The following is a 57,671-nucleotide window of genomic DNA, read 5'->3' as shown; positions in this document are numbered from 1 at the left end:
TACAGGCTGCGCATCCCCTCGTCCAGGAACACCAGACGCGCCAGGTTCCGCTGCCGGGGCGGCAGCGCGCCGAAGTCGGTGATCAGCGCCGCCGCGAGCCGGTTCCACGCCAGGACGTCGGTGTTCCGGCCGACCACGTACGCCGGTACGTCGCCCGCCGACTCCAGCAACCGGCGCAGCCCCGGCCGCACCTGCTGCGACGGCGGCGGCCCGTCGGTACGGTCCGCCTCCGACCACGGCCGGGCCAGCCGGTACAAATGCTCGCGCTCCACCGTGTTCAGGCGCAGGGCACGGGCGACCGCGTCCAGCACCGCCTCGGAGAAGTGCAGGGTGCGCCCCTGCTCCAGGCGCACGTAGTGGTCCACGCTCACCCCGGCCAACCGGGCCAGCTCCTCCCGGCGCAGCCCCGGCACACGCCGCCGGCCGCCGTAGTCCGGCAGGCCCAGCTCCTCGGGGCGCAACCGCGCCCGGCGGGACCGGAGGAACTCGCCCAGTTCTGCGCGTCTGTCCAAAACCATGCGGCAAGTATCCCCATCCCCTTGCTCCCGCGGCCCTCCCGTGCCTGGTCATGCCGTGCCCAGGCACCGGCTGCCACTGGGTGGGCCGCCGCCGGGCGACCAAAGTGGTGGTCACCGGAACGGATCCGGCCCCGCACACCGACTCGCGAAGGAAGCACCCCGTCATGGCGACCACTCACCTGCCCACCCGCCCCCTCGGCACCACCGGCATGGACATCACCCGCACCGGCCTCGGCTCCTGGGCGGTGTCCGGCTCCGGCTGGTTCTTCGGCTGGGGCGACACCGACGACACCGAATCGATCACCGCCATCCGGCACGCCCTCGACGCGGGCGTCAACTGGATCGACACCGCCGCCGTCTACGGCCTCGGCCACTCCGAGGAACTGATCGGCAAGGCCGTCGCCCACCTGCCCGAGGCCGACCGCCCCTACCTCTTCACCAAGGTCGGCCTGGTCTGGGACCCGGACAACCCGCAGGCCGCGCCCCGCCGGATCATGAAGCCGGCCAGCGTCCGCCGCGAGGTCGAGGACTCGCTGCGCCGGCTGGGCGTCGAGCGCATCGACCTGTACCAGGTGCACTGGCCCGACACCGGCGAGTCCCTGGAGTACGTGGGCGACGGCAGCGGCGCCGTCTCCCCGAACGCCACCCCGCTGGAGGAGTACTGGCAGGTCATGGCCGACCTCAAGGCCGAGGGCAAGGTCCGGGCCATCGGCCTGTCCAACCACACGCCCGAGCAACTGGCCGCCGCCGAACGCATCGCCCACGTCGACGTCGTCCAGCCGCCCTTCTCGGCCATCAACCGCTGCGCCGCGGACGAGATCGCCTGGGCCCGCGCCCACGACACGGGCGTGATCACCTACTCCCCGCTGCAGTCCGGCCTGCTCACCGGCACCTTCTCCGCCGAGCGCGTCGCCGGCCTGCCCGCCGACGACTGGCGCGTCGCCCACCGGGACTTCACCACCGGCCTGACCGCCAACCTCCACCTGGCGAACGCACTGCGCCCCGTCGCCGCCCGGCACGGCGCCACCGTCGCCGAGGTGGCCATCGCCTGGGTGCTGGCCTGGCCCGGCATCACCGGAGCCATCGTCGGCGCCCGCAAGCCCGGCCAGGTCGACGGCTGGATCGGGGCCGGCTCGGTGCAGCTGACGCCAAAGGACCTGGAGGAGATCGCCACCGCCATCACCACGTCCGGCGCCGGCGCCGGCCCCGCCCGCCCCTGAACCCGCCCCCACCGCACCAGGAGATCACCCCACCATGTCCCTCACCGTCGTCGCCGAATGCCTGGCCGCCCCCGGCCGGGAGGACCGCCTGCGCACCGCCCTGGAAGCGATGATCGAGCCGTCCCTGGAAGAACCCGGCTGCCTCGCCTACCGCCCCTACACCGACCCCAACGACAGCGCCCGCATGGTGATCGTCGAGGAGTGGACGGACTCCCGGGCCCTCGCCGACCACTTCACCACCCCCCACTTCCACCACGTCCGGCACGTACTGGACCGGGTCCTCGCCGAACCGATGACCATCCGCACACTGATCGCCGCTCCCACCGACTGACACCCGCCGACCGACCCGCCGGCCGGGCACGCTGCGCCGTGCCCGGCCGGCCGGTCGGCGCTCAGCGCAGCTCGCGGATGCCGTACACCAGGCAGACCGCCCCGATTCCTCCGGTGACCAGCGCCCCCAGGACGGCGCCGATCTGTCCCCGGTCCATCGTCACGGTGAGCGCGGCGGCCACGAGGAACAGCACTCCCAGGCCGACGAGCAGCTGTCCCGCCCCGCTGCCGCCGTCCACGGAGCCCACCGGGGCGCCAACCGTCACCGTCACCGACTCGACCACCCCGTCCGGATTGCGCACCGGCACCGTCACCTCCTGACGGCCCTTGCCCCGCGGCTGGTAGACCTGCCCGCTGTGCCGCTCCAGAACCTCGGCATCACCCACCGACTGCGCGGTCGTGGTGCCCTCGTAGTCGCCGCTCAACTCGCGCAGCTCCGCCAGCATCGCGCGCCGGGCGGCCTCCGGGCTGCCGAAGCTGTGCCGGGAGCCGACTGCCTTTGCCGAGTCCTTGCCGTGACCGAAGTGCATGACTGTTACGTACGCCCATTTCGCCATGCCCGACAGAGTAGGCACCCGCGGTCAGGCACGGCAGCGCAGCATCTCCAGCGGGGGATTGGCCCGCAGGTCCGCCCAGAAGTCCACGCCGAACCTCCGCACGCCCGCATCGGACACCTGCAGCGGAACCCACGTCACGTCCTCGAACCCGGCGGCCCTCAGGCACCGCTCGTACACCTCCCGGCGCGGGCAGGTGCTGACGAAGGAGATCGGCGGATCGAGCAGTGCCGTGACCCTGATGCGCGGCCCGGCCTCGGCCTGTCCGCCGGCCGGCTCGCACAGGAAGCCGTACGCGGCCATGGACGGCCCGTCGAAGCAGTACTCGGGCCTCTGCAGCAGCACGAAGAACTCGCCTCCGGAGACCAGGCTGCGATGCACATTGCGGCACATCCGCTCCATGGCGGCGACGTCCTCCGCGTAGCCCAGGAGCTGCACCGCCGTCGCGACGTCGAAGCGCCGCCCCAGCGGGCGGAGCGCGGCCACGTCGCCCACCTCGTAGCGCACCCCCAGCGGGTCGCGCTCCTCCCGCTCCCGTGCCGCGGCGACCATGACACCGGAGATGTCGACGCCGAGCACCTCCGCGGCACCGCGCCGCTTGAACTCCCGGCTGTAGAACCCCGTACCGCTGGCCAGGTCCAGGACCGACTTGCCGCGCACGTCCCCCACCATGGCCAGGAAGCCGGGCACCTCCACGTAGCGCGCCAGCGGCAAGGACTTGAAGCCCTCGAACGCGTCACCGATCTCGTCGTACTGCTGCACACCCACTGCCGCCGTCCTCCCCTGCTCCCGGCACGCCGAAGCCTTGGGTGGGCAGTCTCCCCGCGCCCCGGCGCAGGCCCGTACTGGCAGAAGCCACAAAGATGCGAACCCCCGCGCATCGCATCACCCACGTGCGCGTTTAAGCTGTGCTTCTTTCTCGAACAGGGGGACATGCAGAACATGGGTGGCTGGGTATGGATGGTGATCCCCGTGGTCATCGTCGGCGGTGGTTGGGTCCGCGACAGCGTCCGGGACGCCTTGAAGAACCGGCACGAGCGCAAGATGGAGCTGCTCCGGGTGACCGAGCGCCAGCAGCTCGCGCTGGAGGCCGCGAACCGTCCCCCGGAGCCCGTGTGCGGCTGCACCCATCACCTGGCCAAGCACGACAAGCAGGGCACGTGCCACGAGATGGTCGACGCCCCCACCGCCTGGGACGCCGAGCGCAAGCCGGTGCAGTACGAGGCCCGACGGTGCAACTGCCAGCAGTACGTGGGCCCCGAACCGCTGGGAACCGTCTTCGCCCCCGAGCTCACCGACCTGCACTGAGCCCGGCCCGAAGAGTTCGCGGCCACCCTCGTGCCGTCGCCCTCGGCTCGATCGTCGCCCCCGCCCGGTCGGTCGGCGGGGGCGCGTCGGGGCGTCAGATCATCAGGAGCAGGCGGGTGTGGGGTACGAGCTTGCGATTGACGCTGGTGCTCTGCACGAAGATGGTGAAGTCGTCGTTGTGGTCGGGCTTGACGCGGACCTCGGTGTCGGGCAGGCCGAGCAGGGTCCGTGCCTGCGGGCCGGTGTAGACCCGGTCCGTCTTCTTCTCCAGCACCGCGATCTGTTTCTGCGCCTGGATCTTCTCGGACTTGCTCAGCTGGTAGAAAGCGCAGCCGGTGCGGTAGGTGTGGCCGCATTCGATGACCCATTCCCGGATCGCTGCTTCGCGGGCCACCGGGACGAGCTGGTATTCCGAGGGATTGATCGGCGTGAGGCCGGCTGCCTGGATGGTGTCCTTGTTGACCGCATCGGCACCCGTGGAGAACACCGCCCGGGATCCGCGAATTCCCTTGGTGCGGCCCACCATAAAGTTCTCGGTGGCCTGCCGGATGACCTGCCCGGCCTCTTCCAGCCCCTGGGTACTGGTGGCGTCCCAGATGGCGATGTTGTCCTTCGGGAAGCCGCACTGCATGGCTTCGCGCTTACCCATCTGATCCGGGACGAGAACGGCCAGTGTCCAGTTGTCCTGCTGCGTGGCCATCATCGTGGCCACGCCCTGCACCAGCTCCCGCGTGTCCTTGGCGGGGACGTCCGGGCAACGGTGACTTGCGTTCTCCTGCCCGTCGGTCAGGACGAACGTCAGGAAGCTGTGGTCACCGTAGAGCTGAGCCGTCTGCGCCAGCTCCCGCTGCGACTTGAGCGTGGCCGCCAGCAGCGCCGTCATTCCCCCGACCCGGTACAGCTGCTTCAGGGACGGCATGCGCAGCACGTCCTTGTCGTAAATGACGCATTCCACCTTGTCCGCGAAGACATACACCGTCACACGGGTTTCCTGGTCCAGCTCCTGCGACCGGCGGGCCAGGTACGCGATCTGCTGGTCGGCGACTTCGACGACTTTCTGGCTGAGGTGCGACATGGATGAACTGGCATCCAGCACAAGGGCAACGTGGTTGATGTAGTTCTGGTTTCCGGACATGGCCGTTCCCCCTCTTTCTGACTCGGTGCCCTCACCTTCTCACCCACCACTGACAATCGCCCCGGACCCCGGTCCGACCGCGGTGGTGGGCAGCGACTGTGAGGGTGGCACCACCGGTCAGACGGTCGGCAGCCTGCGGCTGTAGACCTTGCCGGTCTCGTTGAAGAGCGCCGTGGTGCCGAGGCTGTTGACGAGGAGGGAGACGGGCGTCCAGGAGATGCCCGCCATGTCGATCCGTTCCGTCCGGCCGGTCCACATGTCGCGCCGGAAGATGTCCGTGGCCTGGTTGGTGTCACCGGGCACCAGGTTGTCGGCGTCCGAGGCGAAGACGACCCAGCGGCTGTCGGCCGTCATGGTGCCGCCGTAGGAGCCGCCGGTGGTTCGGGTGCCCGGCAGCGGGCGGCAGGCCGCCGTGGTCGTGCCCCGCCACAAGTCGCGGACGTAGAGCTCGTCGTGGGAGGAGTTCGGGTCCGTTCCGTGGGGTTCGGGCGTCCTGAAGAGCGCGTACCGTCCGTCGGGGCTCAGGCTTGCGCCGAGGAGCGCTTCGCGCGGCGCGCCGGCGGGGTCGACGCTCGCCCTCTGGATCCGGCCGGTGTGCGCGTTCCACACGTAGAACTGGGGTGTCCTGCGCGGCCGGGGCGGCTTGGTGGCGCTGGCGGCGGGGGACTGGGTGCGGGGCAGGAGGTTGGTGGCCGTCGAGCGGAAGCCGATGGTGGAGCCGTCCGCACTGATGACGGGATTGTCGGAGCCGTGGTCGGCCGGGGAGCCGTCCGGGGCGGTCGTGATCAGCCGGGTGGTGCCCTTGCGGCGGTCGGTGACGTGGATGCCGCTGCCCTCGCGCGAGGCGTACGCCACGTACCGGCCGTTCCCGCTGATGGTGGGGCTCTCGAAGTCCTCGGCGCCGGTGCTGATCCGCTGGGTGTGTCCGCTCCGGCGGTCCCGGACGAAGATCTGCCAGTTGCTGCTGCCCGGGGCGACGGAGCTGAACGCCACGTACCGCCCGTCGCCGCTGATGGCCGCTTCGCCCGCCCCCAGCGGCGTACCGTCGTCGCCGAGGCTGACGCGCTCGATGCGCCCGGTGCGCAGGTCCCGGACGAACGCGTCGTAATTGAGGTCGGTGTCGTCGGGCACCAGATTCGACGCCACCGAGACGAAGAGGGCGTACCTGCCGTCCGCGCTCATCCCGGACGCCTCCGACCAGCCGTTGGGCTGTGCACCGTCGAGGCCGAGGTCCACCTGGACGATGCCGTGCCGGCCCGGCTCCGCCGCCCGGGCCGGTAACGCCGCCCCTGAAAAGAGGACGGCGGTCGCGAACCCGCAGACCCCCCGTACCGCCCACCGTCCTGCGCGCCCACCATGGATCCGTCTCACCGTGATCAGTCCTCCCCTGTTGTCGAGCCGGCCCGCATCCGGCGCCCGTGCCGGCGGACCAGGGAGAGCCAACTGGCGGTCGGGGCACCGCGTCAACGCTCGTGTTCGGCCAACTCGGCCCTTTTGTCGCGGTAATCATCCCTATGCGGTGCGTAAGCAGACCGTCCGTCCGGTAGGCACGAAAGGCGGGTCACCAGCATCGCAGCGTCCATACCGCCTCGCCAGCCAGCGAGTTGACCTCCTGAGCGCCTCCTGCTTTGAGCCATCGGAGACGCCGGAGAACTTTGAAGCTTCTAGGATCGAACCTCCATACGTACGGCCCGTCCCGTTTTCGAACCCTGTGGAGAGCCCCCGATGGAGAAGCAATGAGTGCTGCCCCGCCGGCCCCCGGCACGGACCGGGCACAGCTGGTCGAGGTGGCTGCAGCCGACCTCCCGCGTCTCGCCCCACTCTTCGACCCCGACCATCCCAACCTGGCCTTCGCCCACGCGGTCATCGACGGAGCCATTCCCGGCAGGGCCTGGGCGCAGTTCCACAACGGCGCCCCGGTCAGCTGCCTGATCGCCACCACGGCACCGTTCTGCCTTGCCGCCGGAACCCTGACCCCTGCCTTCTTCACGGAGGCCGCGGCGCTGCTCGCCGGGCACGGCGACGTGCAGCTCGTCCATCCACCGGACCCCGAGGCCGGAGCCTGGGCCGAGCAGGCCGGCTTCACCACGCAGCGGCGGCTGCACTTCACCCACACCCCCCTCGGCTTCAGCGCCCCCCGGCCGGTCGTCCCCGACGGCTACGCCTTGGTGCGGATCGACGCGGAGACCTTCTCCCGCCTCGATTCCCCGATGGCGCGCAGCATTTTCGGCACGGGCGCCCGGTACGCCGACCGTGCGGCCGGCTTCGCCCTGGTCAAGGACGGCCGGGTGGCGGCGGACGCGCACGGTGTCATCGGCGGCGGGCTGATCGAGCTCGGCATCCACACCCACCCCGACCACCGCCGCAAGGGCCTTGCGTTCGTGGTCCTCGCCGCTGTCAGCCGCTGGGGCAGCGGGCGGGGCCTGCGGTCCGTCATGACGTGTCAGGCGGAGAAGACACCGAGCATCGCGCTGGCCCGGAAGCTCGGCCTGACCGAGGAATTCTCCTACCCGATAGCGAAAGCCACATGCTGAAACCCTTGTTACCCGAGGCCATTTCCCCCGCCTCGGTACGGCGCGTGCGCGAACTCATCGGCCCGCACATCCGCCGTACGCCGCTGCTGCGGGCGAAGGCACCGAGCCCGGTGGACATCCACCTGAAGTGCGAAAACCTGCAGATCACCCACTCGTTCAAAGCCCGAGGCGCGCTCAGCGCGCTGCACGCCTACCGGCGGTTCCGCCCGGAGGTGTGGACCCGCATCGTCCGCGACGGCATCGTGACCGGCAGCTCGGGCAACTTCGCACAGGGCCTCGCACACGTGACCTCGCAGCTGGATCTGGCGTACACGGTGGTGGTGCCGGATTCGATTCCGGAGGCGAAACGGTCGCAGATCCTGGCGTACAACCCCAGGACCCGGATCGTCGAGGTCGCCTACCCGACCTGGCGCCGCACCATGGTCTCCGCCTCCTTCCCCGAGCTGCCGGGCTTCTTCCTCTCCTCGGAGAGCGACCCGTACGTCTCGCTGGGCATCGCCACGATCGGGATGGAGATCCAGGACGACCTGCCGGACGTGGACGCGGTCCTGGTGCCCTACGGCGGCGGAAACCTCGCCTACAGCCTGGCGACCTACCTCGAGGTCCCCGTCTACGCCGTCGAGATCAGCACCGGCGCGCCCCTGTCCGCATCGCTGCGCGCGGGCCGCCCCACGGATGTGCCGTACGAGCGCTCGTTCGTGGACGGCATCGGCGCGAGTTTCGTCATCCCGGCCCAGTTCGAGCGGCTGAAGGACAAGCTGGCCGGGGTGTTCACGGTGACTCCACAGGAGATCGCCGAGGCCCTGTCGTCGCTCGCCTTCGCCGACAAGATCGTCTGCGAGGGTGCCGGAGCCGCGGCGTACGCAGCCGCCCTGAAGCACTCCTCCGCGTACGGCTGGCGCAGCCCCGTAGCCGTCGTCAGCGGCGGCGTCATCGACCCCGACGTCCTGCTGCACACCCTGACCACCACCGGTCGGCCCCTCACCCCGTCCATGTCACCTTGTGGAGCGATCTCATCATGAGCACAACCCTGCCCGTCATCGAGCCGGTGAGCCCCGCGATCGGGGCCCGGGTCACGGGTCTCGACCTGTCGCAGGAGCTGTCGAACGAGGCGTGGAAGACGGTCCTCGACGCCTTCCACCAGCACAACGTGCTGGTCTTCCCGGGACAGGACATCTCGGTCGAGCAACACAAGGCGTTCACCGCGCGCTTCGGGCCGCTGCTGACGCACAGCCACTTACTGCCGATGACCATCGAGGGGCACCCCGAGGTGATGGTGCTCCACAACAACGAGCAGAAGCCGCCGGGGCTGAACGACTGGCACACCGACAACAGCGGTTGGGCCGAACCCCCGCTCGGCACCTCCCTCTACGCCAGGATCACGCCCAAGGTCGGTGGGGACACCCTCTACGGCAACATGTACCTGGCGTACGAGGCGCTGTCGGCACCCATGCAGGAGCTGCTCCTGCAGCTGACCGCGACCCACGACGTGCGCAAGGCGTTCGGCCCGGACTACGCCAACCTGCAGAAGTCCCTGCGCAAGAAGGGCATCGACCCGAACCAGCAGTTCGCCGACCAGGACCCGATGGAGCACCCGCTGATCCGCACGCACCCCGAGACGGGGCGCCGGGCCCTGTACATCTCGAACCCGTACGTGACGCGGATCAACGGCGTGACCGAGTCCGAGAGCCGGGCGCTGCTGGCCTTCCTCTGCCGCCACATCGAGACCAACGAACTGATCTACCGCCACCGTTGGACCCAGGGCGACCTGGTGATCTGGGACAACCGCTGCACCCAGCACCTCGCGGTCGCGGACTACTTCCCCGACGAGCGTCTGATGCACCGCATCAACATCGCGGGAGAGAAGCCCTTCCTCAAGCTCTGACCGCATCCCCTCAACCCACCGCGTCGCGCCCCGGCCTGCGAGCCGGGGCGCGGCGTGGCCTGCCTCCGCTACGTCGCCCTCTTCGCGCTTTGATGTCGTCGTCGAGGTCGTCGTCGAGAGGGAGGTTCGTCCGTGCCCGTTTCCGATGTGTCGTGGCGGGAGGCCGCGGCCCGTGTCGAGGCCGGGTTCCCCGGTTTCCTCGCCGAAGGTCTGCTCCGCCGCACGAGCAAGGCCCTGATCGTGGCCGGTACCTATGCCGACACGGCCGCGGTGGCCAAGGTTCTCACCACGCAGGAGAGGGCCTGGCGTGAGAAGTTCGCCCGGGAAGCAGCCGCGTACGGTGCCTTCACCGCCGGTGCCCCGCCGGTGCGCGTGCCCCGGCTGCTGGCCGGCGGCCCCGACAGCGGCGTCATGATCCTGCAGCGCGTCCCCGGCGAGCCGCTGCACGCCGACCGGTACCCGCCCGCGCTGCCGCTGCCCGCGGTGCAGGCGGCCGTGGACACGCTGGCGCTCCTCGCCGACTGGAGACCGAGCGCGTTCCCCCGGGTGTGGGACTACTGCGAGCGTCTCGACCGGTATCGCGCACACGGCCTCCTGGACCACGGCGACCACCAAGCCCTCACCCGGCTGCTCGAAGAGGCCGGGCCCGACCGGCACTTCGCCCACGGCGACCCCCTGCCGGCCAACATCCTCCACCACGCCGTCGACGACACCACCGAGGTCACCCTGGTGGACTGGGAATTCGCCGGCTTCTACCTGCCCCACCACGACCAGGCGCTGCTGTGGGCCCTGCTCGCGGCCACCCCCGGGGCCCGCCGCCTGATCGAGAGCCGGGTCGCCGAGCACGGCCGGCGGCATGTGGCCGCCTTCACCGTGGGCCGGGCGGTGATCCTCGCCCGCGAGCTGCGCATGCATCGCGCGGCTCTGCCGGCTGCGTGGGCGCGCCGCCGGCTCGACGCCGTGGAACGCGACTGGACGATGCTCCGCGACCTGATGCGGGGGAAGTCCTTCAGCGCCCGGCGGCCGTGACGACCTCCTGGACGTAGGCGATCACGGGCGGCCCGAAGTGTGCGTACACCTCGCCGACCGCGGCCAGCAGCCCCGGCAAAGGCCAGTCGTGGGGGAGGAGTTCGCACGGCAGGGCGGGTGGCGTGCGCAGGGTGTCGACGAGGCTGCCGCCGAAGAGGCGGGCGTAGGCCGCGAGGCCCTGCGGCCCGGGCTCCGGCGGGACGGGCGTCTCCCGTAGGGCGGCGCGCAGGCGTGCGGTGTGCTCGCGGTAGCGGCGGCCGAGCTCGTCGAGTTCCCACGCGCGGTGGGCCACCTGGGCGGCGTCGGCCACGCCGAGTTCGACGCGCCCGAAGTACACCGTGCCCTCCGTCAGGGGGCCGCCGAGTTCGGCCAGGAGGTGGTCGCGGCGGTCGACGGGGGAGATGAGGACGCCGGGCTGCATGAGGCCGTAGCGGGCGAGGGCGGCGGCGCGGCGCAGCCGGTCGCGGTGGGCGCGGTGGGCTTCGGGGACGGTGTAGAAGACGGCGTGGAAGAAGCCGTCCCAGGCGGGGGGCGGCGGGCGGCCGTCGCGGATCTGCCGGAACGCGGCGAGGAAGGGGCCGGTGAGCCGGTAGTCGGCGGTGCGGCCACGGGGGGTGGCGGCGATGAGGCCGTCGCGGCGCATCCGGGCGATCAGGGAGCGGGCGGCGGCCGGGGTGAGCCCCAGGTCGGTCAGGAGCCTGACGAGCGCGGTGCCGGGGAGTTCCTCGCGCCCGGCCACTCCGTACAGGAACGGCACCAGGCTCACCTGGGCGCCGCGCGAGACGCCGGCCGTCCCCTGACGACCTGTTACGATCTTGCTCACGGTCGTGAGTATATGCGACATACAAATGAATCGGGGGAAAGACCGTAATGACCAAGCACGACACGCAGCGTCGAGGCGGCGGCAAGGCCCTGGCCAACTGGGGCCCGGCCATCCTGTTCGCCGTGATCCTGCCCTTCGTGACCTACGGAATGCTCACCGACCACGGGGTGAGCCAGGTCAAGGCGCTGCTGATCATCTCCCTGTGGCCCGCCGTCGAAACGCTCCTGCACCTGGCGATCCGGCGCCGCGTCGACGAGTTCGGCATCATGATGCTCATCCTCATGCTGCTCGGCGCCGTCAGCGCGACGGCCTACAACACCACCGAACTCGTCTTCCTCAAGGACTCGGCCATCACGGGCCTGCTGGGCCTGTCCTTCCTGGGCAGCCTGACGCTGCGCCGGCCGCTGATGTTCTACCTGGGCCGCAAGTTCGGCACCGACGGCACGCCCGAGGGCCTGGCCCACTGGAACGGGCTGTGGCAGTTCCCCGGCTTCCGGCGGACGCAGTACCTGCTGACGACCGTGTGGGGCCTGGGCTTCCTGGCGGACGCAGCGATCCGCGCCGTCCTCACGTACACCCTGCCGACCAGTGCCATGGTCCTGGTGAACAACGTCCTCCCGCTGGTCGTCGTGGCCGCCCTGGTCGCCTGGACCACCCGGGTCGCCAAGGCGGGCCGGGCCCGCTCGGCGGCGGCACAGGCCGCCGCGGAGGAAGCGGACGGCACGACCCCGGCCGGGGCCCGGGCCGCGGCGTAGGACGGCACGGGGGCCGCAGGCCGCAGCGCCGGTACCGGCGCGGGCGGGAAGCGGGTGGGAGGGCACGGGGCCTCCCACCCGCTTTTGCGTATCACGGCGGCGGAAGCCGGTAGTCGGCACAGGCCGCCGGGATGCGCACGCCCGTGGCCCGCAGATGGCCCGTCCTGGTCAGGTACGCCGCGCCGCGCATCAGATGCCCCGCCACGTCCGCGGCCCGGCGGTTGCCGGGTGCCGCCAGCGCGGTACCGGCCGTCCAGGCGTTGAACGCGCCCATCGCCGGGCCGCACCACACCTGCCAGTCGGCGGCACGGTCCGCATCGCCGGAGACGGCCCAACGAGAGGTCATCCCGAGGTACCAGCGGAAGACCATGGCCATCTTGTACTTCGCATCGCGCTCGGCCCGGGCCAGCCAATCGGGGTGGTACTCCTTGAGATAGGCGGCCGTATCCTCCCACGTCCGCTCCAGCGACCGGCGCAGCACACGCTCCTCCAGGCGGCGCCGCTCGGCCTCCGGCAGCTCGTCCAGGCTGCCGTGGTCGCGATACAGGCGGTGCAGCAGGCCCGCACGGGCCGCGAACATCGTCCCGCGCCCCAGCACCTGGACCTGGATGCCCTGCTCGAACATGTCGGCGGCCGGCGCCATCACGCAATCGGCGATGCCCGCCTGCGCCAGCAGCCGCTTGACCGCCGCGGACGTGTCCGCCTCCACCGTCGCCTGATTCACCGAGCCGCTGACCACATAGTCCGCGCCCAGCGCAAAGGCCGCGGCCACCGCGTGCGGCGAGCCGATCCCACCCGCCGCCCCCAGGTGCACCGGCGGCATCTTCTCCCCGTACTCCCGGGCCACTCGCGTCCGCAGCCGCGCCAGCGTGGGCAGCAGCACCGCCAGCGGCCGGCGGTCGGTGTGGCCGCCCGAGTCGGACTCCACCGTCACCGCGTCGCTCAACGGCACCCTGCGGGCCAACTCCGCCTGCTCCGCGGTCACCCGGCCCTGCTGCCGCAACTCACGCACCAGTTCCTCCGGCGCCGGCCGCAGGAACATCTCCGCCGTCTCCTCACGGGAGACCTTGCCGATGACGCGGTGTTCGGCACACACCCCGCCCGCCCGGTCGAGCCGCAGCCCGGCCAGGCGGTAGCGCACCAACTCGGGCGTGACCTGGACGAATGCCGACGCCTCCACGCACCGTACGCGGTGCCGCAGGCACAGGTCGACGACCGTCCGCTCCAGCTGCGGCGCCAGGGGGCTGTGCAGGAGATTGCACGCGTACGGACCGTCGCCCAGCTCGCGCGCCAGATCGCCCAGCGCCGTGTCGATCCGCCTCTCCGGCAGGCCGGCCGCGCCGAACGCGGCCAGACAGCCGGCCCGGGAGAGCACCGCCACCAGGCGCGTCCCCGCGATCCCCCCGGCCATGGCCCCCGCCATGTACGGCAGGCGCACACCGTGCCGCTGCAGGAAACCGGACTCGCCGAGGGCCTGCGGCGGCATGGCGCCCGCGGTGGCCAGCACCTGCGCTCCCGGCGGCGGCTCGTGGCACATGCCCAGCCGGCCCCCGCTGCGGACCAGGTGACAGGGCAGTTCCAGGCTCGACAGCACGCGGTGGACGCCCTCGGGGTCGCCGTGCACGGCGGGCCCGCTCACCGGCTGCCCAGAACGATGTTCTGCACGTGGTAGATCCGCAGGTCGTCGCGCCACACACTGCCGTCCGCCCGGATCAGCAGCCCCTCCCCGTCCCGGCGCAGCTCCCGGATGTGCACCTCCCCGCGGATCCGCCGGTGCTCGCGCAGGATCTGCCCACCGTAGTTCCAGCGCAACTCCTCGCCGGCGACGAGGCCCAGCTCCGCCCCGGGCGCACGGACGGCCGGTTCGGTGTACAGGACGAAGGCCCGTACCGCCTGGAAGAGCATCTGCACACCCACCGAGCCGGGCATCACCGGGTCGTGGAGGAAATGCTGGTCGAAGAACCAGTCGTCGGCGTCCACCGGCTGGCTGCACAGCACGTACCCCGCCCCGTGCTCACCCCCGCCGGGAACCAGCGCCAGGTCCTTCAGCAGCGCCAGCCGCCCGGTGCCCAGGCGCTCGTCGTCCGCCGCGGCCACCCGGCGCAGGCCGGCCGGCGCAGCCGGCTGCCTCTCCAGCCACGGCGGTACGTGCTGTCCGCCGTCCATGCCCTGCTGGAGCTGCAGCGTCTCGTGCGTGAGATACCCGTGCAGCGCTTCGCCCGAGCAGAACGCCTCGCCTCCCGTGCTCAGTTCGAACCCGTAGCGGTGCAACGCGGCGCCGGGAAGATCGGTCACCGCCAGGACGGTGACCCGCTGGGTCACGGTCGTGCCCCGGGGATCGACGTCGCGCAGCAGTCTCGCCCTGCCGCTCAGGTTCCGGCACACGAACGGCTCGTCGGGATGCTGCAGCGCCATGTCGAGGAAGACACCGGCGAGCAGGCCGGCAGGCTGCAGGGACATCTCCATCAGCGCCAGCGCGGACAGCCCCCCGGTGCCGCCGTCACGGCAGTACCACGGATCGGGCGGCACATCGTACTCACTGACGCCGTGCGTCCCGGTGCCGTCCGGCGCGCCGCCCATCGTCACCTCGACACCCCGGTCCACCATCCTGAAGCCGCCCCGGGGCAGACGCGGGCGGACGGGACTGCTCGGCGGGCGCTTGCCGCCGGCCACGGCCAGCCGCCCCGTGTCCCCTTCCGCCGCGTGGGCCATGTGCAACTCGGTGAAACACACAGGAGCTCCCGTGGACGACAGGCGGATGCCGGCGTGCTCCACGTGCAGCAGGGGCTCGTGCTCGGGCCTGCCGTACAGCGCCACCCCCACGTCCCGCAGGCGCGCCACCACCTCCCCGCTCTCCGTCGTCACCTCCGCCGCCGCGGTGAGGAAGGGACGCGGAACCCACCCGTTGCCGGTCACCTCGACCCGCACACGCAGCGCTCCACGAGGCTGCGCGAGCACCTCCAGCTGCGCCGTGGAATCCGGCAGGGGCACGGCGTGGGCCCCCGGCAGGCACAGATGGACGCCCTGGTGGAAGGCGTACACCCGCAGCGCCTCGTCCACCGCTCCCCACAGGACGGGCCAGACGCTCTCGCCGTCCGGCACGCGCGAGGGACGGACGGCCGCGCTCACGGCCCCCAGGCCCGCGCTCCCGCCACCGGGCACGATCTCGTCCACCCGGTCCAGGCATCGCTCCGGCCACGGTTCCGGCCGCAGACCGGCCGCCACGTGCCGCTGGTCGAAGGAGCCGCCGAAGACTGCCGCGAAGTCCCCGAGCGCGAGGGCGTCCAGATCATCGGCGGTCAGCCGGACGACATCCGTACGCGCCAGCGGCTTCAGCCCCGGCGGCCCCTTGCGCACCTCCGGCCTCTCGATAGCCCGGTGGCCACCGCGGTCATCGGCGACGGTCAGCAGCGGACGATCCGTCTCGTCGTGCACCACGCACCGCACGCTGCCCGCCGGGCCGTGCGCAGAGGACCGCGGGCACAAGGGCACCGGACCCGAGGGCGGCAGCCCGTGCCAGGTCAGCTCGATACGTTCCAGGGGGCCGGGGCCGTCCTGGCGCAGGCGCTCCGCGGCCGCCCGCAGGATCACCACGGGACCACCGAGCCGCGCCCACTCGTCCGGGGACACGGCACGCACGGGTACGGGTACGGAAGGCCGCGCGGCGGAACGGCCGTTCCGCCCGGCCGCCGTCGCGTACGCCGACCACTCGGCCTTCAAGGTGCTCATGAGGCCACCGACCCGCGCCCCACCCGGCCGCTCCCTTGCCCTCTCCTCCGTCCGGCCGGGCGGCGCGGGCGCCGGCAGGGACGCAGCCTCGGACACGCCGGCGTCGACCTGCGCCGGACCGGGAAACCGCCGCGTCTGCCACGCGCTGATGGCCCGGTGAGCATCCAGAACGGCGGCATGGGCGCGCTGCACCTGCTGCGTCATGCGCGCGGTCAGCTCGCACGGCTCCGCCGGCTCCGCGGCGGTGCCCCCCTCGGAGCCGCCCCGCCCGGCCGGCACCTCGTCCCCGGCGGGAGCACGGCCCACGGGAACACCCTCGAAGCCGAGCTCCCTCATGAACCCCCCTCCCGATCGTCGTGCGAGAACGTGGTGAGCAACCGCACCGCATGCGTATCGCTCAGGTCCAGCATCCGCAGCTCGGTCCACTTCTGCAGCACCCGGCCCCCGGTGTCGCACGCGGTGACGGTGCAGTACGTATCGAGCACGGACGACCTGCCGGCTTCCACGACGGCCACGAACGGCTCGTCGTCGGGAAGCGGAGCGTACAGGTCGACCCGCTCCGCGCTCACCGGCACGCCGGAGCTGCCCTTGAGCCGGTGGGTGACCAGCGCGGCACTCTGCAGCAGCAGATCGGAGAGCGCGGGGCTGAACAGCCGCCCGGCGTACGCGCCGTGAGCCAGCCCGGGGTCGGGCAGCCGCAGGGACACCACCAGCCGCCGCTCCTCCTCCTCGAGGACGTCCCGCACCCCTGCCAGGGCCGGGCCGTGGAACAACACCCGCTCCTCGTAGCACCGGTGCAGGTCGCCGGAGGGGGCGTAGGACGGAAGGTCGAGGCAGGGAGCCGGCAGCGGCTCGTCCGCCCACGCCACCGTCACCTCGCACCGCGCGCGAGCCGGCCCGCCCGTGCTGCACACCCGCACCCGGGCGACGCCCCGCTCGACCGGAACGACGCGGTGCTCCAGGGCGTGCGGATGCTCGCCGTTGAAGTACACGCCGCGCAGGACACGCAGGTCTTCGCACCGCACGACCGGCCGGACACCGCCTGTGGCGCGTTCCACCATGTACAACGCCGCGCCCAGCATCGCCGTCATGGGCAGCAGCGGATGGCCCATGACGGAGTGGTCGCGCAGCACCGGCTCGTGCTCCAGCCCCGTGAGCGTACGCACCGCGGTGAGCCCCTCGGCGGGCAGGTCGTCCGCCCTGCGCAGCCAGGGAGCCAACGGACCCACCACGGTGACCTCACCGGCCGGGTGCTCCGGCCCCATCAGCTCGCGGAAATACGACGTGCCCGCCCGGCGGGAGAGCACCGGCACGCCGATCTCGGTGATCAGCTGGTGCACCCCCTCGGCCATGCCGCCCTGCCAGGGGCCCCACACGACCGGGACCACCCGGCACGCCGGGTCCGCCGCCCGAACGGCGCACGCGTGCCGGACCATGGCCTCGTTCGCCAGGGCGTAGTCGGCCTGCCGGACGTTGCCCCACAACCCCGAGACGGAGGAGAACACCACGAGGTGCCGCAGCCGCCCGGGGGCGAGCGCGTCGAGGACGTTGCACAGGCCGGAGAGCTTGGTGGCGATCACGGGGGCCGCGGACTCGGACGTCATCTCCGGCAGCGGCCGGTCCCCGAGCACACCGGCCGCATGGATCACCCCCGTGACGTGCTGCGCGTGCGGCTCCAACGCGGCCCGCACGGCCGCGGCGTCGCGGACGTCGGCGCTGAGGTACGCCACGCGCACGCCGTGCGAGCGCAACGCCTCCAGCACCGGCCGGATCCCCTCGTCCGCCTCGGACCGCCGGCCCAGGAGCACGTACCCGCACCGGTGCTGCGAGGCCAGGGCTTCCAGGCACCACGCCGTGATGCCGCTCGCGCCGCCCGTGACCAGCAGAAGGTCGTCCTCGGTGAGGCCGCGGGCGGCGCCGGGGGCGGCGGGCAGCAGGCCGTGCGGGGCGTCCGAGAGCACCGGGGTGCGCCGGCGCCCCTCGTCGCGGCCCACCTCCAGCACGTCGGTGGCCACGTCCGCGATCTCCTCCAGCAGCGCCTCGCCCACCGCCTGCGCCGACATGGCCGGAGCGAGGTCCACCGCCCTGCAGAAGACCGGGGCGGACTCCAGGGCGAAGCTCTTCACCAGGCCCGCCAGCCCACCGGCCAGCGCGGCGGCCGGTTCGCCGCCCGAGCCCGCATAGCCGAGCGCCCCGTCGAGCCGGGTCACGGTGACGAACGCCGCCCGGCGACCCGCCCGGGCGGCTTCCAGCAGGGCCGGCCGGACGCGCTTGGCGAACAGCAGACCGTGCGTCAGCCGGGCGATTGCGTCCTGCCCGCTCCCGGTCGACGAACGGCCCACCGGCAGGACGCACAGATCCAGGCGCCCCACCGCGCCCACCACACCCGCAACGCTGTCCCGCAGCGTACCGTCGGACCAGTTCTCCAGCGGCCGCCCGTCCCCCTGCTCGTCCGGCACGCCGGGCAGGACGAGACGGTGCACGCTCCAGCCGCGGTCCCTCAGCGCCCGGCCGATCGCCGCGCACGACTCCCCGCCGTCGTCGAGCATCAGGGCACACGGCTGTGCGGGATAGGCGTCCGTGACCACGTCCACGGCCGGCAACGGGCGCAGGGCGACGTACGCCCGGCCCAGGACCATGTCACTGCTGTGGCGCAGCTGCGATCTCGGTGCCGCGAAGACGTCCGCCAGCATCGTGGTCAGTTCGCCCACCGTACGGGCCTCACTGAACCGGAAGAGCTCTTCTCGCTTGATGAGCGGGTAGTGGCGCCAGACCTCGGCGCCGATCTCGACCTGCTTGAGCGAGTCGATGCCCAGGTCCTCCTGGATGTACATGTCCGCCTCGAGCATGGCGACGTCGTAACCGGTCTTCTCGGCCACGATCCGGCGAATGATCTCCTCGGCCTCCGCCGGATCGACCTGGGAGATATCGGTGACGGCGCCCTCCGGCACGCCGTCGTCGGCAAGCAGCGCGGCCAGGGCGGACCGTTCCTGCGTCGGTGCCGCGGCGACGGCCCCCTCGCCCTCATCCGATGGGCGCTCGGCGAGGAGGGCAGCGGGATCTTCGGGCCTGTCGCCCCGGCCCAGGGGGCGTTCCGTCCCGGACGGCTTCGCCTGCGCCTGTGTGCTCAGCAGCTCGGCGACCACCTCGCCCGCCCGCGTGTGGGCCTCGCCCACGGCAAGGCTGTGCTCCGTGATCGCGCTCACCGCCGTGGCCAGGGCGGCGTCGACGCCCCGGCCACCGTCCGCCCCGGAGCGCAGCAGCTCCACCAGTTCCCGCTGGGTGGCCAGCTGCCCGTCCAGGTACCGGACGTGGGCGGCGAGATGGTCGGCGGCCGCCCGCGACAGCGGATCCGTCGCACCACCGGCAGCCGGCTGGGCCGCCTGGGCGGGCAGGGCGGCGAGGCCGCCCTGCCGTTGCAGCTCCCGCTGCCGGGCCACCCACGCGAAGTTGGGCCCCTCCAGCACCCGGGCCACCGCCGACGGCTCCGGGCGGCGGGCCGGCGGGGGCGCGTCGTAGCGGTTGATGCCGGTCACCGGCAGGCCCAGTACGGCCAGGCGCAGGGCCGCCTCCTTCAGCACGGCGGCACTGTCGGCACCTTCCCCCCGGTCGCACGGCACGGCCACCACCGAGCCGGCGCCGAGCGTGCGCTCCACCAGCCGGGTCAGCGTGCCGCCCGGGCCGAACTCGACGAAGACGCCGAACCCGCCGGCGTGCATCTCCTGCAGCCGCTGCGCGAAGTCCACCGGCTGCAGCAACTGCTCCACCAAGGTCCGCCGGTCGGCCTGCGGCCCCGGCCCGTAGGCCGCACCGGCGGCACCGGCATGGACGGGTATCCGGGGCCGGGCGAACTCCACCCGCGCGCAGGCCTCGGCGAACGGGCGCGCCGCGTGTGCGACGAGCGGGGTGTGGAACGCGGCGGCGACCGGAAGCCGCTTTGCCGCCAGTCCCCGCTGCAGGCAGCGGGCCACGAAGCGCTCGACGGCCTCGGTGGGCCCGCCCACGACCTGCTCGTCGGGGGCGTTGCGGTTGCACACCGAGACCTCGGCCTCGGTGGCCAGCAGCTCGGCGACCGCCTCCTGCGCGCCCCGCACGACGGCCATCGCCCCCGGATCCGCACCCTCCCCGGGGCGTTCCTCCATCGCCCGGCCGCGCGCGAGGGCCAGGGCGAAGAACCCCCTGTCGTCCAGCACCCCGGCCGCCCACAGCGCCGCCAGCTCCCCGAAGCTGTGCCCGAGCACGCCATCAGGGGCGAACCCCAGCTCCCGCAGGAACCGGTACTGCCCGACCGCCAACGCGCCGATGGCCGGCTGGGCGTAGCACGTGCGGTTCAGCCGCTCGCGCACCGCACGGTCGGCGTCCTTGCCGCCCGGCGGCGGGAACACCGCCCGGGCCAGGGTGTCACCGGGCGGGAAGAGGTCGTTGGCCTCGTCGAAGGCGGCGCGCACGGGCGGCACCGCCAGCAGGGCGTGCAGCCCCATGTCCGGGTACTGGTTGCCCTGCCCGGTGAAGAGCGCCGCGACCTTCGTACCGGCCGGCAGGCCCGTACGGCGGTAGTGCACGCCCTCGGCGAGCTGCCACTGTTCCTCGTCCGCTCCACCGCCGCGCAGGCGCTCGGCCGCGGCCGCCAGCAGGCGCGCACGGTCCTCCTCACCGGCCGCGACGAAGCCCAGACGGGCGTGGTCCGCCGGCACCTCGCCCTCCACCGGGGCGGCGCCCTCCTCCAGCAGGGACAGCAGCGCGCCGGGATCCGGGGCGTGCCACAGGCAGGCGCGCGGCACCCGGTGCAGCACCCGCTCCCGCTCCGCTCCGGCGGGCGGCTCCTGCAGCACGGCGTGGTAGTTCACCCCGCCGAAGCCGAACGCGGACACGCCCGCGCGCCGCAGTGGACGGCCCGGATCGCGGACCCAGGGCCGGGCGGCGGTGTTGACGTACAGGGCGCCGTCCTCGGTGACGGCCGCCGCGGGGGTCTCGACGTTGATCGTGGGCGGCAGCAACCGCTGATGCAGGGCCAGCGCCGCTTTGATCAACCCCACGGCGCCCGCCGCCGCCTTGGTGTGGCCCACCTGGGACTTGATGCTGCCCACGGCGACGTGCCGGGCCTCACCCGGCACCGCCATGAGCTCGTTGAGGGCCTCGACCTCGACCTCGTCGCCGGTGGGCGTGCCCGTGCCGTGGGCCTCGACGAGCTCCACCGACGAGGGCGGGCAGCCGGCGTCCTCGTACGCCCGCCGCAGGGCCGCCAACTGGCCTTCCTTGCTGGGCGCGTAGATGCTCTTCGCGATCCCGTCGCTGGAACTGCCCAGCCCGCGCAGGACGGCATAGATGCGGTCGCCGTCGCGCTCGGCGTCGGCCAGCCGCTTCAGCGCCAGCATGCCCACGCCCTCGCCGATCAGCGTGCCGTCGGCCTCGGCGTCGAAGGGACGGACCCGGCCGCTGAACGACAGCGCCGGTGTCTTGCTGAAGCACATGAACGACACGATGGAGTTGTCGGCGTCGCACCCGCCGCTGATCATCAGGTCGGCGCGGCGGGAGACCAGTTCGTCGACCGCGGCCCGCACGGCCGCCAGCGAACTGGCGCACGCGGCGTCGACGGTGTGGTTGGCCGCGCGCAGATCCAGACGGTTGGCGATCCGCCCCGAGACGACGTTGCCGAGGATGCCGGGGAAGGAGTCCTCCGTCCACGACGGGAGCTCCTGCAGGTAGTCGCGCATCGCCTGCCGCGCCTCCTGCTCGCTCGCACCACGGGCACGCATGCGCTTGACGAGCAGGGGCGCCAGCAGGCGGGCGGCGAGCGCGATCAACGTGGTGTTCGTGCCGCACACACCCAGCACCACGCCCGTGCGCGCGGGGTCGTACCAGCCCTCGCGGCCCCGCGCGCCGTCGCAGAGCACCTGACGCGCCACCATCAGACTCAGCAACTGCACGAGCCCGGTGGAGTCGAGGGACTTCGGCGGCATGCCGAAGTCCCTCGGGTCGAACGTCGCGGGCGGCAGGAAGCCGCCGCGGCGGCCGTAGGTCCTGTCGGGCGCGAAGGGATCGGGATCGTAGTAGTCCTCCGGATCCCACCAGGCGGTGGGCACCTCCTCGGTGCAATCGCGGCCGGTCACCACGTTGTCCCAGAACGTGCGCAGGTCCGGGGCCTTGGGGAACATTCCGGCCAGCCCCACGATGGCCACGGGATTGCGAGCAAGGCGCCAATCGGTTTCCTGCGGCATCACGTGAGACCCCCTCGCCCCCGGCAGTTGTCTCGTACGACCGTCACAAGACTTCCCGGCCGTCGAGATGAAGACACCGCCCTCACCCTGACGGGTGAGAGGGGAAATGCAGGATCGGAACGCAAGAATCGTCATGGGCAGATCAATCGTTGATCGCTTACAGTGCGCGGAACGGCAACCCCCCACAGGAAAAGGGTGCTTCATGGCGATCTCGCGCAGATCCGTACTCAAGGGTTCGTCGGCAGCGGCCGCCGCCCCGCTCGTCGCCGGTGCCGCCGGGCAGGCCGCGGCCTCGTCACCGCCGGCACCGACCCCCGGGCCGTTGCTGCACAGCCGGCCGCACCGACTGGGCGCGCCCGGAGTGCTGGGCGTGCACCTGCAATTCGGAGCCGACCCCTCCGCGGACATGACCGTCTCCTGGATCACCCCGCAGTCGGTCCGCCGGCCACAGGTACGACTCGGATCGCCCGAGGGCGGGCACGGCGGCCGGGTCGTCGACGCCGAGACGCGCACCTACCGCGACGGGCTGTCGAAGGAGGAGGTGTACGTCCATCACGCCCGGATCACCGGCCTGCACCCCTCGACCACCTACCTGTACACGGCCGGGCACGACGGCGCGACCCCGGAGACCGGATCGTTCACCACGGCCCCGCGCGGCCGCGCCGCCTTCACCTTCACCAGCTTCGGCGACCAGGCGACGCCCAACCTGCGCCGGATCGTCCACCTCCCCGACGGCGTCCCCTCCCCCGTCAACCGCTACCCGCTGCACACCAGCAGCCAGGTCGGCTCGCCCGCCTCGGCGGACATCGTCTCCGCCGTCGAACGCGTCGCCCCGCTGTTCAACTTCGTCAACGGCGACCTGTGCTACGCCGCCATCGCCGGCGCGTGGGGAACAAGCCGGGTGGCGACCTGGGCGGACTGGTTCATCAACAACAGCCGCTCCACCCGGCTGCGCCCATGGATGCCGTGCGCCGGAAACCACGAGAACGAGAAGGGCAACGGGCCCATCGGCGCGGCCGGATACCAGACCTACTTCGCCCTGCCCTCCTCCGCCTCCTCCGACGAGGAAACGCGGGGCATGTGGTACGCGTTCACGGTCGGCGCGGTCCGCTTCATCAGCCTCGCCAACGACGACGTGGCGCTCCAGGACGGCGGGGACACCTACATCAGCGGCTACTCCGGCGGCGCCCAGCGCCGCTGGCTGGAACGCGAACTGAAGGCCGCCCGGGCGGACCGGGGCATCGACTGGATCGTGGTGTGCATGCACCAGCCGATGATCTCCAGCCACCGCAGCGCCGGCAGCGATGTGGGAGTGCGCCGGGCCTGGGGCCCGCTGTTCGACGCGTACGGCGTCGACCTGGTGGTCAGCGGGCACGAGCACCACTACGAGCGGTCGCACCCGGTGCGCGGCACCCTGCCCAACGAGGCCCGCACCCCCCTTCCGGTCTCCACCCGCACCGATGTGATCGACACGGGCAAGGGCACCGTCCACATGGTCATCGGCGCTGGCGGCAACATCGCCACGAGCCAGGACGACCTCTTCGACACGCCACAGGCCCGGGTCCTGGTCGGCCTCAAGGACGACAAGACCGCCTCCGGCCACCGCGAGCCGGTATGGATCCCCGAGGAGGCACCCTGGGCGGCCGTCCAGGACCGCAGGTACAACCGCGGCTTCGCCGCGTTCGACGTCGACCCCGGCGACCGCCGCGAGGGCCTGACCCGCATGCGGGTCACGTACTACACGTTCGACGGCCCCCACGGCGACCTGACCCCCGTCGACACCTTCACCCTGCAACGCCCGCGCTCCGACGCACGCCCCCACTGACCGCTGCCGCCCCCGCCGGCCGCCTCCCCTGCTGGTACGCCGGCTAGGGGCTGTCCGGTGGATCTTCGCCACGCGACACCACGGCGCCCCATAGGGGCGCGGGGAACTGCGCGATCGGCCACCGACGGCCCGCACACGACGAAAATCCGCCGGACAGACCCTAGGAGGCCCCGATCGACCAGAAGACGCCCACCTCGTCCTGGCCGACCGCGATCAGCCCGAGGTCGTCGAGCAGGTCGATACCGTTGATGTACGCGCAGGTGAGGAAGGTGTGGGAGCCACCGACCGGCAACCCCGAGGCGAGGAAGTCGGGAGCCGGGCCGCTGGCGGCCGCGGTCGCATTCGTCCAGTAACGTGCCGTGGGGCCGTAACGGTCGAGCAGGGTCCGGGCGTCCGCCAGAACGGCGTCGCGGTCGGGACGGGACCGGACGGGGGCGGGCTCGCCCTGCCACTCCTCGCCCATGACGGCAAGCGCGCAGACGGCCGCCTCCGCCTCCAGGGGGTACAGGCGGTGGCGGAACTCGGACGCGGCCGGCGGGTCGAAGGGGTAGGCCGCGACGGTGTGGCGCGCGGTGTTGGTGCGGTCCCCGTCCAGCCGTATCCAGCCACGGGGGTCGGGGACCGCCCGGTGCATGACGGCGAGCACGTCGTGCGCCCAATCCTCGTGCCTGCGAGGGCCCGTGGCCACGAAGGTGTACGGGTCGCCGAGCAGCCGGAGCGCCGCCGCGTTCCAGGGGCTGCGACGCCTGCGGAAGTCCTCCAGCAAACTGCCCACCTGGAGCCGGAAGGCGTCCTTCGGCTCCGGCGAAAGGCTGCACAGCCGGCCGAGGACCCAGGACAGCAGTGCGTCACCGCTGCTGTCGGCGCCCGGACCGGCGGGATCGGGAATCCCCCAGTCCGCAAGAGCACCCGGGCCGTCACCGATGCCGTCCTGCAGCGAGTCGGACAGAGCCTCCAGGTACCCATCGACCCGGTCGAGCGGTGACTCGGCGGCAGACACATGCATGGCGGTCACTCTAATGGAGCGATTCGAGCCGTCAGGCGCGGCGAACCCGGGGGATCGGGGTCGGTTTCCACTCGTTCGCGGGCTCAGCCGGGACGATGCGCGGGCCGAAGACGGGAGGAGAGACGCCGAACGCCGATGCGGGGAGACCTGGACGAGATGTCCGCCGAAACGACGCAGACGACGCAGACGACCGAGGCGACCGAGGCGGCCGAGGCGACGGGAACGGCACCGGTCACACCTGCCCCCGCTCCCGGGGAGGCCGGGCCCGAGCGGGCGCCGTTCGCCGTGCGGCACCGGTACGCGGTGGCGGTGCTGGCGGTCGTGGTGGCGCTGCTGGCGGGCTTCGCCGGGCACGACATCGCGCGGCGCGTCTCGTCCGGCGGCATGGTGCCGCCGGGGGCCGAGTCGATGCGGGCCGAGGAGATCCTGGGCCGCGACTTCGGCGCGGACGCCCCGGACATCGTCCTGCTGGCCCGGGTGAAAGGCACGGGCCCGACGGTGGACTCGGCGGCGGCCCGCGCGGCCGCGCGCACCGTGGCCGCGCGCCTGGGCGCCGACCCGGCGGTCACCAAAGTGCGGTCGTACTGGGACGGGCGCACACCACAGCTGCGCTCCTCCGACCGGCGCGGCGCACTGATCATGGGCTGGCTGCGGGGCGACGAGCACGAGACGGGCCGATCGGCGGCACGAGTCGTCTCGCGGGTGACCGGGCGGACCGGGCCCCTGGAGGTGGCGGCGGGGGGAGACGCGGCGGTACGGGCGGAGGTGGCCCGGCAGGCGTCGCGGGACGCGCAGGTGAGCGAGCTGATCGCGCTGCCGGTGACCGCCACCCTGCTGCTGCTCGTCTTCGGTTCGCTGGTGGCCGCGCTGCTGCCGGTGGCGGTGGGCGTGTTCGCCGCGCTGGGGACGACGGCGGTGCTGCGGGTGCTCGCCGGCTTCGGCGAGGTCTCCGCGTACGCGCTGAACATCAGCACGGCCCTGGCATTCGGCCTGGCCATCGACTACTGCCTTTTCCTGGTGAGCCGCTTCAGGGAGGAGCGGCGGGCAGGGGCGACGACCACGCCCGCGTTGCGCACCGCGCTGAGCACGGCAGGCCGGGCGGTGGCGTTCTCCGCCGGGACGGTGGCCTGCGGGATGGCGGCACTGCTGGTCTTCCCGCATCCCGTATTGCGCTCGATCGCCTGCGGCGGGATGGCGGTGACCGTGATGGCGGCGATCGGCAGCCTGGTGGTGCTGCCGGCGGTGCTGGCGCTGCTGGGCGACCGGCTGGAGAGGTTCGACGTCTTCGCGCGGTGGCGGCCCGCGAAGCCCGCCGCCGCGGCTGCCGGGCCCGGACTGGGGCGGTGGGGCAGGATCGCCAGGGCGGTGATGCGGCGGCCGCTGCTGTGCGGCGCGCCGGTGGTCTGTCTGCTGGTGCTGCTGGCGGCGCCGTTCACCCAGGCGCAGTTCGGGCTGTTCGACGACCGGGTGCTGCCGGCCGGTTCGCCCGCGGGGCAGGTCGCCACCGTGCTGCGCAAGGAGTTCCCGTACACCGGGCTGGGGGCGACCACCGTCGTCATGCCGCGGTTCGACGTGCGCGCCCGGGGCCGGGAGCTGGACGCCTATGCCCGCCGGGTCTCCCTGGAGCCGGGGACGGCGCAGGTGGAGACGGCGACCGGCAGCTACCGGCACGGGCGGCGCGTGGCGAAGCCGACGGCGGCCTCCGCCCGGTTCCGTTCGGCGCGTGGGGTGTTCCTGACGGCCGTCGCCTACGGAGAGCCGGGCGGGCCGCAGAACGCGGAGCGGGCCCGGCGGATCAGGGCGCTGCCGGCGCCGGCCCGGGCGTGGGTGGGCGGCATGGGCGCGAAGGTGATCGACGCCCGGCGGCCGATCGCCGCGCGCCTGGCGCCGGCCCTGGCGCTGACGGCCTCGGCGATGTTCGTGCTGGTGCTGGTTTTGACCAGGCGTCCGGTGCTGGCGGTCAAGGCGCTGGTACTCAATGCGCTGAGTCTGTGCGCGACCTTCGGCGCCCTGGTGTTCGTCTTCCAGGAGGGACATCTGCGCGGGCTGGTCGGTGATTTCACGGTCACCGGGACGACGGACGTGCTGCTGCCGATCGTGGTCTTCTGCATCGCGTTCGGGCTGTCCATGGACTACGAGTGCATTCTGCTCGCGCGCATCGTGGAGGAGCGGCGCCGGGGGGCGGGCACGACGCTGGCGGTGGCCCGCGGGGTGGACCGGACGGCGAGCCTCTTCACCTGGTCGGCGGTGATCCTGGCGGTGGTGATGGCGGCGCTGGCCGCCTCGGGGCTGGTCTTCCTCAAGGCGGTGGGAGTGGGCCTGTCGCTGGCCGCGCTGCTGGACGCGACGGCGGTGCGGGGCCTGCTGGTGCCGGCCGTGATGCGGCTGGCCGGGCGCGCGAACTGGTGGGCGCCGGCCTGGCTGCGGGCCGGCGACGGCCCCGCACGCGACCGTTGAGGCGCTCCGTACCACCGGCGCACCGGCTCGTGAGGGGCGCCCCTGACGTCCCGGCCCCGAGCCGAAGCCGTCAGCGTGCGACGGAGACGACGCGCACCCGGCCGTCCTCCTCGGTGACCTCGACCGCGTAACCCGCCCCCGGGGCCTCGTCGGCGTGCGCGCTGCGCAGGTCCGGCGCGACGGTCACCGCGCAGGGATGGACGCGGGCGAGGCGGGCGACGTGATCCTTGACTGCGAGCACGGCCAGATGGCCGGCGAGCGAGTCGCGCGGGGGCAGGCCGTACAGGGACAGGACGGTGCCGGGCAGCCAGTCGTAGCCCTGGGCGTCGGCCAGGGCGAGGGTGGTGACGCCCTCCTCGGTGCGGGAGATGCCGGCGCCCTGGACGTAACGGCGGTCCCGGTTGAAGGCGTTGCGCACCGAGAACGGCACGTCCTCCCAGCCTCCGCCGGGCAGCAGCACCGATACGAGAGTGAAGGCGGCCGCCACCCGGTCCCCCGTGCGCAGCTGGAAGTCGACGACGGGGAAGGCGGGGCCGTCCGTGCGGAACCCGCGGAAGCGGGCCTCGCAGCCGACCGGGCCGCGCTCGGGCAGCGGCTCGTACACATCGAGCGCCTCCAGCCGCCACGGGTAGGCGAGGCAGTCCCGGGGGACGTCGGGCGACCAGCGCCACAGCTGTCCGAACGGCACGGTGTGGAAGGCCCCGTCGAGCAGCCCCTGGTGCAGCAGGCCGCGCGGGACGCCGGGGTGCCCCGCGTCCAGGACGGCGCTGGAGCCGCCGCTGCCGAGGCGCAGGGAGGTGACGAAGTGGAAGGCCGGGCCGTGGAACATGGCGCCCGTCTCGTAGGGCAGGGGCTCGGGGACGGCATCGGTGAGCGGCGGGAAGGGACGGGGGCGCCCGGGCCGGCCGGCGGGCGGCAGGAGGGTGGCGGTCGCGGCACTCTCCCAGGCGGGCTCGTCGGCGGTGCCCCCGTGGCGCAGGAGGGTGAGGTCGGCGCCTCCGTCGGTGATGGGGCGCACCTCGGCGGCCAGGTGCAGGGGCTCGTCGACGGTGAGCCACTGGCGGATGTGAACACGGCGCAGGGACAGCCGGGAGGGCGGGATGCCGGTGGCCTCGCAGGCGGCCGCCGCGAGCCGGTCGGCCACGGACATCATGGGCAGGGTGGGCAGGGTGAGCGTCGGGCAGTGGTCGCGCACCCAGGTGTCGGTGGCCGGATCGAGAACCTCCCGGGGCAGCCGCCGCACCGGCCTTCTCCCCGCCGTCTCCTGCCGATCCCCGGTGCCGGCCGCGAGCGGGGCATCGGGGACCAGGCGCAGGGACATGCCGCGGCCGACGAGAGCAGGGACGTCGTCCACGCGGACCAGCACGTCGGCGTGGAGCTCCGGTTCGGGGCCCCGCCGCAGTCCGCTGACATGGACCTCGTAGGCGATCCGCCGGCTGGCGGGGGTGGCCTGGCGGCGGCAGGTCGTGGTGGCGGTGCGGCCGGGCACGGGCTCGAAGCGTGCGCCGTCGTGGCCCAGTGTCAGCCCCAGGGCCGCCATGTGGAAGGCCATGGCCTGGTAGGCCGCGTGCATCATGAGGCTGCCGGGCACGCACGGATCGTTCTTGAAATGGGCGGCGAAGTACCAGGCGTCGGGCCGGACGTCCGCCTCCGCCCTGAGGTGGCCGCGGCCCCAGGCGCCGCCGGCCGGGTCGAACTCCGTGATCCGGTCGATCATCAGCAGCCGCCCGCCGTCGATGCGCGGCGTGCGCAGGTGGGTGCGGGCGTGGTCCCACCCGGGGCCGAAGCAGTCGCAGGGGCGGCCGTCGGCGAACGCGCGCACGGCCTCGGGCGTGAAACCGCGCGGGGCCTGCTCGTCCGCGGGCGGCGGGTCGAAGGGGAGGTCCGGGGGCGGGGCGGGAGCGGGGTCCCAGCGGGCGCCGTCCGCGGCGGCGAGCTGCTCGTCGGTGAAGAGCCCGGCCTGGGCGTTGCGGACGCTCATCACGAGGGTGTCGCCCGCGAAGCAGTCGGCTTCGAAGAACGTCAGGTGCACGCCGTCGTGTTCGGCGTGCCGGTCGACGCGGATCTCGTGGCGCACGGTCCGTCCCGCCGGGGGCGGGCTGGCATGGAAGGTGACCTCGCAGCCGAGCGCCCGGTAGACGTGATCGCCGTGGTGGAGGAAGTCGATGCCCAGCCAGCTGAGCAGGACCTGGTTGGCCTGACCCGCCTCGACGAGCAGCGCAGCGGGGATGCGGCCGCCGGCGTCCAGGTACCACGCGCCGGGGCGCAGGTCCGTCTCGCTGCGGATGACGCCCGTGCCGAGAGTGGCGGGCGGGGCGTCGATGCCGAGCACGCGGTCGATCAGGAGCAGGGGCGGGGCCGGGAGACGATTGCGGCGCACATGACCGTCGAGGGGCCGGAAGCGGGGGCCGAAGACCTCGGAGACGGTGCCGAGCGCCAGTTGTTCGAGCTGCGAGCGCCCAAGAACGGGCCCGGGACTGCCGCCGGCGGCGACGGGCGCGGTGGGGAGCGACGGCGGGACGGGCAGGAAGGCCCGCGTGGCCGTGGCGGCGGGCCCGAAGGCGCGCGCGGTCAGGACGGCGTTGCTGCGGCGCCGGCCGTCCAGAAAGCGCAGGTGTGCTTCCGAGCAGGCCGCGAGATGGGCCTGGTGGGCGGCGACGACACGGGAGCGGTGCCGGACGGCGGCCGCCGTCCGCGGATCGTCCGCACCGACGGGCGCCGCAGGGGACAGCAGTACGGCGGCGGGCCGCGGCTCCTCCAGCACCGGGGGCAGGCGCGGGGCGGGCGGCATGGTGGCGGGAGGCGGTTCGGGCAGGGGCAGCAGCAGCGGGCGCGGATGGGCAGGGCCCTCGATACGCGGGCCGGTGCCGGCGGCCTCGCCCGCCCCGTACGCCTCGTGCGCGGGCCGCCGGCGCAGGGCGTCCGGCGCGGCGCGCAGACGGATCCGCTCGGCGGGTCCTTCCAGGACGGGGACGACGACCTCGGCGGTCCGGGCACCGGGCGCGGGACCGGCCGGCGCGCCGGGGCAGGGGCGCACGCCGTGGTGCAGCGCGGTGACCGCGGTGGCGACGGCAAGCAGCCCCGCGGCGGCGTGCGGGTGCCCGAAGAGCACGCTGTTGTCCACCGCGCCGTCCATACTCGCCTCGCCGGTGGTGTGGGAGGCGACGACGAGGTCCGCGGGCGCGGCCGGCGCCGCGGTCCCGTCGTCGGCCAGCAGCGCCAGGACGGGGTCGCCGTCCCGCTCGGCGTCGGCGAGGCGTTTGAGGACGAGGACCACGGCCGCGTCCCCGGCGGCGCGGGACCGGCCGAGTGCGTCGAGGGCGGCGGCGTGCACCTCGTCGTGGGAGAGGTCGACGGCCCCGACGAGCGCGGCGTCGGCCTCCCCGGCGCGCAGGGCCCGGGCGGCGATCCGCAGGGCGGCGGTGCCGGACGCCTCCTCGCACGAGACGCTGAAGCTCGCTCCGCCCAGGTCGAGTTGGCTGTTGATGCGGTTGGCGACGAGGTTCGGCATGGCACCGAGGGCCGACGCGGGGGTGGGCGGATCGCCGACGGCGTCCTGCAGCGCGTCCGCGGGCCCCGGGGGCAGGGGCAGCCCGGCCCGGGCCCACTGCGCGCCGATGCGGCGGCGCCAGGAGAAGCGGGTGACGAAGGGCTCGGCGCCCATGCCGATGAGGACGCAGGTGCGTTCGCGGGGCAGGGTCCGGCCGCGGGCGGCTTCGCGTGCCGCGTCGAAGACCAGCATCTGCTGCGCAATGGTCTTCTCGACGTCGACGGGCGGGAAGCGCAGCCCCTCCAGATCCGTGGAGACCCTCTCGCGGGGCTCCCGCTCGGGCTGCCCGCCGAGCACGGCGGCGGTGAACTCGCCGGTGCCGCCGTCGCGTCCGGCCCGGACGGCGAGGGCGACGACCGCCACCGCCTCCCCCTCCGGGGACTCCCGCGGCGGGGGAGGAGGCGGCGGGGCGGTGCTGCCCTCGGGCCACTCCTCCACGACGAGGTGGGCATTGGTGCCCCCGAAACCGAAGGCGCTGACGGCCGCACGGCGCGGTGAGGCCCCCCGCTCCCACTCCTCCGCTTCGGTCAGCAGCCGCAAGGGCTTGCCCCGCAGGTCGGCAGTGGGATCGTCGGCGCCGAGGGTGGGCGGGCGGACGCCGTGCCGCAGGGCGTCGACGGCCTTGAGCAGCCCGGCGGCGCCGGCCGGGGCGAGCAGATGGCCGAGGTTGGACTTGACCGACCCGATGGGCAGGCCGCCGTGACCGGCGAAGACGCGTGCGCTGGAGACGATTTCGGCGGCGTCGCCCACGGGCGTGCCGGTGGCATGGCATTCGAGCAGGCCGACGCTCGCGGGCGCGATGCCCGCCCGGGCGTAGGCGAGCCGCATGGCGCGCTCCTGCCCGGCGGGGTCGGGGGTGAGGAAGCCGGTGCCGCGCCCGTCGTTGCCCAGGCCGACGCCGCGGATCACGGCGAGGACGGGCCGGCCGGCGGCGAGGGCGTCGGTGAGCCGCATCAGGGCCACAATCGCGGCACCCTCGGCAGGGACGAGCCCGTCGGCGTCGCGGTGGAACGGGCGGCAGCGCCCGGTGGGGCTCAGGGCGCCGACCGCGGCGAAGCCGCCGTGGACGAGCAGGCTGTCGGCCCCGTTCACGGCACCGGCGAGCATGAGGTCGGCCGTACGGTCGTGGAGCCGGTCGCAGGCGAGCTTGACCGCGTACAGGGCCGAGGCGCAGGCGGCGTCGAGGGCGACGGAACCGGCGTCGAGGCCCAGGGCGCGGGCGGCGAGGAGCGCGGGCAGGCCGGTGCAGAAGCGGTTGAGGGCCTCGGGCGGGGCGCAGGCCCCACCCAGCAGGGCGTCGCGGACGATCGGGTGCTGGGCGCCGGTCCACACGTGCTCGGCGTAGCGCATGGCCGCGTCGGTCGGGTGTGCGAGGGTGCCGAGCAGGAGGCCGGTGCGGCGGGGGGCGAGGCCCGGGTGACCGGCCTCGCGCAGGGCCTCGCGGCCGGCGTGCAGCACCCAGTGCAGCAGCGGGGCGAAGCCGGTGACGGCGGCGGGGTCGAGGGCGAACCCGGTGGGGTCGAAGACGTCGGCGAAGCCGCGCACGTATCCGCCGGTGTCGGTGGGCAGGCGGTCGCTGCCGTCGGAGTTGCCGGCGGCGTCGGAGCCGGCGGGCAGCCGCCAGTGACCGGCCGGCACCGGGCCCAGGGCGCTGCGGCCGGCCGCGACGTTCTCCCAGAACGCGCCGGGGGTCAGGGCGCCGGGCAGGACGCAGCCGCGGCCGACGATCGCGACCGGTTCGAAGGGCCCGTCCGCCGTGCCTGTCGCGCCGGGCGTGCTTGCCGTGCTGGTCATGCGCTGTGCACCTCGTGCGGTCGGCGGTCAGTCGGGTCGGCGGACGAGTTCGACGTCGCGCAGGTCGGCGAAGGCAGCCCCGTCCTCGCCGGTCAGGCGCAGGTGGCACTGGGCGTGGTCGCCCTCGGCCCACACGGGGCGGACGGCGCAGTGCAGCGGTCCCCGGGCGGCGCCGCGGTGGTGGAGGTGGAAGGCGCCCACGGCCATGGGGAGGGTGGCGCCGCCCAGGGCGCTGGTGGCCCACAGGACGGCCAGTTGCAGGGCACCGTCCACGGCGGCGGGGTCGGTGTGCCAGGGCGCATCGGGCCAGCCGAGGGCGGCCAGGCCGCACAGCGTGCCGTGGGCGCCCTCGGGGCTCAGTGCGCCCACGGTGGTCAGGGAGCGCATCAGGGGGCCGTGGAAGAGCACGGTCCCGTCGTAGAGGTCGTCGCCGTGTCGGGGGGCCTCGCCGGCCGGGAGGCCGAACTCCTCGTCGGCACCGGGCCGGATGTCGGGGGTGATCAGGGCGCCGTAGTGCAGCCGGTCCGCGGCGCCGCGCAGTTCCGCGGCGACCGTGTGGGGGGTGGCCGGGTCGATGCGCCCGGTCAGGGTGAAGAGGTCGCCGTCGTCCTCCAGCCGGCCCAGGGTGGCGGGGTGCAGGACGCGGACGTCGCGCAGGGCGGTCGCGGTGCCGGGGAGCCAGTCGCGGGCGGCGGCGGTGAGCCATTCGAGGGCCTGGGCCATGGGCAGGACGGGGGTGCCGCCGATGGCGTGGTGGGCCAGGTAGGGGTGGCTGCTCGCAGTGGCCCGGACCCGGGCGGGCCGCAGGGCCGGGAGCGCTGCGGGCACCTGGTGCGCGTCCTGGTCGGGGGCGTCGGGGGCGGCCGCGGTGAGGACCACGCGGGTGTCGCGGCCGGGCGTGGTCAGTTCGCGGACGAAGGCGCGGGCGCCGGCCTCCAGGGACAGCAGCGGCACGCCGGCCGCCGCGAAGTGCGCGGCGAGGGACGGGGTGACCATGCCGCCGTCCCAAGGGCCCCAGGCGAGGGAGCGGACGAGGCAGCCGGGGCGTTCGGCGGCCTCGGCGGCGGCCACCTGGTCGAGGACCTCGTTGGCCATGGCGTAGTCGGCCTGGCCGGCGTTGCCGTGGCAGGCGGCCACGGAGGAGAACAGACAGACGGTGCGCAGCGGATCGCCGGCGGTGGCGTCCAGCAGGGCACGCAGGCCGTCGGTCTTGGTGCCGAAGACGAGGTCGAACTGCTCGTCCGTCTTCTCGGCGAGGTACCGGTCGGCGAGGACACCCGCGCCGTGGACGATGCCGGTGACCGGGCCCCATTCGGCGCGGACCGGGGCGAGGACGGCCCGCAGCGCCTCGGGGTCGCGGGCGTCGGCGCAGAAGTGGCGCACCGGGGAGCCGGCCTCCTCGATGGCGGCGACGGTCGCCTTGATCTCGCGGACGGCGAGGATGCGCCGGGCCCGCTGGGTGAGGGCTGCCGGGGCCAAGTCCGCGCCGGGTCCGGCGGCGAGGGCGCGGACCAGCTCGGCCTCGTCGGCGGTGGGCGGCAGACCGGGCGGCTCCTCCTCCATCGCGGTCCGGCCGATCACGACGATGCGGGGCCGGTGGGCGCGGGCGAGCTCGATCAGGGCGGCGGCGGTCACGCCGCGGGCGCCGCCGGTGGCCACGATGACGTCGTCGGGGCCCGGGAGGACCGGCGCCGGGGCGGCAGGGTCCGCGGCCACGGTACCGGCGGTGTCCTCGCCGAGAGGGGCCGGGACGGCCACCGGGCTCACGCGGCTGCCGTCGGCGCGCAGGCCCGCGTCCAGCAGGGGGCCGCCGGTGAGGAGTTCGGCCACGATGGCGTCGGCGGTCTCCTCCGGGCTCCGGCCGCTCCGCTCGCAGTCGATGGCCTTGACGGCGGCGGCCGGGCATTCCCGGGCCACGGTGCGGGCGAGGGCCGCAAGGCCGCCGGACCAGGCGCGCAGGCCGTGCCCGCCGCTCAGGCCGAAGTCGCCGCCGGTGTCCTGGACGGTGACGAGGACCCCGCCGTGCTCGGCCAGGCGCGGTGCCATCAGCCGGGCGGCCCGGAAGGCCGCGCGCTGGGTCCGCAGCATCTCGTCCACGCCCGCGTCCTGCCGCAGTCCGCCGAGCAGCAGGACGCCGTGCGCCTCGTCGGGGATCTCCTCGGCGGCGCTCACGCTCTCGGCGGCGACACCCTCGTGCGCGAGCCGCTCGGCGACGAGCTTGCCGAGCCCGGAACCGCCGTCGACGACGGCCAGGGGACCGTCGGTCAGGCCCGCCATGGCCAGACCCGTGGGGGGCGCGGCCACGGCGCGCACGACGTGGCGGGCGGTACGGGCGCAGGGCACGGGGACCGCACGGCCGGGTGCGGCGGACGGCAGCACGGACTCCCCGGCGCCGGGCGCAGCGGCATCGTCTGAAGGCGCGCCGCCGCTCGTGTCGCTGCTCGCGCCGCCGGTCGAGTCGCCGGGCGCGTCGCTGCTCGCGTCGGTGGTCGCTGAGGAGGGCGGTGACGGGGCGGGCGGGGCACCGTCCACGCCTCCCACGGCTTGCGCGAGCTTGTCGGCGATCTGGCGCAGCGTGCGCAGGGTGGCCAGTTCGGCCGGGTCGCCCTGGGGCAGGGCGCCCAGCCGCCGGCGCAGCGAGGAGAGGATCTCCACCTTCTTGATGGAGTCGATGCCGAGGTCGGCTTCGAGTTGCATGTCGAGGTTGAGCATTTCCACGGGATAGCCGGTGCGTTCGGCCACCACGGACAGCAGCACCGTCCCGACGTCCTCCGCCGGTGCGGCGGGTTGCGGCCCCTGCACCGGTGGCGGCGCCGCGGGCGCCGCGCTCCCGACGGCGGCGGGCGGCGCGGGAACGACGGCCGCGGTCGGCTCCGCAAGCGGCGACGGCGGTGCCGAGGACAGCGCCATGGCGTCGGGGAGGGCATGGTCGGGGTCGACCGGTGTGCCGAGCAGGGCGGCGAAGGAGCTCTCGGCGACCTTCAGGAACGCCAGATGGCTCTCCGTCATCATGCGCTGGTAGGCCGCGTGGGCCTCGGCGGTCTGCCGCTGGGCGTCCTCGACGAGCCGCGCCCAGGGCTCGGGCGCGCCGGGCGCAGCGGGCACGGCCGCCGCGGCCGCCGTGGGCGGCAGGGGAGCCGGCGTGTTCGCGGTGTCCAGGTGTACGGGGACCGGGTTCTTGCGGGGCGGGTCGGTCCTGCCGTGGTTTCCGCCGTCGATCTTCACCGTCATCGTGGGTCGTCGCTCCTGCTCGGGTTCCGCGGGCGGGATGTAGTGCCGCCAATAGGGGGCGAAGTCCAGGGGGATGCCGTGGACGGCGAGCCGGGCCAGGCCGTCCTGGAGGGCCGTCACGCCGTGCCGGTCCCGGTGGTCGAAGGAGACGGCCAGGTGCGGGCGGTCGCCGAGGATCCGCCCGACCAGGGCCGTGAGCACGCTCCCGGCACCGACCTCGGCGAAGACGCGCACCCCGGCCGCGTACATGGCCTCGATCTGCTCGGCGAAGCGGACGGGGCCCGCGAGGTGCCCGGCGAGGCGGTCGCGGATGCGGGCGGGCTCGGCCGGGTGGGGGGCCGCGTCGGTGTTGGACCACACCTCGAGGACGGGGGCGCCGATGCACTCGCCGGCGAGCGTCTCGGCGAAGGGTTCGCGGGCGGCGGCGACCAGCGGGCTGTGGAAGGCGGCGGCCGCCGGCAGCGCGGTGGTGTCCGTTGCGGCGTCGGCGAAGCGGGCGGCGGCGGCCGCGAGGGCGTCGGCGGTGCCGGACAGCACGGTCTGCCGGGGGGCGTTGTGGTTGGCGATCCACACGTCGGCGATGCCGGCCCCCTCGAGGACGGCGGTGGTCTCCTGCGGCGAGGCGGCGACGGCGAGCATGCCGCCGGGGGTGCCGGCCGCCGCGTCGTGCATGAGCTCGCCGCGGCGGCGCGCCAGGCGCATCAAGGTGGCCGCGTCGTAGGCGCCGGCCGCGTGCAGGGCGGTGAGTTCGCCCAGGCTGTGGCCGGCCGTGCAGTCGGGGCGCAGCCCGAGTTCGCCGAGGACGGCGAGCAGGGCGAGGCTGTGGGCGGCGAGGGCGGGCTGCGCCCAGCGAGTGGCGGTGAGCAGCGCCTGCTGCGCGGCGAGGGTGTCGTCATCGGGGGCGGGCGGCGGGAAGACGACCCGGTGCAGGGGCGGTTCGCCGGCCTCCTGCGGCTCGTCGGCGCCCGCCGCGGCGTCCCAGGCGGCGTGCGCGGCGGGTTCGTGGACGGCGAGGTCGGCGCCCATGCCGACGTACTGGGAGCCCTGGCCGGGGAAGAGGAAGGCCAGCCGTCCGGGTGGGCGCCGGCCAGTGGCGTAGTGCAGGGTGCCCGGTTCGCTCCAGGAGTCGCCGGCGTCCTCGCCGCTGCCGAGGCGTTCGGCTGCGCGGGCGAGGCGGTCGGCGAGGCCGGCGGCGTCCTCGGCGATGACGGCCAGCCGCAGGGGGTCCTCGGCGCGGAACGTCTCCTGGGTGCGGCGGGCGAGGTCGGCGAGGCGGAAGGTGCCGTCGGCGCGGCCGGCCTCGGCCTCGGCGCGCAGGGCTTCGGCGCGCTCGCGCAGCTGCCCGGGGCTCTCGCCGCCGAGCAGGACGAGTTCCGTGGGCGCCGTGCGGGCCCGGGGCGGTACGGCCGTGCCGGGCGGCGGGGTGTGTTCCTCGAGGGTGACGTGGAAGTTGCTGCCGCCGAAGCCGAAGCTCGAGACGGCGGCGCGGCGGGGGTGGCCGGCGGGGCGGATCCAGGGGCGGGCCTGGCTGTTGAGGTAGAAGGGGCTGGTGTCGATGCCCAGGTCGGGGTGGGGCCGGCCGGCCTTGATGGTGGGTGGCAGCACCTTGTGGTGCAGGGCGAGGACGGCCTTGAGCAGGCCGACCGCGCCGGCGGCGCACTTGGTGTGCCCGATCTGGGACTTGACGGATCCGAGGGCGCACCACTGGAGGGCGTCGGGCCGATCGGCGTGGTAGATCTCGCGCAGGGCGGTGAACTCGGCGCTGTCGCCCGCGCGGGTGCCGGTGCCGTGGGCCTCGACGAGTTCGACGGTGGCGGGCCCGTAGCCGGCTTCCGCGTAGGCACGGCGCAGGGCGCGGGCCTGGCCCTCGGGCACCGGGGCGTAGATGGCGGTGCCGCGACCGTCGGAGGAGCTGCCCATGCCGCGGATGACGGCGTAGATGCGGTCGCCGTCGCGCAGGGCGTCGTCGAGGCGTCTGAGCGCGAACATGGCGAGGGCCTCGCCGAGCATGGTGCCGTCCGCGTCGGCGGAGAAGGGGCGGCAGTCGCCGGTCGGGGAGAGCGCGGGGGTGGTGGTGAAGCAGCGGAAGGTGCCGATGTCGTTGGAGGTGTCCACCCCTCCGGTGATCACCAGGTCGGAGCGTCCGAGGGTGAGTTCGTCGAGGGCGGTGGACAGGGCTGCGAGAGAGCTGGCGCAGGCGGCGTCGGTGGTGTGGTTGGTGCCGTGCAGGTCGAAGCGGTTGGCGATGCGCCCGGCGACGATGTTCCCCAGGCCGCCGGGGAAGGTGTCCTCGTCGGGCTCGGGGTAGTGGGCGGCGATGCGGTCGCACAGGGCCTGGGCGCTGTCCTCGGCGATGCCGGCCTCGCGCAGGGCCTTGAGCCACACGGGCCGCTGGGTGCGATGGCCGCTGTGGGTGAGCAGTTCCAGGCCGCCGGTGCCCAGGATGACGGAGGTACGGTCCCGGTCGAGGGCCGCCGGGTCGCGGCCGGCGGCGGCGTCCCGCAGCACCTGCGCGGCGACGAGGAGGGCGAGCAGCTGGGCGGTGTCGGTGGAGGACAGGGCCGAGGGCGGGATGCCGTGGGCGAGCGGGTCGAAGTCGACCTCGGGCAGGAAGGCGCCGCGGTCGACGTAGATCTTGTCGGGGGTGCCGGGGACCGGGTCGTAGTAGTCCTCCACCCGCCAGCGGGACGCCGGCACGCCGGTCATCAAATCGCGGCGGCCGAGGACGAGCCGCCAGCTCTGTTCGACGTCGCGGGCGTCGGGTAGCAGGGCGCCGAGGCCGACGACGGCGACGGGGACCCGGCCGGGGATGCGGGGGGCGTTCATGCTCGGGCTCCGTTGCTGCCGAGGGCCGTCAGGTCAGGGGACGGGGGGTGTAGGAGAAGGCGCCGTCGGGGACGGGGACGCCGTAGCTGCGCAGCTGGTGGGCGCGGGTGAGGACGGCGGCGCCCTCCAGGAGGTTGCGGGCGATCTGGACGACGGTGCGGCGGGCGGGGTCGGCGAGGAAACCGTGGGCGGTCCAGCGGTTGAAGGCGCCCATGGCGGGACCGCACCAGATCTGGTAGTCGGCGCGGCGCTCGGTGCGGCCCTCGATGGCCCAGCGGCTGGACTTGCCCAGGTACCAGCGGAAGACGAGGGCCATGCGGTGGTGGGGGTCGCTCTCGGCGCGGGCGGCCTGGGCGGGGTCGCGCTGCTGCCAGAAGCGGCGGGTCTCCTCCCACACGGTGGCGAACGGCGCGCCCAGGATGTCCCGTTCGACGGTGGCGCGGCGCTGCGCGGGCACGTCGTCCCAGCAGGGGTGGTCGCGGTAGAGCTCGTAGAGCTGGGCGGCGCGGGAGGCGAAGAGCGTGCCGCGCCGCAGCACCTGGAGCCTGACCCCGAGTTCGAACATGTCCGCGGCGGGGGCCATGGCGACGTCGGTGACGTCGGCCTGGGCGAGCATGGCCTTGGCGTCGCCGGAGAGGCCGGATTCGACGGCGGACTGGTTGACGGAGCCGGTGACGACGTAGGCGGCTCCCAGGGCGAAGGCGGCGGCGACGGCCGCGGGGGTGCCGAGTCCGCCCGCCGCGCCGATCCGTACGGGGCGGTCGTAGCCGTGGGCGCGGGCGAGGGCCTCGCGCAGGGCGAGGACGGCGGGCAGCACGGCGGTCAGCGGCCGGTTGTCGGTGTGGCCGCCGCTGTCGGCCTCGACGGTGACGTCCTCGGCGACGGGAACGCGCGCGGCGAGCTCGGCCTCGGCGGCGGTCAGCCGGCCCTCGGCGACGAGGGGGTCGAGCAGTTCGCCGGGGGCGGGGGAGAGGAAGGCCGCGGCGGTCTCGGGGCGGGAGACCTTGGCAAGGATCCGGGTGCGGCGCACGACGCGGCCGCGGGCGTCGCGGTGCAGCCCGGCGGCGGCGACGCGGACGACGGCGGGGGTGAGCGTCATGAAGGCGGACGCGGAGACGGCGGGGACGCGGTGGTGGACGAGCAGGTCGGCGACGCGGCTTTCCAGGGCGGGCTCGGCGGGCGAGTGGATGAGGTTGACGCCCCAGTTGGGGCGCCCGCCCAGCCGGGCGGCGAGGTCGCGGACGGCGGCCTCGACGCGTTCGGGGCCGAGGCCGGCGGCGCCGAAGAAGCCGAGCATGCCGGCGTCGGCGAGGGCGGCGACCATGTCGGTGGTGGCGATGCCGTTGGCCATTTCCCCCGCGATGTAGGGGAAGCGGGTGCCGTGGGTCTCGTTGAACGAGCGGTCGCCGAGCCATTCCGGGTAGAGCGGCGGCAGCGTGCCCAGGAGGGGCAGGCCCTCGCCGGTGCCGTCCGGCTCGGGCGAGCCGTCGACGGCGACACCGATGCCGCCTGCGGGCACGGCGAGCAGCCGGGCCGGTTCCCGGATCCGGGAGACGAGCGGCAGCACGCCGGCCGCGGTGCAGGCGGGCGGGTGGGGACCGGGGTACCAGCGGGCGCCGGCCGGTGTGGACGGGGGCGCCTGGTCGAGCAGCTGGGTCATCGCTCACGTCCTGGGGTTGGTGGCGGGGATCGTCCCGGCCAGCAGGTAGGCGAGGTGGACGTCGGGGGGCGGCGGCAGGCCGCCGAGCAGGCGGCGGGCCGTGGAGTCGTCGAACCGGCGCCGGTGGCCGAGGTAGGGGGTGAAGCCGGGGTAGAAGTCGGCGACCTGCTCCAGCTCGGTGGGGTCGGGCACGCCGCCGGGACACAGGTCCAGGCGCACGGGCAGGAAGCGCTCGAAGAGCCGGGCGAGGACGGTCATCGGGGTGTCGCGGGGGTGGACGACGTGAAAGGTGGCCAGGGAGTTTGCGTGGAAGCGATCGGCGATCAGCGCCATGGCCTCGGCGGCCCACTCCACGGGCAGCAGGTTCAGGTGGCCGTCGGCCCGGCCGGGCAGGCGGACGACGGGCGCGGGCACACCGGGCGGGGGCGCGAGCCCGGCGAGGCCGGCGGCCTCCAGGCCGGAGCGGGCGATCTCGGCGATGAACTGCAGGGGGTGCGGGGGCACCGCCGGGTGCGGGGCGAGGTCGCTGACCAGGATGCTGGGGCGCAGGATCACGGCGGGGCGGCGGTGCTGCCGGGACCACTCGTGCACCAGCAGTTCGCCTTCGTACTTGGATCGTTCGTAATGGTTCTCGAAGCCGTGCGCATCGGTCAGGTCGCATTCGCCGGCGATGCCGTCGTGGCGGCCGCCGGCGACGAAGGCGGTACTGACGTGGTGCAGACGGGGACCACGGCGACCGGCGGCGGCGAACTCCAGCACGTGCCGGGTGCCGTGCACGTTGACGGTGCGCAGGCTGGCGAGATCGGCGTTGAGCCGGATGTCACCGGCGCTGTGCCACACGGCATCCACGCGGTCGGCGAGCTCCTGGAATCGGCGCGGCGTCATGCCGAGGCGGGCCAGGCAGACATCGGCTTCGGCGATCCGCACGCGATGGCGCAACGCCTGCAGAAGGGAGCCGGGCGCCTTCAGATGGGTGAGGGTCTCCTCCAGCCGTTCCCGCGTGTCGCGCGGACGGGGCCTGGCGAGCACGGTGACCTCTGCGCCGCGACGCAGGAATTGCACCAGCAGCCGACTCCCGAGAAACCCGGTGGCACCGGTCAGCGCGATATGCACGGCCCAGTTCTCCCGACCTTGGAGGTGAACATTATTTGTCATGAAATACGTATTTTGCTCACTCTCCAGAACATACACGGCAAGAAGCCGGGCAGCGGCGATACGAGCCACGGCGTGCCGCCCCAGGTCGCCGTCCGGCGACGCAGACACCCCGCACACATATTCGGTCGACGTGTGGCAGGAATGACGGCCGCACACCCGGCACCACATCACCGAACGCGCCGACACGACCCGTAACGCCCCGCAAGTCCGCAACGCGGACCCGGTCCCCCCTGCACCCTCGAACGCGCTGCCGGCGATGAGTCCGGCCTGGTGCGCGCCGTCGAAGTACACGCGGCAGCCCCACCTCCGAGGATCTCGCTCAACTCCCCTACGCCGTCATACCGGTGGCCGGTCCGCCTTGCGGGGGAGAGGCTTGCTCCTGGGGCATGACGCATGGCCGGGCACCGCGCGTCAGAGTCGTTCTCATGCGTGATCATCCTGAACGCCGCGCCTGCGGGCGCCGGCTCCTTGCCCAATTCGCTGTTCTCACGTGCCTGCCGTATCTGACGCTGAAGCTGCTCTGGATCGCCGGGTTCGACGTGGGGGTGAAGGATCTCGGCAGCCTGTCGCGGGGGCAATGGATTGCGGCGAACGCCGTGACGTTCGGGATGGACGGGATCGCAGCGTTGATCGCCCACGTCCTGACCCGGCCGCGCGGGCGGCACGTGCGTGCCTGGCTCCTCCTCTTCCCGATGTGGGTGGCGACGGGGATGCTCGTCACCCTGATGGTCACGCTGCCGGTCAGCCTCGGCGTCATCGCGGCGACCGGCGCCCGGAATCCGGCCACCTCCGACGACATGCTCCGGCCATGGGTGTTCGGCGTGGTCTACGGCGGGCTGATCGCCGAAGGGGTGGTCCTGCTGTCGGCGTTCGCGCTGTACGCCGGCGAACGCTGGGGCCGCCTGCTGCGCACCCGGGTACGGGACCTGAGCGATCCGGCCGGCACCCAGGGCATGCAGCGGGTGCTCACCGCGCTCGCCCTGGGCTTCCTCGTCTTCTCGGGCGCCTTGCGCCTGGCGTGGGGACTGGGGGCGGACGTCGGCATGAACGCGGAGTGGATCGCCCGCCGGAACGCGATCGGTCGCACGGGTGATCTGGTGCACGGCCTGGCGGCACTGACCGGGGCGGCCGGCATGTACGCGCTGGTGTTCCGCCGGTGGGGCACGGTGCGCGTGCGCGTGCCGCTGGCGATGGCATGGACGGGTGTGGGCGTCGCCTTCGGCTCCAGCGGCTGGATGGACGTGGGCCGTTCGCCGGCCACGTCGGCCCTGCTGGGGATCGGCAACACGGCCGACCTGATCGCCGGACTGCTCACCCTGTGCGTCGGCTGCTTCGCACTGACGGAGCTGACGTCCGGCAAGAGCCGGACCGCCACACCGGCCGGTGCCTGATGCCGCCCCTGAAGAGCAGCGCGACCGGGCCGCCACCGTCCCGATGTCCGGAACGCGCCCGCTCGCTTGCCCCCGACCAGTGCACTAATGACGTGTACGCGCCATGCTGCTGAGGTCCGATACCGCATCGGGCACAGGGAAGGGGAAACCGGTGCGCCTACGCAGCGCTCTTGCGACGGCTGCGGCCGTCGCAACCACCACCTGCGCGTTCGTCACCATGCCCACGACGGCTCACGCCACCGCCCGAGCCGGCGAATGGTGCCGCGACCGCCCGGCGCCCGTCTCCTGCCCACCAGCGGGGCATGTCCCACCGGCGCGACAGTGCCCATCATCGAGGGCACCGTGGTCCGCCCGGTCGTGAAGAGGCTGCCCAGCGGCGGAACGAACAAGCCGGTCTGGCGATGGGGGCGTACGGCGTGATGGGACCGGCCTCGCGCAGGGCTGACTGCTTACTGCGGCTGGGTTGCGATCTGAATCAGGTTGCCGCAGGTGTCGTCGAAGACGGCGACGGTGATGGAGTCCATGTCCATGGGCTCCTGGGTGAAGCGGACACCGAGGCGACGGAGGCGCTCGTATTCCGCCTTCACGTCGTCGACGGCGAACTGGGCGAGCGGGATGCCGTCCTTGACGAGGGTGTCGCGGTAGGTTCTGGCGGCCGGGTGGCTGGCCGGCTCCAGGAGGAGTTCGGTGCCGCCTGGGTCGTCCGGCGAGACGACGGTCAGCCACCGGTCCGTCTCGCCCACCGGCACGTCGTGTTTCTTCACGAAGCCGAGGACCTCGGTGTAGAAGTGCAGGGCTTTTGCCTGGTCGTCGACGAAGACGCTGGTCATCTGAATTTTCACGGCATGCTCTCCTTCGGTCCGCGTCTGTAGCGTACGAGCCATCGCGCGACGATGTGCTGCAGCGTGGCCGTGTTCAGAGCTGGTGTGAGAGGCGGCAGGTTGTCGGGATCGGTCCGGAATGTTTATGCGTTTCGCCAGCGCCGGCCTGTGCAAAGAGACTGATCGTGATCAACGTCCGTGCGGCGGCCGACGGCGCATAAGAAGCTGAGAGCCGGGCTTGAAACTGCCGCAGCGGAAGCCTCTACCGTCGTGAGCAGGGCCAGGGATTCCGGCTCAGTGAAGGCGAGGGGGCGGCGATGACCTGGCCTACCGCGGAGTCGCCCGGATGCCGGGTGTGATGCCCCGGCCGGCACCGTGGCCCGCACGATCACCGAATACGAACAGTCCAGTGCATGAGGGCCCTGCACGGTTTCCCGGAGCTGGTCGGGGTCATCGAGCGGCGTACTGCGGTGTTGAGCAAGGCCGAGATCGAGGCCGACGAGCGCGAGCGCACGACGCAGATGATCCGGCTGGCGGAGCTGTTGGCCACCGACCTGCCCGCTGACGCCGAGGTGGTGCAGTCCGAGATCGATACCGGTAAACGAGGGCCCGGCCCACGCCGACGGCCTCCAACTGGCGCAGGGCCTCGGCGGCGTTCTCGTGGTCCTTGGTGAGGATCTGCAGGGCGACGTCGATCACTGTGCGGGCGATGCCCTCTGCCGCGTCCGGTCCGGTCTGCGCCCTGGATCCGGTGGTGACGAAGACGCGTCCGAGCGCTTCCAGGGCGAAGGTGTCCTCGTTCGGCTCGCCGGCCCCCGGGCTGGGCAGCGCGGTGACAGGGACGGCGACGATCGGCTGGGACCTGATTGTGTCCATGTGGGTGATAGCGGCCGTGAGGTCGATACACCAGCTCAACCCGACCGAGTGAATTGCATATATAACACCACCCGGCCAAACAGGGGTCTGCTGTCCTGGTCGTGCCCCTGTCGACCAGGGGCGTTCACGCGGAACAGGAGGGTCAACCATGCGACTCACCGGACGCACTATCACCCCCGCCCGCAGACAATTCGCAGCCATCGGCGTGGGCGCCGTGGTCATCGCCCTGACCGGTGCATCCCTGGCCGCACCAGCGGCCGCCCAAGAGCGCGCCGCCGCCCCGGCCGGTACCTACTGCGGTCCGAACGAAGAGTTCTACGGCAGCGGCCGGTACACGTACGCCCAGGTGCAGATGTGCCTGCGGGCCGATTCCAGCGGAGCGGTCTCCGCCGTCGTCAACACGCGTCAGGTCCAGTACTACTGGGGCAACTCCTGGTACTACGCGACCAGCAGTTACCCGGCATCCTGGGACGCCAAGGGCACGGCCAGTGTCGGCGGCACCGGCTACAGCTACAGTGTCAACGCCCAGCAGAGCTCCGCGACCGGTTCGGCCAGCGCCTCCCTGTCGACGACCGCCTGCGGCACCTACAGCGTCACCATGACGTACCACCAGGTCGGCCCGTACTGGGGGAGCGACTCGGCCATCGACTCGGGTCAGCGCACCTACAGCATCAACGTTCCCTGTTGATGCCGTTTAATTGGTCTTGTTGAGGAATCGACCGATTCCTCAACAAGACCAAACCAGCCGCCGTTCCGGTCCCGCGGTGGCCCGGAAGGTGCTCGAGGAACGGCGCCAAGGCTCATTGCAACCCTCCCGACCTCACCTGGGCAGGACGAACAGCTGGCCAGATACCCCTGAAGGTCACGCTTCCCGCGCCGGCCGCCCCACGGCGCCGAGGCGGGCCTCGGGCGGCGGAATATGGGCCTGGTCACGGACAAACCGGGGCTGCAGGGGGATGCGCCCATAGCGGGCGTTGGCAGGTGAGTCGGATCAGACGTTGGTCAAGGGGTGCCTCTTCACGGTGGCCCCAGCCGCGTACCGCTTCACGTTCACGCGGCTGGACCTGTCACCGCCCCGACCGTCTACGGCTGGAGAAGCCCGAGGACGTCGCCTGGCCGTTGTCACTGGTCACACCCTTTGTCCACCCGCCCAGGCTGGTTGCAACTCCTCTTCTCCCAGCTTGGATATGCCTGGAGCGTCCCGGCCCCGCGCACCCAGCACGAGGCCGGCGAAGGCCGGGGCGGAGATACGCGGCGAGGCGCTCCTCGCCCTGGCTAAGCTCCGCCTGGCCACGCCCCACCAGCTCAAGGCGCTCCTGCTGTCGCACCACCAGGACACGAACTACATCTGCCGCGCGCTGCGCAACCTTCTCGCCGACCGCCTGGTGGGCCGGCCCCACCGCGCGCAGTAGAGCTACTGGTTCTGCACCCCGGCGGGCCTTGCCGAAGCCGCCGCCTCCGGTGAACTCCCGCCGAAGGCCGGCCGGACCACCGGGCAGCGCGCGGCGGCGAAGACGGGCCTGCGCGAGCACGTCCTCGCCCTGGTCGACGCCGTCATCGCCTTCCACCACGCCGGCGCGGCCGACCAGGCCGACTGGCAGATGGAAGTCGCCCACCCGACCCCGGCGGGCCCCCTGGTGCCCGACGGCGTGGTGCTCCTGACAGGCGACTCCCACGCGTTCGTGGAGATCGACCGCACCATGTCCTACGCCCGCCTCCTCGCCAAGCTCGAGCGCTACGACGCCTACCGAGGTGCACCGCCGTCCGGCCGCAGCAACGCCGTCCGCGCTCCGGGCTCCCACTGGCAGGAGACCTACGCCGGACCGTCGCTGGATCGGCCCTTCCCGCCGCTGCTGTTCGTCTTCGCCCCGCCCAGCGCCGCGCGGCCCCGGCCACGAGGGAGGCCGCCTTCCACGACCGCGCCCGGCCGCACTGGCGCATCACCGTGGCAACCACGACCCTGCCCCTGCTGATCACGCACGGACCCGCGCAGTCGGTGTGGCGGGTCGTCGGCGGCGGTGAGAACCGCCGACCTCTGGCCGCGCTGCCGCAGCCGCGATGAACATAGCGGCGGCCGGCGGCGCGGCCTGCCGCGGCTACTGGGCAAACCGAAGATGAGCCTGGGCAAGCCGCCCCGTACGGCGGCTCGCCCGGCCGGGCTGCACTGGGGTGGTGCCCACCTGCCGGGCATCGCCGACGCCGCATGGACGGACTGACGGTGGAACCCCGGCCTGGCTCGCCCCCCGGCTGCCGCGCCCGTTGCAGGGCCGGGGCGGGGGTTGCACCGACGGGCGATTGAACCGTTGTCTGGACGGTTGCCTTCAGCGGGGGACCGAAGGTGTGACCGGAGGTGGGAGCCCCTCAACCGGACACCGCCCGTTCCCGCAGGCCAGCCGCTGCGGGCAAGCCGTCCAGGCACGGCGACACCTCTTCCCCACGCGGTCTGGTGTTCGAGCTGAAGTTCGACGGGTACCGGTGTCTCCTCTTCGCCCCGAGCCGGGCCGATGACGCCGTGCTCCTACAGTCGCAACGCGGCGCACTCATTCGACGGTCCTTCAGCTCGACGGCCAGGAAACTGCTCGACCGCCGAGCTCTGCCGGAGGCGTTGCTCGCCGAGCGCTTGCTGCGAGTCCCTGCGCACGTCACCGGGGAACCGCGCCGCGGTGTAGTACAGATCGCGCAGCGCCAGCCGTTCCGCGGCCCTCACCGGGTGTGACCGGTGCTTCAGGGGCCAGGACCAGACCGCCATCGATCCTCGCCTCCCGCTTCCTCAGGTTCCGTCTCTTTGGTCATCGTCGTGCCCAGATGAGGATGGCGGCGAGGCGGAGTGCGGCCTGGTAGGCGATGGCGAGTTTGTCGCAGCGTGTGGCCAGGCCGCGCCACTGCTTGAGGCGGTTGATGCACCGTTCGACGGTGTTCCGTTGCTTGTACGCCTCGGTGTCGAAGATGGGCGGGGGGCCGCCTCGGCTTCCTCTCCGCAGGCAGTGGCCTGCCTGGTCGTAGGGCTGCGGGATGACCGCGCGGATGCCTCGCCGCCGCAGGTGGGAGCGGATGGCCCGGGGGAGTGGGCCCGGTCCGCGAGCACGGCCAGCGGTGCTGTCCCGGGCCGGCCAGGGCCGCGTCGTGGCCCGCGGATGTCGGCCATCACCGTTTCGAAGGCGGGTGCGTCGCCGGTCTGGCCTGCGGTGACGGTCAGGGCCAGGGGTTGTGCACGACCGTCGGCGGCCAGGTGGACCTTGGTGCTCAGGCCGCCGCGTGAGCGTCCGAGGGCGTGGTCGGCCGCCGTCCCCGGACCGGATCGGCCGGCATCAACGGCTGAATCCGGTCCCGCATCGCATCAATGGTCACTAATCGGATGGACATATCTGATCAACTGATGAGTCCATCAAGAAGACGCGCGGTAGGGCCTGTCCGGCGGATCTTCGTCACGCGGCCACCACGGCGCCCCTTACGGGGCGCTGCATGACCTGCCGGACACGCCCCAGGCGAGCCCGGTGAGGCCCTTCAGGACACAAAACGGGCCAGGCGGCCGAGCAGGGCCACCGCGTCGTCGCGTACCACTGGGCCGAAGAAGCGGGCGTCGACCTCCTCGACGGCGGCGATCGCGCGTGGCGCCAGTTCGGCGCCTGCGCTGGTCACGCGCAGCCGTTTGGCGCGGGTGTCGGCGGGGTCGATCTCGCGCTCGATCAAGCCCTTGGCTTCGAGGGCACGCAGGACCTGCGAGGTCATCTTGACGTCCGTGCCGGCCTGACGGGCCAGGGCCAGCTGGTTGGGGCGCTCGTCGTGCGTGTTCAGCCACCACGTGCAGGCAAGCAGAACGAACTGGACGTGAGTGAGGCCGAGCGGCCCGAGGGCCGCGGCGATCTCGCGCTGCCAGCGCAGCGTGGCGTGCCAGAGCAGGAATCCGGGGCTTTCCCCGGGTGCGAGGGACATCAGCTCTGCGCCGCCTTGACCAGGGCGGCCACGGTCACGGGCCAGTCCGCGGTGACGGCCGGACCGATCTGCGGGCCGAGCTCGTCCGCGCCGTCGCCGGTGATCTCCATCCGGTACGTCACCCGGGTGCGCAGACGCTCGCCGCGGTCGATCCGGTGGATCGTCCGCAGGAGCAGTCCGTCGATGCGGGCCTCGTCCACGAACAGTTCGCCGGCGGTGGCCTCGGAGACGAGCAGGTGCACCGGCTCCTGCCCGGGCGGGGTCATGACGATCTCGGTGCCCGCGGCGAAGGGGCCACCGATCTCGATGTCCGCGATATCGGCGTTCCAGTCCGCCCAGTTCTCAACGTCGGCCCACAGGCGCCAGATCGCCTCGGGCGCGGCGTCGGTCTCGGTGGTGTGCTCGTACGTCCACATCAGCGGTCTCCCTGTTGTCTCGCTTGATTATCTACGAAGAGATTATCTGCGCGCAGACTATCTGTCCAGCGGTCCGGCCGCTGAAGGGCAACGAACACGCCCCGCCCGGCGTCAGCCGGAGCGGAGCGCGGCCGCGAAGGGCGCTCGAGCGTGTCCAGGAGGCAGTCCCTCACCAGAGCGACGTGTTGCCCAGACTTTGGTGTCCGATGACGCCCGTTCACATCGCTACGCCACCCCGTTGCCGAACCGCCACCCACGTCGGGGTGAACAAGCCCGGATGCGGGCGGCGGGCGAATCAGGGCCGGGCGGCGAGGGCCTCGACCTCGAACAGCACGTCGGGCGCAGCCAGGCCGGCGACACCGATGAGGGTTTGCGTGGGCGGTTTCGTACCCCAGCCCTCCTGTACGGCCCCGGCGATCGGCCCGAGCTTGCTGACATCATGGTTCACCACGTACGTCCTGAGCTGGACGACGTGGCTGAGGTCGAGCCCATGGGCGGCAAGAGCGACGCCGATGTTGCGGAACGTCTGCTTTACCTGCTCGGTGAAATCGGCCGAGACAACCGCGCCGTCCGGGCCCGATCCGTACTGACCCGCGATAAGCACCAGTTCCGTACCTGCGGGGACGGTGGCGGTGTGGCTGTAGCCGAACGGGACCGGGTCGTGCAAACCGTCCGGATTGACAATGGCGTGTGCCATGCGGGTCACCTCTCGTGTGCGACGGGCCTGTGTCGTGCTGAAGCCTCCCAAGGCATCACGACATCCTGTGTCATGTATTCCTGTAGGGTTTTCGTATGCGCGCCGATCGATTGGTATCGCTGGTGCTGCTGCTGCGGCAGCACGGTCGGCTGTCAGCGGGCGCGCTGGCCCGCGAGCTGGAGGTATCCACCCGCACCGTGCTGCGCGACATCGAGGCGCTGTCCGCGGCCGGCGTCCCGGTCTACGCCGAACGCGGTCGGCACGGCGGCTTCGCGTTGCTGCCCGGTTTCCAGACCGAGCTCACCGGACTGAACCACGACGAGGCACTCGCCCTGCTGGTCGCCGGATCGCGGCGCGGCGCGCAGGCATTCGGACTCGGCTCGGCACTCGCTTCGGCCATGCGCAAGGTGGTTGACGCGCTGCCCGAAAGCCATCGGGCCACCGCGGCCGACGCGGCTCGGCGATTGCTCATCGACCCGGAGACCGACCTGCTCTCACGCCGGGTGGTTGCCGAGGAGGTGCCTGACACCATCGTGGCCGAGGTCCGGCGCGCGGTGTTGGCCGGACACAAGCTGCGCATCCACTACTCGGCTGCGGACCGGACCCCGAAGTGGCGCACGGTGGACCCGATCGGCCTGGTCACCGTGCGCGGCCAGGGCTACTTGCTGGCCACGAGGTCCGGCGCGGACCGCACCTACCGGCTGTCCCGCATTCTGGCCGCCGAGGAACTCCCCGAACCGGCACAGCGTCCGGACCGGGTCGACCTGGACCGGGCCTGGCAGGAACGCAGCACACGGTTTCGGACCGGCGGCGACCAAGTCACCGTGCTGCTACGGATGAACCCGGTGCAGAGGGAGGACCTGGTGGGCACCGCGCTGGCCGTCCTCGCCGAGGAAGCCGACGCAGACGGCTGGCTGCGGCTGGAGGTGACCTTCCAAGATTCGAGACACGCTGAGTGGGCGCTGTGGCACCTCGGCACGAACGCGGAAGCCCTGGCCCCGCAGTGGTTGCGCAACTCCCTGCGCAACCGCGCCGCCGCGATCGCCACCCGCTACGGAGTGTCCGATGTGCATCTGGAGCACCCTTCGTCCGGACACGATCCGGTGGGGGCCCGTGGTCTGTCGGAACTACTCATTCATGAGAAGGGCCGGGGCACTCGGTTTCGGCAATAGCGGCCCATCGGTGTGTGAGGCGGCGGCATGCGTGGACGAGCTCGGGTGGGTGGAGGTCGGTGAGTTCGGTGTCGAAGGTGGCGAGGATGCCAGCGATACCGGCCCAGGACCAGGCGCCGAGAGTGAGCCGGCAGGACTCGGTGTCGAGGTGTTCCACGACGGAGCCGCCTGGTGCCCAGCGGGCCACGATGTGGGCGGGCAGGTTGAGCCGGGCGGTGCCGGTGCATTGCCAGACGGCGGGGGTGTCGCCGCGGTCGTGGGTGCTCATCACGAAGTGGGCGAGGTCGGGGTGGGGAAGCGCGCGGGCGGCGAAGTGCTGCGTGGTGGGGCGGAGGTGCAGTCGATCGACGCGGTGCACTCGCCATTCATTGTCGGTGAGGTCGTAGGCGACCAGATACCACCGGGCGGCCCAGACAACCAGGTGGTGCGGCTCCATGCGGTGGGCGGGCAGGTAGTCGGGGTCACTGGGTGCGGGGCGTGTGCCGTCGGGACGCAGTGTCTCGGTGACGAGGACGTGACGGTGGCGTACCGCGGTTCCGGCGACGGTGAGGGCGGCCGGGTCGATGGGGGGCGCAGGGAACTCCCAGTAGTTCTGCAGACGAGTCAGACGCAGGGATTCCATGGATGCCCGCAGCGCAGGGGGCATGACCTGCTGTAGAGCCGCCAGCGCCCGCGCCGCGTCGTCCCTGAGGCCGAACATCGTGCTTGGTGCGGTCTGCAGGGCCACCGCGATCGCGAGGGCCTGGTCGTGGTCGAACAGCAACGGCGGCAGGGTTCGCCCGGCCCCGAGCCGGTAGCCGCCGCCGGGGCCGTGGATGGTGGCGATCGGGTAGTCGAGCGCGCGCAAGGTTTCGATGTCGCGGCGGACAGTGCGTTCGCTGGTCCCAAGCCGGTCGGCGAGCTCGCGCAGCGACCACTGCCGTCCTGACCCGAGCAGCGACAACAACCGCAACGTCCGGTGTGAGGTGTTCGCCATCGTCCCATCATGCCCGGTAGTGGCCACTCGGTGTCCACTACCGGTGTCAGGGTGGGTTCTGTTCAGCGAGCAGCGACGGAAAGGACGGTCGGGTATGCGGGTGGTCGTGGTGGGTGGCGGGATCGGCGGGCTTGCACTGGGGGCAGGACTGCGTCGCCGGGGGTTCGAGGTGGCGGTATTCGACCGTGACACCGATGTGGCGGCGACGGGCGGCTACCACATCACCCTGGATGAGCGGGCGCAGTCGGCACTCAAGGATCTGGTGGAACCGAAGATCATGCAGCGGCTGCTGGCATCGGGGTCGGCGCTGCGACTGCGCGAGCGCGACGCGTTCTGGGATCGCCGTGGCCGGCTGCTGGGCCACGGGCCGGACCTCAGCGACAGTGCAAGCATTGACGTCGATCGGATCACTCTGCGGATGCTGCTGGCCGAAGCCGTCGGAGATGGCCTGCACTTGGGATGCCGCGTGTCCGGCGTCCGCCACGACGACCACGGCACGCCTCAAGTGCTGTTCACCGACGGAGCGCCGGTCTCGGCGGATCTGGTGGTGGGCGCGGACGGCACCCACTCGGTGGTCGCCCGCCACCTGGCGGGCGGCCCGACCAACAGCCCGGCGGGCATCATCGGGTTCTCCGGCCGCACCCTCCGGCGAGACCTCAGCCCCGGCGAGCAGCAGCGACTCAGACCACGATCGGGGCTGGCGATCGGCCCGCGCGGAGCCGCGCTCTACATCGGCTTCCTTGACCCGGTCGGCAACGCCGCGCTCGACGCTCCCGAGTTGCGGATGTCGGTCACCACGGGACCCACCTACATCTGGGGCGCCATGTTCCCCGAATCCACCAGCACCGGTTCCCTGCGCGACCTGCGGGGCGGCGAACTGCAGGCCGCGCTGCTCGGCCGATTCCGCGAGCGGGGATGGGCCGAGCACACACTCGAGGTCATCGCCCGAGCCGACCCGCACAGCGTGGCCGGATTCCGGTTCAACGCCGCCTCCACCCGCGCGGAGGATCTCGCGCCCTGGCCTGCGGGTCGTATCACCGCGCTGGGCGACGCCGTCCACGCCACACCGCCCACCGCCGGAATGGGAGCGGGCGCGGCCATCCGCGACGCCGCCAGCCTGCTCGCGCACATCAGCGCCGCCGCCGACGGCACCGTCACCCTCACCGACGCCGTGGACCATTTCGAGGCCGGGATGCGCCGGCGCGGCAGCGAAGTCCTCACCCTGGCCATGAAGACCGTCCGGTGGATCCTGGCCACCGACACCACACTCGGCGCCGCAGCCACCGCCGTGAGTACCCCGATTCTGGCCGCAGCCGCCCGGCTACGTCACTGACGAGCCGCGCGACGCCCATGCCCTGCACTCAGAACAGGACCGACCACAGCGACGTCCCCCGGTGCGCAGTTCCTCGGCGAACGCGGCGAAGGCCATCGCCTCGACGTGCTGACGAACACACTGCCCCGTACGGGTCTTGTCGACCACGGCCTTGCGCCGGTTCTGCGTGGCGAAGGAGATGTCCACCTCCTTGTCCTCCTCGTCGAAGGCGGTGATGTACTCGCCGCGGGCGCTCTGGTGCCGCATCGCGTGCGCGAACGCGTCCGGCACCGTCCGATCGTCCGACCTGGCCGTGAACTCCAGCTTCTCGGCCAGGTCGGACATCACCGCGGGGTCCCGGCCGATCCGCTCGTACAGCAACACCTCCCAGCGAGGCCACCGTGGTCAATTTTCACGGTGCGGTAGTTCCCGATGAGGGCCTCGACGATCTCCCGCTCGGCGAGCCGGGTCGCCTCCGGCTCCGCCCTGGCCCTCTTGATCTTCGTCGCGACGCGCTTGCAGAACATCGTCGCCAGGTCGTCGCGGACCCGCATCCTCGCCTTGTGCGTCAGGCACGCGTGCCCCAGGAGGACGCGGTGGCCGGGCGTCTCCAGGCGCGCGGGCGCGGTGGTGGTACGCAGGTCGGATCCGGTGACGCGAGCGCCCCGGCCGCGCAGGATCCTGGCCAGCGCGGACATGCCGGCGCCGCCGATGCCGACGAAGTGCGGGTGACTCAGATCCAGCGGCCACTGGCGGCCCGGGATATGGACAGCCTTCGTTTCCACGACCACCCCTTCACGACGAAGTGTGGCGTGCGAGCTGACGACCCGCTTGCTCCGCGAGCCGCCCCTGAAGGCTCCTGCCGCCCGCATCCTGATCGGTAGGGCTCTTGGTGTCAGGATTCTCAGGCCCTGACGGCGCCTCACACCACACGCAACCGTAAGCGGGCCCCTTCACACCATGTGAGGTCGGGAGGCTGTTGGTGACAGGTCCGCGTGGGGCCTGGCACAAGTTCCGTGAGGCGATCACTGTCCGTGACAGCGAAGGCGCGTGGTGAGATGGTGGGACGTCAATCGTCCTCCTCCGGAGCCCTGCTCCCATCCCTGATCCCTGCGGGGGATTGCGCGTAGGAGACGCCTCGCGCGGGGCACTCGCCGGATACCGGACGGGGAGGTGCCTGACTGTTGTCGCGTCGGCCCGCGCGCTTGGGCTGGCCGAGGACGACTCCGGTCAGGACCAGGGCCAGTCCGCACAGTTGCTGCACGGTCACCACTTCTCCGGCGACCGCTGTGCCGAGCAGCACGCCGGTAACGGGGTTGAGCAGCCCGATCAGTCCCACTGTCCCCGCGGGCAGGTGCCGCAGCCCGGTGAACCAGGCCGCGAAGGCCAGCGCGGTGGCGATCAGGGCAACGTAGCCGAACGCGAGGAGCGTCGGCGTTGAGAACGCGGGCGGAGGGCCCTCCACGACTGCCGCGACCGGGAGCAGGAACAGACCTCCGGCAGTGAGTTGCCAGGCGGTCGAGGCGAGCACATCGGCGCCGGCGCCCCACCGTTTGGTCAGGATGTGACCGAAGGACGACACCAGCATGGCGGCGGCCGCGGCGAGGACTCCCGGCACGCTCACCCCTTCCACACCGGTGAGCAGCATGAGACAGACCCCGCCGAGTCCGATCGCGGCACCGGTCAGGTGGGCGATGCCGGGCCGCTCGGACACCAGGGGCCAGGCGATGAGCATCATCGTCAGCGGGGACGCCGCCATGACGGTCGAGGCGACGCTCGTCGGAAGCAGCTGGGAGGCGGCATAAACGAGGACGAAGAACACGCTCATGTTGAGCAGGCCGAGCACCGCGGACCGCCACCACCACGCGCCGCGCGGCCGCTGCCTGCGCAAGGCGAGCAGGGCGAGGCCGGCGGGCAGCGCCCGCAGGGCGGCCCCGTAGAGCGGGCGGTCGGCCGGCAGGAACTCGTGGGTGACGAAGTAGTTGGTCCCCCAGGCCACCGGCGCGACTGCGGTCAGGGCCGCCCAACGCGTATTAGCTTCCATGGAAGCTAATATAGCTTCCCGGGAAGCTATCATGGTGTGCATGGAGCACGGTGAACCGCTGGACCGCGTGGCCCGCATCCAGGCCGACTGGCGCCGCGAGCGGCCCGACCTCGACGTCAGCCCCCAGGGAGTGATCGGCCGACTGCACCGTCTGGCCGACCGGCTCACCGAGGAACTCTGCCTCGTCTATGGCCGCTACGGCCTCGGTGAGGGAGAGTTCGACGTCCTGTGCGCCCTGCGCCGGGCCGGGGAGCCCTACGAGCGGGCACCGGGCGAGCTCGCCGCGCACACCATGGTCACCACCGGCGCGATGACGAAGAGAATCGACCGCCTGGAGCGAGCCGGACTCGTCACCCGCCGCCGCTCCGACGACGACCAGCGCAGCCGGATCGTCGCCCTCACCAGCCCCGGACGCGAACTGATCGACCGGGCGTTCACCGACCACATGCGCAACGAACGTCACCTGCTGGATCTGCTGACGCCCGCCGAGGCCAAGTCACTCGAAACGCTGCTCACCAGCTGGCTCTCCCGCATGGATCATCCGCGTACTCCCGGCAGCGAGTAACCAGCCCCCTCCGGCCCGCGACCAGCGCCTGGAAGGTGTCGGACGGAAGTCCTCAGGAGCAGAGCAGGACCCGCTCGCGGAGGCGGCCAAAGCCGGCGCAGCCGAACACCTGCCGCTTGAGCATCTTGATCCGATTGACGGCTCCTTCGACCGGGCCGGAGTTCCAGCCGGTGGTCAGTCCCGCGGTGACCGCGTCGAAGTCACTGTTCAGGCCGGTGGCGAAGGTGCTGATGCCGGGCAATTTCGAGGCGGCTGCCTCGGTACGTGCCCTGGCCCCTGGCCCTGGACGTGCTGCCAGGGCTGAGGCTATCCGAGCAGTACGAGCCGAGGCGGAAGCACCTGGCCGCCGCGGTGGGGATGCGGGCGCCCTACTGGTTCGCCCCGCTCCGGGACCGCGAGACGATCGCTGCCTGCAGACCGGGCACGCCGCCGGCCGTGGTGCCTGCCTGCCACGTCACCAATCCCATCGATGCGCTGGTGGAACTCGCTGCCGACGAGCCGGACGGCTCTCCGGCCGCCCGCCTGTGCTGGTCCCCGGCCCGCGAGATCCGCGCCCGCGACCACAAGACGGTCACCCGCGACACCCAGGAACTGCGGGCCAATGCCGCCGACGGCGCACACCTGGTCCTCGGCGCCGTCCCCGCCGAGCTGCGCCGCCCCGACGCGGAGCCGCTGCCCGAGGTGGTACGTCGCGCCGGCTGGCTGTCGATCACCGAACGCCGCGACGTCCTGGCCCACCGCGTCGCCGCTCTTGCACAGCGTTGGGACGACGGACAGGACTGGCACACCGGCGCTGTCGTCGTCCGGCCCGACCAGTGCGCCACCGCGTGCGAGTGGTCCTAACAAGCGACCGCACCCTCTGGATCCGTACCCAGGACGGCACCCTGTGGCCCGCCCCGGCCTGCTCCGGCCGGGGCATCGGCTGGGGCTACAGCGGCACCGGCAACCACACCCTGGCCCGCCTCGTCGACAAACTCCTCGACGACATCTCCGCATCCGCCGTCACACCCGGCGAACCCGCCCCCCAGCCCACGGCCTGATCGACCTGCTGCGCACCACCCCGCAGGACGGAACCACCACCTACACCCGCGCCCAGCTCCTGGCCGCACGCGCCGGCTGAACCCCCGGGCCTTGCTGCTGGCGGTCCTTAGGCGTCCTGGACGCTGCCACCGCCCTGCTCCGCGAGGCGGCGGTTCGGCCGTTCGAGGAGGAGAGCCGTGCCCGGCGGGGGCCTGCCCGGGGTGCAGTTCTCGGGTGCCGGGCATCCGATTTCTCTCACACTCAGCCTTGTGTTCACCCGTAGGCCGCCAGGAGCACCAGGGCACCGCACGCCACGATGTAGGCGGCGAGCCCGTACCACGCCCCGCGGTGGCCGGCGCGCTCCGCCCGGGCGGGGCTGCCGCCCCGGGTGGTCCAGCTCCAGGCGAGGACCGTACCCGCCACGGCGAGGAGGAGGAACGCCAGCGTGGCCAGGTGCAGCCAGTCGATGAGGGTCAGCCCGGTGGAGCTGGTGACCACGCCGTTGGCCTGCTGCATGTTGAGGACGACGACGAACAGCCCGCCGCCCAGGACGGCGAGCCTGTTGTGGACGCTCTCCAGCCGCGTGGTGGTCTCCAGCTCCTCGTGCGGGGAGGAGACGAGGAACGTGGAGACGGCGATGAGGACGGCGAGGTAGAGCGGAATGGTCAGCTTCCAGAAGATGGTGGGATCGGAGCGTTCGAGGTCGAGCAGGATGTGCACCCGGTCGTAGGTGCTGCCGTTCTTCAGGCTCCGGTCGCCGTACGTGGTGGTGTAGTGCTTGGGCGAGCTGGTGAGGCGGAAGCCGGTCAGGTGCCAGCCCTGGGGGCGGATGTCGGGGTTGACCTGGGAGTCGGCGTTGTTCACGGTGAACCGGAAGTGCTGGGTGTCCTCCGGCGCGGTCAGGGG

General features: G+C 72.8%; 42 protein-coding genes and 3 pseudogenes (1 of these 45 running past the window's edge). 20 read left to right on the top strand and 25 right to left on the bottom strand.

Annotation, left to right across the window (positions count from 1 at the left end; genetic code table 11):
• Positions 1 to 518 carry the 5' portion of a helix-turn-helix transcriptional regulator gene (locus AC27L3_RS27540; RefSeq protein WP_487236779.1) on the bottom strand. It extends 346 nt beyond the left edge of the window, so 518 of the gene's 864 nt are visible here — the first part of the coding sequence; it begins with the start codon at positions 516 to 518; its stop codon lies beyond the left edge, outside the window.
• A gap of 164 nt (positions 519 to 682) precedes the next feature.
• Here AC27L3_RS27540 and AC27L3_RS27535 point away from each other — a divergent pair, with 164 nt between their 5' ends.
• Positions 683 to 1,738: an aldo/keto reductase gene (locus AC27L3_RS27535; protein ID WP_487236778.1), complete on the top strand. Its 1,056-nt coding sequence runs from the start codon at positions 683 to 685 to the stop codon at positions 1,736 to 1,738.
• Positions 1,739 to 1,772: 34 nt separating this feature from the next.
• The gene (locus tag AC27L3_RS27530; RefSeq protein WP_487236777.1) at positions 1,773 to 2,069 is read left to right on the top strand and encodes a putative quinol monooxygenase; all 297 of its coding nucleotides are present in this window, start codon (positions 1,773 to 1,775) and stop codon (positions 2,067 to 2,069) included.
• Positions 2,070 to 2,130: 61 nt separating this feature from the next.
• Here the strand turns inward: AC27L3_RS27530 and AC27L3_RS27525 are convergent, their stop codons facing one another.
• Both AC27L3_RS27525 and AC27L3_RS27520 read right to left on the bottom strand, forming a co-directional pair.
• Positions 2,131 to 2,625: a hypothetical protein gene (locus tag AC27L3_RS27525; RefSeq protein WP_487236776.1), complete on the bottom strand. Its 495-nt coding sequence runs from the start codon at positions 2,623 to 2,625 to the stop codon at positions 2,131 to 2,133.
• A 24-nt stretch (positions 2,626 to 2,649) separates the two neighbouring features.
• Positions 2,650 to 3,390, bottom strand: a complete 741-nt coding sequence (locus AC27L3_RS27520) for a class I SAM-dependent methyltransferase (protein ID WP_487236775.1) — start codon at positions 3,388 to 3,390, stop codon at positions 2,650 to 2,652.
• Between the two features lie 174 nt (positions 3,391 to 3,564).
• Between AC27L3_RS27520 and AC27L3_RS27515 the strand changes: the two genes are divergently transcribed.
• Positions 3,565 to 3,930, top strand: coding sequence for a hypothetical protein (locus AC27L3_RS27515; protein ID WP_487236785.1), 366 nt, complete (start codon positions 3,565 to 3,567; stop codon positions 3,928 to 3,930).
• A gap of 94 nt (positions 3,931 to 4,024) precedes the next feature.
• Here the strand turns inward: AC27L3_RS27515 and AC27L3_RS27510 are convergent, their stop codons facing one another.
• Together AC27L3_RS27510 and AC27L3_RS27505 are read right to left on the bottom strand one after the other, a co-directional pair.
• Complete coding sequence (locus AC27L3_RS27510; protein WP_487236774.1) at positions 4,025 to 5,065, bottom strand: vWA domain-containing protein; 1,041 nt, start codon at positions 5,063 to 5,065, stop codon at positions 4,025 to 4,027.
• A gap of 117 nt (positions 5,066 to 5,182) precedes the next feature.
• Complete coding sequence (locus AC27L3_RS27505; RefSeq protein WP_487236773.1) at positions 5,183 to 6,301, bottom strand: TolB family protein; 1,119 nt, start codon at positions 6,299 to 6,301, stop codon at positions 5,183 to 5,185.
• 500 nt (positions 6,302 to 6,801) lie between these two features.
• Between AC27L3_RS27505 and AC27L3_RS27500 the strand changes: the two genes are divergently transcribed.
• The 4 genes from AC27L3_RS27500 (at position 6,802) to AC27L3_RS27485 (ending at position 10,513) form a co-directional block, all read left to right on the top strand.
• Positions 6,802 to 7,599 (top strand): GNAT family N-acetyltransferase, encoded by a 798-nt coding sequence (locus AC27L3_RS27500; RefSeq protein WP_487236772.1) that lies wholly within the window; start codon positions 6,802 to 6,804, stop codon positions 7,597 to 7,599.
• A complete protein-coding gene (locus tag AC27L3_RS27495; protein ID WP_487236771.1) occupies positions 7,593 to 8,621 on the top strand; it encodes a pyridoxal-phosphate dependent enzyme in 1,029 nt (342 codons plus the stop codon). Before AC27L3_RS27500 ends, AC27L3_RS27495 begins: the two co-directional genes overlap by 7 nt.
• Entirely contained in the window at positions 8,618 to 9,484 is an 867-nt protein-coding gene (locus AC27L3_RS27490; protein WP_487236770.1) for a TauD/TfdA dioxygenase family protein, read from the top strand. The genes AC27L3_RS27495 and AC27L3_RS27490 overlap by 4 nt, the downstream gene beginning before the upstream one ends.
• 132 nt (positions 9,485 to 9,616) lie before the next feature.
• Complete coding sequence (locus AC27L3_RS27485) at positions 9,617 to 10,513, top strand: phosphotransferase (protein WP_487236769.1); 897 nt, start codon at positions 9,617 to 9,619, stop codon at positions 10,511 to 10,513.
• Here AC27L3_RS27485 and AC27L3_RS27480 read toward each other — a convergent pair.
• Complete coding sequence (locus AC27L3_RS27480; protein ID WP_487236768.1) at positions 10,494 to 11,336, bottom strand: hypothetical protein; 843 nt, start codon at positions 11,334 to 11,336, stop codon at positions 10,494 to 10,496. The genes AC27L3_RS27485 and AC27L3_RS27480 overlap by 20 nt on opposite strands.
• A 47-nt stretch (positions 11,337 to 11,383) precedes the next feature.
• On the opposite strand from AC27L3_RS27480, the gene AC27L3_RS27475 reads away from it, so the two are divergent.
• Complete coding sequence (locus AC27L3_RS27475) at positions 11,384 to 12,091, top strand: VC0807 family protein (protein WP_487236767.1); 708 nt, start codon at positions 11,384 to 11,386, stop codon at positions 12,089 to 12,091.
• A gap of 91 nt (positions 12,092 to 12,182) precedes the next feature.
• Here AC27L3_RS27475 and AC27L3_RS27470 read toward each other — a convergent pair whose 3' ends face one another.
• The 3 genes from AC27L3_RS27470 to AC27L3_RS27460 form a co-directional block, all read right to left on the bottom strand.
• Positions 12,183 to 13,730 carry a PfaD family polyunsaturated fatty acid/polyketide biosynthesis protein gene (locus AC27L3_RS27470; RefSeq protein WP_487236766.1) on the bottom strand — a complete coding sequence of 516 codons (1,548 nt, stop codon included), beginning with the start codon at positions 13,728 to 13,730 and terminating at the stop codon, positions 12,183 to 12,185.
• The gene (locus AC27L3_RS27465) at positions 13,727 to 15,820 is read right to left on the bottom strand and encodes a hotdog family protein (protein WP_487236765.1); all 2,094 of its coding nucleotides are present in this window, start codon (positions 15,818 to 15,820) and stop codon (positions 13,727 to 13,729) included. The genes AC27L3_RS27470 and AC27L3_RS27465 overlap by 4 nt, the downstream gene beginning before the upstream one ends.
• A 332-nt stretch (positions 15,821 to 16,152) precedes the next feature.
• Positions 16,153 to 22,038 carry an SDR family NAD(P)-dependent oxidoreductase gene (locus AC27L3_RS27460; protein WP_487236764.1) on the bottom strand — a complete coding sequence of 1,962 codons (5,886 nt, stop codon included), beginning with the start codon at positions 22,036 to 22,038 and terminating at the stop codon, positions 16,153 to 16,155.
• 202 nt (positions 22,039 to 22,240) lie between these two features.
• Between AC27L3_RS27460 and AC27L3_RS27455 the strand changes: the two genes are divergently transcribed.
• Positions 22,241 to 23,863, top strand: coding sequence for a purple acid phosphatase family protein (locus AC27L3_RS27455; protein WP_487236763.1), 1,623 nt, complete (start codon positions 22,241 to 22,243; stop codon positions 23,861 to 23,863).
• A gap of 160 nt (positions 23,864 to 24,023) precedes the next feature.
• On the opposite strand, the gene AC27L3_RS27450 is transcribed toward AC27L3_RS27455, so the two are convergent.
• The gene (locus tag AC27L3_RS27450) at positions 24,024 to 24,869 is read right to left on the bottom strand and encodes a hypothetical protein (protein WP_487236762.1); all 846 of its coding nucleotides are present in this window, start codon (positions 24,867 to 24,869) and stop codon (positions 24,024 to 24,026) included.
• 156 nt (positions 24,870 to 25,025) lie between these two features.
• On the opposite strand from AC27L3_RS27450, the gene AC27L3_RS27445 reads away from it, so the two are divergent.
• Positions 25,026 to 27,326 (top strand): MMPL family transporter, encoded by a 2,301-nt coding sequence (locus AC27L3_RS27445; RefSeq protein ID WP_487236761.1) that lies wholly within the window; start codon positions 25,026 to 25,028, stop codon positions 27,324 to 27,326.
• A gap of 70 nt (positions 27,327 to 27,396) precedes the next feature.
• On the opposite strand, the gene AC27L3_RS27440 is transcribed toward AC27L3_RS27445, so the two are convergent.
• Genes AC27L3_RS27440 through AC27L3_RS27425 form a run of 4 tightly spaced genes read right to left on the bottom strand, consistent with a single transcriptional unit; the run spans position 27,397 to position 41,542 of the window.
• Positions 27,397 to 32,670 carry a hotdog fold thioesterase gene (locus AC27L3_RS27440; RefSeq protein WP_487236760.1) on the bottom strand — a complete coding sequence of 1,758 codons (5,274 nt, stop codon included), beginning with the start codon at positions 32,668 to 32,670 and terminating at the stop codon, positions 27,397 to 27,399.
• Between the two features lie 27 nt (positions 32,671 to 32,697).
• Positions 32,698 to 38,727 carry an SDR family NAD(P)-dependent oxidoreductase gene (locus AC27L3_RS27435; protein ID WP_487236759.1) on the bottom strand — a complete coding sequence of 2,010 codons (6,030 nt, stop codon included), beginning with the start codon at positions 38,725 to 38,727 and terminating at the stop codon, positions 32,698 to 32,700.
• A 28-nt stretch (positions 38,728 to 38,755) separates the two neighbouring features.
• Positions 38,756 to 40,387: a PfaD family polyunsaturated fatty acid/polyketide biosynthesis protein gene (locus AC27L3_RS27430; RefSeq protein WP_487236758.1), complete on the bottom strand. Its 1,632-nt coding sequence runs from the start codon at positions 40,385 to 40,387 to the stop codon at positions 38,756 to 38,758.
• Between the two features lie 3 nt (positions 40,388 to 40,390).
• Positions 40,391 to 41,542: an SDR family oxidoreductase gene (locus AC27L3_RS27425; RefSeq protein WP_487236757.1), complete on the bottom strand. Its 1,152-nt coding sequence runs from the start codon at positions 41,540 to 41,542 to the stop codon at positions 40,391 to 40,393.
• 425 nt (positions 41,543 to 41,967) lie between these two features.
• On the opposite strand from AC27L3_RS27425, the gene AC27L3_RS27420 reads away from it, so the two are divergent.
• The gene (locus tag AC27L3_RS27420) at positions 41,968 to 42,933 is read left to right on the top strand and encodes a hypothetical protein (protein WP_487236756.1); all 966 of its coding nucleotides are present in this window, start codon (positions 41,968 to 41,970) and stop codon (positions 42,931 to 42,933) included.
• A gap of 449 nt (positions 42,934 to 43,382) precedes the next feature.
• On the opposite strand, the gene AC27L3_RS27415 is transcribed toward AC27L3_RS27420, so the two are convergent.
• The gene (locus tag AC27L3_RS27415) at positions 43,383 to 43,775 is read right to left on the bottom strand and encodes a VOC family protein (RefSeq protein WP_487236755.1); all 393 of its coding nucleotides are present in this window, start codon (positions 43,773 to 43,775) and stop codon (positions 43,383 to 43,385) included.
• A 392-nt stretch (positions 43,776 to 44,167) separates the two neighbouring features.
• Here AC27L3_RS27415 and AC27L3_RS27410 point away from each other — a divergent pair, with 392 nt between their 5' ends.
• The 4 genes and pseudogenes from AC27L3_RS27410 to AC27L3_RS27395 all read left to right on the top strand — a co-directional run.
• Positions 44,168 to 44,428 (top strand): hypothetical protein, encoded by a 261-nt coding sequence (locus AC27L3_RS27410; RefSeq protein WP_487236754.1) that lies wholly within the window; start codon positions 44,168 to 44,170, stop codon positions 44,426 to 44,428.
• 350 nt (positions 44,429 to 44,778) lie between these two features.
• The gene (locus AC27L3_RS27405) at positions 44,779 to 45,318 is read left to right on the top strand and encodes a hypothetical protein (protein WP_487236753.1); all 540 of its coding nucleotides are present in this window, start codon (positions 44,779 to 44,781) and stop codon (positions 45,316 to 45,318) included.
• Between the two features lie 499 nt (positions 45,319 to 45,817).
• On the top strand, positions 45,818 to 46,042 hold the full coding sequence (locus tag AC27L3_RS27400) for a hypothetical protein (protein WP_487236752.1): 225 nt from the start codon (positions 45,818 to 45,820) through the stop codon (positions 46,040 to 46,042).
• A 72-nt stretch (positions 46,043 to 46,114) separates the two neighbouring features.
• Positions 46,115 to 46,603: pseudogene (locus tag AC27L3_RS27395) on the top strand (replication-relaxation family protein); the annotation flags it as partial.
• An 816-nt stretch (positions 46,604 to 47,419) separates the two neighbouring features.
• Here AC27L3_RS27395 and AC27L3_RS27390 read toward each other — a convergent pair.
• The 4 genes and pseudogenes from AC27L3_RS27390 to AC27L3_RS27375 form a co-directional block, all read right to left on the bottom strand.
• Positions 47,420 to 47,910, bottom strand: a pseudogene (locus AC27L3_RS27390) (IS5 family transposase); the annotation flags it as partial.
• A gap of 224 nt (positions 47,911 to 48,134) precedes the next feature.
• Positions 48,135 to 48,563, bottom strand: coding sequence for a MarR family winged helix-turn-helix transcriptional regulator (locus tag AC27L3_RS27385; protein WP_487236751.1), 429 nt, complete (start codon positions 48,561 to 48,563; stop codon positions 48,135 to 48,137).
• On the bottom strand, positions 48,563 to 48,979 hold the full coding sequence (locus AC27L3_RS27380) for an SRPBCC family protein (protein ID WP_487236750.1): 417 nt from the start codon (positions 48,977 to 48,979) through the stop codon (positions 48,563 to 48,565). Before AC27L3_RS27380 ends, AC27L3_RS27385 begins: the two co-directional genes overlap by 1 nt.
• A gap of 295 nt (positions 48,980 to 49,274) precedes the next feature.
• Positions 49,275 to 49,676 carry a RidA family protein gene (locus AC27L3_RS27375; protein WP_487236749.1) on the bottom strand — a complete coding sequence of 134 codons (402 nt, stop codon included), beginning with the start codon at positions 49,674 to 49,676 and terminating at the stop codon, positions 49,275 to 49,277.
• A gap of 95 nt (positions 49,677 to 49,771) precedes the next feature.
• Here AC27L3_RS27375 and AC27L3_RS27370 point away from each other — a divergent pair, with 95 nt between their 5' ends.
• On the top strand, positions 49,772 to 50,848 hold the full coding sequence (locus tag AC27L3_RS27370) for a helix-turn-helix transcriptional regulator (protein ID WP_487236748.1): 1,077 nt from the start codon (positions 49,772 to 49,774) through the stop codon (positions 50,846 to 50,848).
• Here AC27L3_RS27370 and AC27L3_RS27365 read toward each other — a convergent pair.
• Positions 50,808 to 51,824, bottom strand: coding sequence for a helix-turn-helix transcriptional regulator (locus AC27L3_RS27365; protein WP_487236747.1), 1,017 nt, complete (start codon positions 51,822 to 51,824; stop codon positions 50,808 to 50,810). The two genes, AC27L3_RS27370 and AC27L3_RS27365, sit on opposite strands and share 41 nt — an antisense overlap.
• Positions 51,825 to 51,918: 94 nt before the next feature.
• Between AC27L3_RS27365 and AC27L3_RS27360 the strand changes: the two genes are divergently transcribed.
• Positions 51,919 to 53,157 carry an FAD-dependent oxidoreductase gene (locus AC27L3_RS27360; RefSeq protein WP_487236746.1) on the top strand — a complete coding sequence of 413 codons (1,239 nt, stop codon included), beginning with the start codon at positions 51,919 to 51,921 and terminating at the stop codon, positions 53,155 to 53,157.
• On the opposite strand, the gene AC27L3_RS27355 is transcribed toward AC27L3_RS27360, so the two are convergent.
• From AC27L3_RS27355 to AC27L3_RS27345, 3 genes are all read right to left on the bottom strand, one after another.
• A complete protein-coding gene (locus AC27L3_RS27355; protein ID WP_487236745.1) occupies positions 53,146 to 53,481 on the bottom strand; it encodes a hypothetical protein in 336 nt (111 codons plus the stop codon). The genes AC27L3_RS27360 and AC27L3_RS27355 overlap by 12 nt on opposite strands.
• Positions 53,481 to 53,921, bottom strand: a complete 441-nt coding sequence (locus tag AC27L3_RS27350) for a Mur ligase domain-containing protein (RefSeq protein ID WP_487236744.1) — start codon at positions 53,919 to 53,921, stop codon at positions 53,481 to 53,483. Before AC27L3_RS27350 ends, AC27L3_RS27355 begins: the two co-directional genes overlap by 1 nt.
• 284 nt (positions 53,922 to 54,205) lie before the next feature.
• Positions 54,206 to 55,180: a DMT family transporter gene (locus AC27L3_RS27345; RefSeq protein WP_487236743.1), complete on the bottom strand. Its 975-nt coding sequence runs from the start codon at positions 55,178 to 55,180 to the stop codon at positions 54,206 to 54,208.
• Between the two features lie 40 nt (positions 55,181 to 55,220).
• Between AC27L3_RS27345 and AC27L3_RS27340 the strand changes: the two genes are divergently transcribed.
• Positions 55,221 to 55,745, top strand: coding sequence for a MarR family winged helix-turn-helix transcriptional regulator (locus AC27L3_RS27340; RefSeq protein WP_487236742.1), 525 nt, complete (start codon positions 55,221 to 55,223; stop codon positions 55,743 to 55,745).
• A gap of 52 nt (positions 55,746 to 55,797) precedes the next feature.
• Here the strand turns inward: AC27L3_RS27340 and AC27L3_RS27335 are convergent.
• A pseudogene (locus tag AC27L3_RS27335) lies at positions 55,798 to 56,028 on the bottom strand (transposase); the annotation flags it as partial.
• Here AC27L3_RS27335 and AC27L3_RS27330 point away from each other — a divergent pair.
• Together AC27L3_RS27330 and AC27L3_RS27325 are read left to right on the top strand one after the other, a co-directional pair.
• Positions 56,010 to 56,588 (top strand): hypothetical protein, encoded by a 579-nt coding sequence (locus tag AC27L3_RS27330; protein WP_487236741.1) that lies wholly within the window; start codon positions 56,010 to 56,012, stop codon positions 56,586 to 56,588. The pseudogene AC27L3_RS27335 and the gene AC27L3_RS27330 sit on opposite strands and share 19 nt — an antisense overlap.
• Positions 56,579 to 56,785 (top strand): hypothetical protein, encoded by a 207-nt coding sequence (locus tag AC27L3_RS27325; protein WP_487236740.1) that lies wholly within the window; start codon positions 56,579 to 56,581, stop codon positions 56,783 to 56,785. Before AC27L3_RS27330 ends, AC27L3_RS27325 begins: the two co-directional genes overlap by 10 nt.
• Positions 56,786 to 57,038: 253 nt before the next feature.
• On the opposite strand, the gene AC27L3_RS27320 is transcribed toward AC27L3_RS27325, so the two are convergent.
• Positions 57,039 to 57,671: hypothetical protein (locus tag AC27L3_RS27320; protein ID WP_487236739.1), on the bottom strand; the 633-nt coding region annotated here is incomplete at its 5' end.

It is taken from the genome of Streptomyces sp. PKA51 (assembly GCF_057552455.1).
Note: the sequence above shows the minus strand (reverse complement) of the source record. Positions and strands in the feature narration are given on the sequence as shown.

Coding starts and splice junctions, on each gene's coding strand:
- AC27L3_RS27375 (WP_487236749.1), bottom strand. CDS start 49,676: ATGGCACACGCCATTGTCAATCCGGACGGTTTGCACGACCCGGTCCCG.
- AC27L3_RS27420 (WP_487236756.1), top strand. CDS start 41,968: ATGCGTGATCATCCTGAACGCCGCGCCTGCGGGCGCCGGCTCCTTGCC.
- AC27L3_RS27355 (WP_487236745.1), bottom strand. CDS start 53,481: ATGTCCGACCTGGCCGAGAAGCTGGAGTTCACGGCCAGGTCGGACGAT.
- AC27L3_RS27460 (WP_487236764.1), bottom strand. CDS start 22,038: ATGCCGCAGGAAACCGATTGGCGCCTTGCTCGCAATCCCGTGGCCATC.
- AC27L3_RS27450 (WP_487236762.1), bottom strand. CDS start 24,869: ATGCATGTGTCTGCCGCCGAGTCACCGCTCGACCGGGTCGATGGGTAC.
- AC27L3_RS27345 (WP_487236743.1), bottom strand. CDS start 55,180: ATGGAAGCTAATACGCGTTGGGCGGCCCTGACCGCAGTCGCGCCGGTG.
- AC27L3_RS27535 (WP_487236778.1), top strand. CDS start 683: ATGGCGACCACTCACCTGCCCACCCGCCCCCTCGGCACCACCGGCATG.
- AC27L3_RS27360 (WP_487236746.1), top strand. CDS start 51,919: ATGCGGGTGGTCGTGGTGGGTGGCGGGATCGGCGGGCTTGCACTGGGG.
- AC27L3_RS27435 (WP_487236759.1), bottom strand. CDS start 38,727: ATGAACGCCCCCCGCATCCCCGGCCGGGTCCCCGTCGCCGTCGTCGGC.
- AC27L3_RS27365 (WP_487236747.1), bottom strand. CDS start 51,824: ATGGCGAACACCTCACACCGGACGTTGCGGTTGTTGTCGCTGCTCGGG.
- AC27L3_RS27425 (WP_487236757.1), bottom strand. CDS start 41,542: ATGACAAATAATGTTCACCTCCAAGGTCGGGAGAACTGGGCCGTGCAT.
- AC27L3_RS27475 (WP_487236767.1), top strand. CDS start 11,384: ATGACCAAGCACGACACGCAGCGTCGAGGCGGCGGCAAGGCCCTGGCC.
- AC27L3_RS27465 (WP_487236765.1), bottom strand. CDS start 15,820: ATGAGCACCTTGAAGGCCGAGTGGTCGGCGTACGCGACGGCGGCCGGG.
- AC27L3_RS27455 (WP_487236763.1), top strand. CDS start 22,241: ATGGCGATCTCGCGCAGATCCGTACTCAAGGGTTCGTCGGCAGCGGCC.
- AC27L3_RS27380 (WP_487236750.1), bottom strand. CDS start 48,979: ATGTGGACGTACGAGCACACCACCGAGACCGACGCCGCGCCCGAGGCG.
- AC27L3_RS27515 (WP_487236785.1), top strand. CDS start 3,565: ATGGGTGGCTGGGTATGGATGGTGATCCCCGTGGTCATCGTCGGCGGT.
- AC27L3_RS27410 (WP_487236754.1), top strand. CDS start 44,168: ATGAGGGCCCTGCACGGTTTCCCGGAGCTGGTCGGGGTCATCGAGCGG.
- AC27L3_RS27445 (WP_487236761.1), top strand. CDS start 25,026: ATGTCCGCCGAAACGACGCAGACGACGCAGACGACCGAGGCGACCGAG.
- AC27L3_RS27370 (WP_487236748.1), top strand. CDS start 49,772: ATGCGCGCCGATCGATTGGTATCGCTGGTGCTGCTGCTGCGGCAGCAC.
- AC27L3_RS27490 (WP_487236770.1), top strand. CDS start 8,618: ATGAGCACAACCCTGCCCGTCATCGAGCCGGTGAGCCCCGCGATCGGG.
- AC27L3_RS27495 (WP_487236771.1), top strand. CDS start 7,593: ATGCTGAAACCCTTGTTACCCGAGGCCATTTCCCCCGCCTCGGTACGG.
- AC27L3_RS27510 (WP_487236774.1), bottom strand. CDS start 5,065: ATGTCCGGAAACCAGAACTACATCAACCACGTTGCCCTTGTGCTGGAT.
- AC27L3_RS27440 (WP_487236760.1), bottom strand. CDS start 32,670: ATGACCAGCACGGCAAGCACGCCCGGCGCGACAGGCACGGCGGACGGG.
- AC27L3_RS27405 (WP_487236753.1), top strand. CDS start 44,779: ATGCGACTCACCGGACGCACTATCACCCCCGCCCGCAGACAATTCGCA.
- AC27L3_RS27530 (WP_487236777.1), top strand. CDS start 1,773: ATGTCCCTCACCGTCGTCGCCGAATGCCTGGCCGCCCCCGGCCGGGAG.
- AC27L3_RS27385 (WP_487236751.1), bottom strand. CDS start 48,563: ATGTCCCTCGCACCCGGGGAAAGCCCCGGATTCCTGCTCTGGCACGCC.
- AC27L3_RS27400 (WP_487236752.1), top strand. CDS start 45,818: ATGCCTGGAGCGTCCCGGCCCCGCGCACCCAGCACGAGGCCGGCGAAG.
- AC27L3_RS27500 (WP_487236772.1), top strand. CDS start 6,802: ATGAGTGCTGCCCCGCCGGCCCCCGGCACGGACCGGGCACAGCTGGTC.
- AC27L3_RS27430 (WP_487236758.1), bottom strand. CDS start 40,387: ATGACCCAGCTGCTCGACCAGGCGCCCCCGTCCACACCGGCCGGCGCC.
- AC27L3_RS27340 (WP_487236742.1), top strand. CDS start 55,221: ATGGAGCACGGTGAACCGCTGGACCGCGTGGCCCGCATCCAGGCCGAC.
- AC27L3_RS27525 (WP_487236776.1), bottom strand. CDS start 2,625: ATGGCGAAATGGGCGTACGTAACAGTCATGCACTTCGGTCACGGCAAG.